The organism is Streptomyces sp. NPDC056231 (genome assembly GCF_048270745.1).
Taxonomy (GTDB): Bacteria; Actinomycetota; Actinomycetes; order Streptomycetales; family Streptomycetaceae; genus Streptomyces.
Genome location: NZ_JBLVKW010000006.1, coordinates 170,660 through 214,393, shown reverse-complemented (window position 1 = coordinate 214,393; position 43,734 = coordinate 170,660). Strand labels below are relative to the sequence as shown.

At 71.0% G+C, this 43,734-nt stretch carries 41 protein-coding genes and 1 pseudogene; 12 read left to right on the top strand and 30 right to left on the bottom strand.

Translation table 11 applies throughout. The features are described from left to right. Positions 1–39 precede the first annotated feature (39 nt). The 4 genes from ACNPQM_RS08455 to ACNPQM_RS08440 form a co-directional block, all read right to left on the bottom strand. Positions 40–1,272: a hypothetical protein gene (locus ACNPQM_RS08455; protein WP_418083490.1), complete on the bottom strand. Its 1,233-nt coding sequence runs from the start codon at positions 1,270–1,272 to the stop codon at positions 40–42. A 65-nt stretch (positions 1,273–1,337) separates the two neighbouring features. Next, on the bottom strand, positions 1,338–1,913 hold the full coding sequence (locus ACNPQM_RS08450; RefSeq protein ID WP_358857067.1) for a SigE family RNA polymerase sigma factor: 576 nt from the start codon (positions 1,911–1,913) through the stop codon (positions 1,338–1,340). A 358-nt stretch (positions 1,914–2,271) separates the two neighbouring features. Next, complete coding sequence (locus ACNPQM_RS08445; protein ID WP_418083489.1) at positions 2,272–3,336, bottom strand: aspartate-semialdehyde dehydrogenase; 1,065 nt, start codon at positions 3,334–3,336, stop codon at positions 2,272–2,274. Further along, a complete protein-coding gene (locus ACNPQM_RS08440; protein WP_345517394.1) occupies positions 3,333–4,604 on the bottom strand; it encodes an aspartate kinase in 1,272 nt (423 codons plus the stop codon). The genes ACNPQM_RS08445 and ACNPQM_RS08440 overlap by 4 nt, the downstream gene beginning before the upstream one ends. Before the next feature lie 386 nt (positions 4,605–4,990). Between ACNPQM_RS08440 and ACNPQM_RS08435 the strand changes: the two genes are divergently transcribed. Continuing rightward, on the top strand, positions 4,991–5,140 hold the full coding sequence (locus tag ACNPQM_RS08435) for a hypothetical protein (RefSeq protein ID WP_418083488.1): 150 nt from the start codon (positions 4,991–4,993) through the stop codon (positions 5,138–5,140). Positions 5,141–5,179: 39 nt separating this feature from the next. On the opposite strand, the gene ACNPQM_RS08430 is transcribed toward ACNPQM_RS08435, so the two are convergent. The 3 genes from ACNPQM_RS08430 to ACNPQM_RS08420 form a co-directional block, all read right to left on the bottom strand. Next, positions 5,180–5,839, bottom strand: a complete 660-nt coding sequence (locus ACNPQM_RS08430) for a DUF5063 domain-containing protein (protein ID WP_358857064.1) — start codon at positions 5,837–5,839, stop codon at positions 5,180–5,182. 134 nt (positions 5,840–5,973) lie between these two features. Continuing rightward, entirely contained in the window at positions 5,974–6,573 is a 600-nt protein-coding gene (recR, locus tag ACNPQM_RS08425) for a recombination mediator RecR (protein ID WP_358857063.1), read from the bottom strand. 82 nt (positions 6,574–6,655) lie between these two features. Next, complete coding sequence (locus ACNPQM_RS08420; RefSeq protein ID WP_418083487.1) at positions 6,656–6,991, bottom strand: YbaB/EbfC family nucleoid-associated protein; 336 nt, start codon at positions 6,989–6,991, stop codon at positions 6,656–6,658. 374 nt (positions 6,992–7,365) lie between these two features. Between ACNPQM_RS08420 and ACNPQM_RS08415 the strand changes: the two genes are divergently transcribed. Beyond that, entirely contained in the window at positions 7,366–8,166 is an 801-nt protein-coding gene (locus ACNPQM_RS08415; RefSeq protein WP_418083496.1) for an SLATT domain-containing protein, read from the top strand. Between the two features lie 141 nt (positions 8,167–8,307). Here ACNPQM_RS08415 and ACNPQM_RS08410 read toward each other — a convergent pair whose 3' ends face one another. From ACNPQM_RS08410 to ACNPQM_RS08400, 3 genes are all read right to left on the bottom strand, one after another. After that, complete coding sequence (locus tag ACNPQM_RS08410; RefSeq protein ID WP_358857060.1) at positions 8,308–8,958, bottom strand: hypothetical protein; 651 nt, start codon at positions 8,956–8,958, stop codon at positions 8,308–8,310. Positions 8,959–9,082: 124 nt separating this feature from the next. Beyond that, positions 9,083–9,802, bottom strand: coding sequence for a GntR family transcriptional regulator (locus tag ACNPQM_RS08405; RefSeq protein ID WP_358857059.1), 720 nt, complete (start codon positions 9,800–9,802; stop codon positions 9,083–9,085). A gap of 113 nt (positions 9,803–9,915) precedes the next feature. Continuing rightward, a complete protein-coding gene (locus ACNPQM_RS08400) occupies positions 9,916–11,298 on the bottom strand; it encodes an aspartate aminotransferase family protein (protein ID WP_358857058.1) in 1,383 nt (460 codons plus the stop codon). A gap of 206 nt (positions 11,299–11,504) precedes the next feature. On the opposite strand from ACNPQM_RS08400, the gene ACNPQM_RS08395 reads away from it, so the two are divergent. The 4 genes and pseudogenes from ACNPQM_RS08395 to ACNPQM_RS08380 all read left to right on the top strand — a co-directional run. Further along, the gene (locus ACNPQM_RS08395; protein WP_358857057.1) at positions 11,505–12,098 is read left to right on the top strand and encodes a type 1 glutamine amidotransferase family protein; all 594 of its coding nucleotides are present in this window, start codon (positions 11,505–11,507) and stop codon (positions 12,096–12,098) included. After that, positions 12,095–12,562 carry a MarR family winged helix-turn-helix transcriptional regulator gene (locus ACNPQM_RS08390; protein WP_358857056.1) on the top strand — a complete coding sequence of 156 codons (468 nt, stop codon included), beginning with the start codon at positions 12,095–12,097 and terminating at the stop codon, positions 12,560–12,562. Before ACNPQM_RS08395 ends, ACNPQM_RS08390 begins: the two co-directional genes overlap by 4 nt. Positions 12,563–12,719: 157 nt before the next feature. After that, complete coding sequence (locus ACNPQM_RS08385; RefSeq protein ID WP_418083486.1) at positions 12,720–14,552, top strand: serine/threonine-protein kinase; 1,833 nt, start codon at positions 12,720–12,722, stop codon at positions 14,550–14,552. 225 nt (positions 14,553–14,777) lie between these two features. Next, positions 14,778–15,550: pseudogene (locus tag ACNPQM_RS08380) on the top strand (NAD(P)/FAD-dependent oxidoreductase); the annotation flags it as partial. Here ACNPQM_RS08380 and ACNPQM_RS08375 read toward each other — a convergent pair. Then, positions 15,534–17,003, bottom strand: a complete 1,470-nt coding sequence (locus ACNPQM_RS08375; RefSeq protein WP_418083495.1) for a helix-turn-helix domain-containing protein — start codon at positions 17,001–17,003, stop codon at positions 15,534–15,536. The pseudogene ACNPQM_RS08380 and the gene ACNPQM_RS08375 sit on opposite strands and share 17 nt — an antisense overlap. Before the next feature lie 407 nt (positions 17,004–17,410). Here ACNPQM_RS08375 and dnaN point away from each other — a divergent pair, with 407 nt between their 5' ends. Then, entirely contained in the window at positions 17,411–18,529 is a 1,119-nt protein-coding gene (dnaN, locus tag ACNPQM_RS08370) for a DNA polymerase III subunit beta (protein ID WP_418083485.1), read from the top strand. A 237-nt stretch (positions 18,530–18,766) separates the two neighbouring features. On the opposite strand, the gene ACNPQM_RS08365 is transcribed toward dnaN, so the two are convergent. Continuing rightward, complete coding sequence (locus ACNPQM_RS08365; RefSeq protein ID WP_358857051.1) at positions 18,767–20,050, bottom strand: adenylosuccinate synthase; 1,284 nt, start codon at positions 20,048–20,050, stop codon at positions 18,767–18,769. Between the two features lie 186 nt (positions 20,051–20,236). Between ACNPQM_RS08365 and ACNPQM_RS08360 the strand changes: the two genes are divergently transcribed. Further along, positions 20,237–21,103 (top strand): diacylglycerol kinase, encoded by an 867-nt coding sequence (locus ACNPQM_RS08360; protein ID WP_418083484.1) that lies wholly within the window; start codon positions 20,237–20,239, stop codon positions 21,101–21,103. A 129-nt stretch (positions 21,104–21,232) separates the two neighbouring features. After that, positions 21,233–21,505, top strand: a complete 273-nt coding sequence (locus ACNPQM_RS08355) for a DUF1876 domain-containing protein (RefSeq protein ID WP_358857049.1) — start codon at positions 21,233–21,235, stop codon at positions 21,503–21,505. A 77-nt stretch (positions 21,506–21,582) separates the two neighbouring features. Here ACNPQM_RS08355 and ACNPQM_RS08350 read toward each other — a convergent pair whose 3' ends face one another. Next, positions 21,583–22,122, bottom strand: coding sequence for a GbsR/MarR family transcriptional regulator (locus tag ACNPQM_RS08350; RefSeq protein ID WP_358857048.1), 540 nt, complete (start codon positions 22,120–22,122; stop codon positions 21,583–21,585). A 113-nt stretch (positions 22,123–22,235) separates the two neighbouring features. Between ACNPQM_RS08350 and ACNPQM_RS08345 the strand changes: the two genes are divergently transcribed. Both ACNPQM_RS08345 and ACNPQM_RS08340 read left to right on the top strand, forming a co-directional pair. Then, positions 22,236–23,150 (top strand): ATP-binding cassette domain-containing protein, encoded by a 915-nt coding sequence (locus ACNPQM_RS08345; RefSeq protein WP_418083483.1) that lies wholly within the window; start codon positions 22,236–22,238, stop codon positions 23,148–23,150. Continuing rightward, on the top strand, positions 23,147–24,769 hold the full coding sequence (locus tag ACNPQM_RS08340) for an ABC transporter permease (RefSeq protein WP_418083482.1): 1,623 nt from the start codon (positions 23,147–23,149) through the stop codon (positions 24,767–24,769). Before ACNPQM_RS08345 ends, ACNPQM_RS08340 begins: the two co-directional genes overlap by 4 nt. Before the next feature lie 137 nt (positions 24,770–24,906). On the opposite strand, the gene ACNPQM_RS08335 is transcribed toward ACNPQM_RS08340, so the two are convergent. The 16 genes from ACNPQM_RS08335 to ACNPQM_RS08260 all read right to left on the bottom strand — a co-directional run bounded on the left by ACNPQM_RS08335 (position 24,907) and on the right by ACNPQM_RS08260 (position 41,613). Beyond that, positions 24,907–26,136, bottom strand: coding sequence for a cytochrome P450 (locus ACNPQM_RS08335; protein WP_418083481.1), 1,230 nt, complete (start codon positions 26,134–26,136; stop codon positions 24,907–24,909). Between the two features lie 221 nt (positions 26,137–26,357). Then, complete coding sequence (locus tag ACNPQM_RS08330; protein WP_418083480.1) at positions 26,358–27,020, bottom strand: response regulator; 663 nt, start codon at positions 27,018–27,020, stop codon at positions 26,358–26,360. Continuing rightward, the gene (locus tag ACNPQM_RS08325; protein WP_418083479.1) at positions 27,017–28,336 is read right to left on the bottom strand and encodes a sensor histidine kinase; all 1,320 of its coding nucleotides are present in this window, start codon (positions 28,334–28,336) and stop codon (positions 27,017–27,019) included. Before ACNPQM_RS08325 ends, ACNPQM_RS08330 begins: the two co-directional genes overlap by 4 nt. Before the next feature lie 144 nt (positions 28,337–28,480). Further along, positions 28,481–29,356 carry an alpha/beta hydrolase gene (locus tag ACNPQM_RS08320; RefSeq protein WP_418083478.1) on the bottom strand — a complete coding sequence of 292 codons (876 nt, stop codon included), beginning with the start codon at positions 29,354–29,356 and terminating at the stop codon, positions 28,481–28,483. A 109-nt stretch (positions 29,357–29,465) separates the two neighbouring features. Continuing rightward, positions 29,466–30,680 carry a kynureninase gene (kynU, locus tag ACNPQM_RS08315; protein WP_418083477.1) on the bottom strand — a complete coding sequence of 405 codons (1,215 nt, stop codon included), beginning with the start codon at positions 30,678–30,680 and terminating at the stop codon, positions 29,466–29,468. After that, the gene (locus ACNPQM_RS08310; protein WP_358857040.1) at positions 30,673–31,521 is read right to left on the bottom strand and encodes a tryptophan 2,3-dioxygenase family protein; all 849 of its coding nucleotides are present in this window, start codon (positions 31,519–31,521) and stop codon (positions 30,673–30,675) included. The genes kynU and ACNPQM_RS08310 overlap by 8 nt, the downstream gene beginning before the upstream one ends. Before the next feature lie 143 nt (positions 31,522–31,664). After that, entirely contained in the window at positions 31,665–32,078 is a 414-nt protein-coding gene (locus tag ACNPQM_RS08305; RefSeq protein ID WP_418083476.1) for a DUF3151 domain-containing protein, read from the bottom strand. 56 nt (positions 32,079–32,134) lie between these two features. Continuing rightward, positions 32,135–33,652: an MFS transporter gene (locus tag ACNPQM_RS08300; RefSeq protein ID WP_358857038.1), complete on the bottom strand. Its 1,518-nt coding sequence runs from the start codon at positions 33,650–33,652 to the stop codon at positions 32,135–32,137. Positions 33,653–33,740: 88 nt separating this feature from the next. Next, complete coding sequence (locus tag ACNPQM_RS08295; protein WP_418083475.1) at positions 33,741–34,907, bottom strand: MalY/PatB family protein; 1,167 nt, start codon at positions 34,905–34,907, stop codon at positions 33,741–33,743. 88 nt (positions 34,908–34,995) lie between these two features. Further along, positions 34,996–36,018 carry a class II fructose-bisphosphate aldolase gene (gene fbaA / locus ACNPQM_RS08290; RefSeq protein WP_358857036.1) on the bottom strand — a complete coding sequence of 341 codons (1,023 nt, stop codon included), beginning with the start codon at positions 36,016–36,018 and terminating at the stop codon, positions 34,996–34,998. Positions 36,019–36,220: 202 nt separating this feature from the next. Beyond that, positions 36,221–36,760, bottom strand: coding sequence for an orotate phosphoribosyltransferase (pyrE, locus tag ACNPQM_RS08285; protein WP_358857035.1), 540 nt, complete (start codon positions 36,758–36,760; stop codon positions 36,221–36,223). 103 nt (positions 36,761–36,863) lie between these two features. Next, positions 36,864–37,664, bottom strand: a complete 801-nt coding sequence (locus tag ACNPQM_RS08280; RefSeq protein ID WP_358857034.1) for an aldose 1-epimerase — start codon at positions 37,662–37,664, stop codon at positions 36,864–36,866. A 21-nt stretch (positions 37,665–37,685) separates the two neighbouring features. Further along, positions 37,686–38,591 carry an SRPBCC domain-containing protein gene (locus ACNPQM_RS08275; protein ID WP_418083474.1) on the bottom strand — a complete coding sequence of 302 codons (906 nt, stop codon included), beginning with the start codon at positions 38,589–38,591 and terminating at the stop codon, positions 37,686–37,688. Positions 38,592–38,711: 120 nt separating this feature from the next. Then, positions 38,712–40,322 (bottom strand): polyamine aminopropyltransferase, encoded by a 1,611-nt coding sequence (locus ACNPQM_RS08270; RefSeq protein ID WP_358857032.1) that lies wholly within the window; start codon positions 40,320–40,322, stop codon positions 38,712–38,714. An 84-nt stretch (positions 40,323–40,406) separates the two neighbouring features. Further along, positions 40,407–40,928, bottom strand: a complete 522-nt coding sequence (locus ACNPQM_RS08265) for a DUF2617 family protein (RefSeq protein WP_358857031.1) — start codon at positions 40,926–40,928, stop codon at positions 40,407–40,409. A gap of 304 nt (positions 40,929–41,232) precedes the next feature. Beyond that, the gene (locus ACNPQM_RS08260; RefSeq protein WP_418083473.1) at positions 41,233–41,613 is read right to left on the bottom strand and encodes a hypothetical protein; all 381 of its coding nucleotides are present in this window, start codon (positions 41,611–41,613) and stop codon (positions 41,233–41,235) included. A 139-nt stretch (positions 41,614–41,752) separates the two neighbouring features. Between ACNPQM_RS08260 and ACNPQM_RS08255 the strand changes: the two genes are divergently transcribed. After that, positions 41,753–42,931, top strand: coding sequence for a pyridoxal phosphate-dependent aminotransferase (locus tag ACNPQM_RS08255; RefSeq protein WP_358857030.1), 1,179 nt, complete (start codon positions 41,753–41,755; stop codon positions 42,929–42,931). Positions 42,932–43,119: 188 nt separating this feature from the next. Here ACNPQM_RS08255 and ACNPQM_RS08250 read toward each other — a convergent pair whose 3' ends face one another. After that, on the bottom strand, positions 43,120–43,677 hold the full coding sequence (locus tag ACNPQM_RS08250; protein ID WP_358857029.1) for a YbjN domain-containing protein: 558 nt from the start codon (positions 43,675–43,677) through the stop codon (positions 43,120–43,122). Between the last annotated feature and the right edge of the window lie 57 nt (positions 43,678–43,734).

Here is a 43,734-nt window from a genome sequence, read left to right as displayed (position 1 = left end):
CAGCCACCGGCGGACCCCCTCACGTATGCGCCGTCGTCGCTACGCCGACGGGACGATTACGCCCGTCCGGTAGATCGTGCCCGCGCAGGCGTTGGGGATCCTCGCCTCCGCGACCTGCGACCCGGGCTCCGGAGTGTGCGTCACGGCGACACTGCCATCCAGCGTTCCGCCGCCGTCCCCGCCGGCGAGCTGCGGCTCCGTCTGCGACGCCCCTTCAGTGGTACCGCCGCTGGTACCCACAGTGCCGTCGGTCGGTGTCGGGGTCGGCGAGCTGCCGGCAGTCGGGCAGGTGTCCTTCGGTACCCAGGCGAACTGGACCTCGTACGTCATGGACGGCTTCAGCAGCACCGTGCCCGCCTCCTGCGACGGGTCGGGCAGTCCGGCTGCCGGGTCGCCCGCGGTGTGCTGGACGACATCGATCCTGGCCGGGTCGGCCGCGCCCGTCGTCTCGAAGCCCACGGTGCCGCTGCTGGTCACAGTGCAGTCCGTGCCGGAGATGTTGGAGATACGGAACGTGCCGTACACCGTGCCGTCGGCACCGGCCGCACCCGCCTGGGCGGAGGCGACACCGAGCTGCCCCGGGTCGCAGACCGGCGTCGTAACCGCCTTGGTGTCGGCAGGGCCGGCGCCTCCGCCCGACGCGCTGCCGTCGCTGCTCGTGCCGCCACTGCCCGAGGGGCTGCTGGTGCTGTTGGGGTGGCCGTTGGAACCGTTGCTGTGTCCGTCGGTGCTGCCGCCTTGGCTCTTCTCGTCGGCAGCCGAACCGGAATCAGCGCTGTTGCCACCCTGGGCCTGCTCGCTGTGTCCGGCGATGGCCGGGTTGGCGGTGTCCGAGCCGGTGGAGCCGGCGACATGGACGAACGCGGGGACCGCGGTGCCGATGAGCAGCGCCGCCGCCGCCATGCCGACGATGGCCTGCCGCCGCCGGGCGCGCCGGGCGGGGACGGCACGCCGCAGGTGGTCGAGGGCGCCGTCGGTGGGTGCGAGGTCCTGGACGGCGCCGTGGAACATGCGGCGCAGTGCGAGCTCGTCCAGGTCGGGGCCGGAGCCGCCGGCTGCGCCGGAACCGTCGCCGGGGTCCATGTCGAAGAGCTCCGGCAGACCTCCGATCCGGGCCGTTCCGGCGGGGTCGGAGGTCTCGCCCTGCTCCTCCTGCACGCCTGCCGCGCCCGTCACGGATGCGGCGGCCTCCGTGGTGGCGTCCCCATCCGACAGCGGGTCCCGAGGCCCGTTCGGCTGCGCGTTCGAGCTGTTCTCCGGCCCGTGGTTCACAATTCCGTTTCCAGTCCGGTCAATCCCACGCTCATGCGTGCGTTCCTGCCTGCGCTCGCGCCAGTTCATGCCTGGGCCTCCATCACGACGCGAAGCGCCGCGATACCGCGCGAGCCGTACGCCTTGACCGAACCCAGCGATATCCCCAGCGTCTCGGCCACCTGGGCCTCGGTCATGTCCGCGAAGTAACGCAGCACCAGTACCTCTCGCTGGCGCCGCTGCAGCCCCCGCATCGCTTTGATCAGCGCGTCCCGCTCCAGCTGGTCGTACGCGCCTTCCTCGGCGCTCGCCATGTCGGGCATCGGCTTGGAGAGCAGCTTCAGCCCGAGGATGCGGCGGCGCAGTGCGGAGCGCGACAGGTTGACGACCGTCTGGCGCAGGTACGCGAGTGTCTTCTCGGGCTCACGTACCCGGCTGCGCGCCGAGTGCACGCGGATGAACGCCTCCTGCACCACGTCTTCACACGAGGCGGTGTCGTCCAGCAGCAGGGCCGCGAGGCCGAGCAGCGAACGATAGTGGGCGCGGTAGGTCTCGGTGAGGTGGTCAACGGTGGTTCCGGCTGCCACGTTGCGCTCAGCGCCCTCGCGCTGCGACGGGAGCTGAGCGGGGCGCGCAGCGGGCATGGGCGCAATCACCGGCATACCGCCGGGTGCGCGGGGTCTCCGGAGCGGACGCACTGAAGCGCCCCGCAACGGGCCCACCACTGTGATGTCGAGAACCTCTGCCACGCCTGTTGGACACGCTTCCCCCCGTCAGGGTTGTACGCGTACGGCACCATGTTTGGCACAGTGCGACATGCCCTCATACGTACCTGCTCTTCCCCGAATGCCACGATTTCGCGCCCCGCCGCGCAAGAAGTGACCGCAGAGACGCGCGCTCCCCGGCCGCCGGTTCCAGCACACCAAAGGTCATCGTCGGCCACCGCAAGGTCCCAGCTCAAGTGGTTCTGACCAGCAACTTGCTCACAGTCGGTCCACAGAGCGTACAGAAACGGCCGGATCAGGTCCGGGGAAATTCTGCGGCGACCGCTTCGGCGATCTGAGCCACGTTCAGCGCCGCTCCCTTGCGGAGGTTGTCGCCGCAGACGAACAGCTCCAGGGCGCGCGGATCGTCCAGCGACCGGCGCACCCGGCCCACCCAGGCCGGGTCGGTGCCCACGACATCGGAGGGCGTCGGAAAGTCGCCGGATGCCGGGCTGTCGTAGAGGACGACGCCCGGCGCGGTCGCCAGGATCTCGTGCGCCCGGTCGACCGCGACCTCGTTCTCGAAGCGGGCGTGCACGGACATGGAGTGTGTCGCGATGACGGGTACGTACACACAGGTCGCCGCGACCCGCAGGCTCGGCAGGTCCAGGATCTTGCGGCATTCGTCGCGGATCGCCAGTTCCTCGGACGACCAGCCGTCCCCGGCGTCGGTCCCGGCCCACGGCACGACGTTGAGCGCCACCGGCGCGGCGAACGGCGAGTCCTCGGCGTCCCCGAGGGCGCGGCGTACGTCCCCTGGCTTGGTGCCCAGTTCCGTGCCCGCGACCATCGACAGCTGTTCGCGCAGCGTCACGACGCCGTCGCGGCCCGCGCCGCTCACTGCCTGGTACGAGGAGACGACGAGCTCCCGCAGCCCGAATTCGGCATGCAGCGCACCGACGGCGACGATCAGCGACAGCGTGGTGCAGTTGGGGCTCGCAATGATGCCGCGCGGCCTGATCCGTGCGGCATGGGGGTTGATCTCGGGGACCACCAGCGGGACGTCCGCGTCCAGCCGGTACGCCGCCGAGTCGTCGATGACGACGACCCCCTTGGACGCGGCGATCGGTGCCCAGCGTGCGGACACGTCGTCGGGCACCAGGAAGAGGGCCACGTCCACGTCGTCGAACACGTCCTCGGTGAGTTCGAGGACTTCGGTCTCCTCGCCGCGTACGACCAGCTTGCGGCCGGCCGAGCGCGGCGAGGCGATCAGCGTCACATCGCCCCAGACGTCAGCGTGCTGCGAAAGGATCTGGAGCATGACGCCGCCGATCGCCCCGGTCGCTCCGACGACCGCGAGCGAAGGGCGGCGAGGTGTCATCGGCCGGTGCCCCCGTAGACGACGGCCTCGTCGGAGTCGCTGTCGAGGCCGAAGGCGGTGTGCACGGCGCGCACGGCCTCGATGACGTCGTCGGCGCGGGTGACCACCGAGATGCGGATCTCGGACGTCGAGATCAGCTCGATGTTCACGCCGGCGTCGGACAGCGCCTCGAAGAAGGCCGCGGTGACCCCGGGGTTCGTCTTCATACCCGCGCCGACCAGGGAGATCTTCGCGATCTGGTCGTCGTAGCGCAGCGACTCGAAGCCGATCGTGCCGCGGTTGCGCTCCAGGGCGTCGATGGCCTTGCGACCCTCGGCCTTCGGCAGCGTGAACGAGATGTCGGTCAGACCGGTCGACGCGGCGGAGACGTTCTGCACCACCATGTCGATGTTGATTTCCGCGTTCGCGATGGTGCGGAAGATCGCTGCGGCCTCGCCCGGCTTGTCGGGCACGCCGACGACCGTGATCTTGGCCTCGGAGACGTCATGGGCGACTCCGGAGATGATCGCGTGCTCCACCTTCTGGTCCCCTTGCGGCTCGTTGCTGACCCAGGTGCCGCGCAGCCCGGAGAAGGACGAGCGGACGTGGATCGGGATGTTGTAGCGGCGTGCGTACTCCACGCACCGGTGCAGCAGCACCTTGGAGCCGGACGCGGCCAGCTCCAGCATGTCCTCGAAGGAGATCCAGTCGATCTTCCGGGCCTTCTTCACGACCCGCGGGTCGGCGGTGAAGACACCGTCCACATCGGTGTAGATCTCACAGACCTCGGCGTCCAGCGCGGCCGCGAGTGCGACGGCGGTGGTGTCGGACCCGCCGCGGCCGAGGGTGGTGATGTTCTTGCCCTCCTGGCTCACCCCCTGGAACCCGGCGACGATGGCGATGTTGCCCTCGTCGATCGAGGTCCGGATACGGCCCGGCGTGACATCGATGATGCGCGCTTTGTTGTGGACCGAGTCGGTGATGACGCCGGCCTGGCTGCCCGTGAACGACTGGGCCTCGTGGCCCAGGTTTTTGATCGCCATAGCCAGCAGGGCCATGGAGATCCGCTCTCCGGCGGTCAGCAGCATGTCGAACTCACGCCCGGCAGGCATCGGTGACACCTGCTCGGCGAGATCGATCAACTCGTCCGTCGTGTCGCCCATCGCTGACACCACGACAACCACCTGGTTGCCGTTCCTCTTGGCATCGACGACTCGCTTGGCGACACGCTTGATGCCTTCGGCATCGGCTACGGAGGAGCCTCCGTACTTCTGCACGACAAGGCCCACGTGCGCTCCTCGCTCAGTCCATTACTGCGGTCGACTCAGTTTAACGAGCAGTCCGGAATCGCCCCGTTGATATCGCATCGTGAGATGTCCCGCTCACCACGCGATCATCGGCGTGTCACCCGGACTGCTCGTACGGGTCTGCTGCCCAGTGATCCCGGCACCACGCCCGCATGTGGCTCAGCACACACCGGGCAAGGTCCACGGTCTCCGCGTCCGTCCTCTCCAGAGTGAACCGGAACCCCACGGACCGCCCCCGGAAACTCCCCCGCCGCACAAGCCGCCCGCACCCTCCCGCTGCCTCGCGCACTCGTCTCCGTGCCTCCGGCCGCCGCCCCGGCCATGCAGCTCTCCTACACGGGTGCGCCGATCCACACGGGCGCCACCTTGTGGCCGGAGGTCGCCGGCTGCTCGGCCCGGGCATCCCCGCGAGCGCCGCCCGCCAGGGCGCGGACGAGCCGTGGCGGGTGTCCCGCACGGGCAACGGCGCACAGCCGCGCCCCATGCGGGCGGCCGGTCTGCGCCTCGACGGAGGGTGACGGGGGCCGGGCCCCACGGGGACGCCCTCGGCCGGACGGTTACTTCACCGGGCGCAGTCCGAGCGGTCCCGCGATCTCCTCGGCCATGACCCGCCCCGCCTCCTCGGCCAGGTCGTCGTCGACGGTCTCCGAGTCCGTGTCCAGCCCGTCCAGTTCCTGGAGGGGCTGGTTCAGGCGGATGTGGGCGACCAGGGACTGGAGGGCGCGCAGGGTGGCGGAGGCGGTTGAGCCCCAGTTGGAGAAGTAGGAGAACTGCCACCACCACAGCGCCTCGGTGGCACGGTCCGCTTCGTAATGGGCCAGGCCGTGACGCAGGTCCGTGACCAGGTCGGCCAGGTCGTCGGAGATGCGGGCCGGGACCGGGGCCTTGCGGGGCTCGTAGGGGTCGAAGACCTCGGAGTAGACGTCGATCGGTTCGAGAAGGGCCGCGAACCGCTCGCGCAGGCCGTCGGCGTCCGGTTCGGCACCCAGGTCCGGCTCGTAGCGCTCGTCCGGGAGGACATCCTCGTACGCGCCGAGCCGGCCGCCCGCGAGGAGCAGCTGGGAGACCTGGAGGAGCAGGGTCGGGACGGCCTGCTCCGGCTCGTCGACCTTGGAAACCTCGGTGACCGCGACGATGAACGTCTTGATCTGGTCCGCGATCTGGACGGCGAAGTCGTCCGGGTCCTGCGTGACGGAATTCAGCGTGGCGTCAGACATCGAGGGGACCTCCCGTGGGCACGGTCGCGAACGGTGAGTAGAACATAGCGCCGCTGAACGTAAAGCCGCCGTGAGGCGTCAAGGTTTCGCCCGCGAGGATCCCGGCCGTGGTGCAGGTGTCGTACGGGGTGGGGTCAGACATCCAGCAAGCGCCTCCCCTCGAAGGCGCGGCCCAGGGTGACCTCGTCCGCGTACTCCAGGTCGCCGCCCACCGGCAGCCCGCTGGCCAGCCGCGTCACCCGCAGCCCCATGGGCTTGATCATCCGCGCCAGGTAGGTCGCGGTGGCCTCGCCCTCCAGGTTGGGGTCGGTGGCCAGGATCAGCTCCGTGACCGAGCCGTCGGCGAGCCTCGCCAGCAGCTCACGGATGCGCAGATCGTCCGGGCCGACGCCCTCGATCGGGCTGATCGCCCCGCCGAGCACGTGGTAGCGGCCGCGGAACTCACGGGTCCGCTCGATCGCCACGACGTCCTTCGGCTCCTCGACCACACAGATCACCGTCTGGTCGCGGCGTGCGTCGCGGCAGATCCCGCACTGCTCCTCCTGCGCGACATTGCCGCACACCGAGCAGAACCGGACCTTGTCCTTGACCTCCAGGAGGGCCTGGGCGAGACGGCGCACGTCGGCGGGCTCGGCCTGCAGGATGTGGAAAGCGATCCGCTGCGCGCTCTTGGGACCGACGCCGGGCAGCCTGCCCAGTTCGTCGATGAGGTCCTGAACCACGCCTTCGTACAACGGAACGCCTTCCTGAGCTGAGTGCCTCGACTGCTACTGCTGTTGTTGTCGTGGTACGTACGGTAGTTGCTGTGCGGGCGGATCAGAAGGGAAGACCGGGCATGCCACCCAGCCCCTGGGCCAGCGGGCCCAGCTTCTGCTGCTGAAGCGCCTGCGCGTTCTCGGTCGCCGCCTGGACTGCGGCGACGACGAGGTCCGCGAGCGTCTCGGTGTCCTCCGGGTCGACCGCCCTGGGGTCGATCACGAGGCTGCGGAGCTCGCCGGAGCCGGTGACGGTCGCCTTCACCAGACCGCCACCCGCCTGACCGTCGACCTCGGTCCTGGCCAGCTCCTCCTGGGCCTGGGCGAGGTCCTGCTGCATCTTCTGGGCCTGCTGCAGCAGCTGCTGCATATTGGGCTGGCCACCACCGGGAATCACGGTCACTCCTGGCATATCGACGACAAATGTTTCGGTATGCCGAGCCTACGTGGTCACCGGGAACCGCGCCCCACCCACTGCCGAGCAACCCTTTCGGGTGAAATCCGATCAACTACAGCAAGACTCCTATACCTGATCACAGGGCATGCACACCCGGGAATACCGCGATTTCGGCCCCACGGCCCACCATTCGGCGGTAGGAAGGGCATGCATATCAATACGCACACGTACGGTGTCCGTCACGCAGGGTTACGCAAGCGGGACGGACGGCCACGCCGAAAGCCCGCCCGTCGTCGCATGCACGTGTCCCATGCGCGCGTGCGAAACGTCGAAATCGCAGAGTGCAGAGGAGTGCCCCGGTGAGTCAGCCGGAGATGCAGCCCGAGAGGGCGCCCCGCAACGAGTCCGGCGCGCCCGGTTCGGCCGTTCCGCCGGGCTCGGGCCCGGGCTCCGGGCCGGGCTCGGAGCCGCGCTCCGGCTTCCGTGCGCAGGGCCGGGATCTGACCGGACAGCCGTTCCCGCTCGGCGACTGGGGCGAACCCGCGGAACGCCTCGACGAGCTGTACCGCTGGGTCGAGGCCGAGGCGCTGCGCACCGCCGGCTGGTATCTGAACGACCGGGTGTGGAAGCGGCTCGGCGCCAGGGCGCTGCGGATCGGCACGGCGGCCGGGGCGGTCGCGGGCGCGGCACTGCCGCTGCTCGATCTGACGGGCGCGCTGCACGGGGCGGCCGGCTGGGGCTATCTCTCGCTGCTCCTGGGAGCCGCCTGCATGGCCTGCGACCGGTACTTCGGCCTGACCTCCGGCTGGATAAGGAACCTCGCCACGGCGCAGGCCGTGCAGCGACGGCTTCAGGTGTTGCAGTTCGACTGGGCGTCGGAGTGTGTACGGGAGGTGCTCGGGCCGACCGAGGGGACGGCGAGCGAGGCGGCCGAGCGGTGCCTGGGGGTGCTGCGGCGGTTCTCGGAGGACATCACGGATCTCGTACGGTCCGAGACCGCGGACTGGATGGTGGAATTCCGGGCCGGGCCTGCGCCGATGGGGATGCAGGCACTGGTCTCGGGGAGCGGCATCGGCGGGCGTACGGAGCCGGGGGCGGCGCAGGGGCGGTTTCCGATGCAGTCGGTGACCCGGCCGAACATGCCGCGGCAGCGACCACCGGAGTCACCCCGGTGACGGTGGTCCCGGTGGGCGGTGACTCCGGTGGGCGGTGACCTCGGTGGGCGGTGACCTCGGTGGGCGGTGACCTCGGTGGGCGGTGACCTCGGTGGGCGGTGACTCCGGTGGGCGGTGACCTCGGCGGTCCGGGCCGCCGCGTCAGCTGAAGATGATCATGGAGCCTTGGGCGAGACTGCGGGTCGCCGCCGCATGCAGGCCCAGCCAGACGTGCCGCTCCCGGGCGAACGGACTGTCGTCGTACGGAATCGGGCTCGCCGGCTCCTCCAGCGAGGTCGGCGCAATGGGCGGCAGCGGGGCGGCCGGGGGGTTCGCGGGGTCGATGCCGATGGACGGGGCGACATATTCCAGCTCCCGCAGCAACCCGTGCGCCGAGCCGAGCGGGCCGCCGCCCTCCAGCAGCTGGTCGTTGGAGAGCGGGGAGGGGAAGTCCACGGGGACGTACGCCCCCGCATGGTCGTAGTGCCAGACCAGGTGGGACTGCCGCGCCGTCGACTCGAACATTTCCAGCAACTGCTCGTAGTCGCCGCCAAGTTCGTCGACCGGCGCGACGGCGAGACCGCTCAGCTGCAGCAGATAGGCGCGGCGCAGGAAGTGCAGTGCGTCGTAGTCGAAGCCCGCAACCGGGGCCACATCGCCGGTCAGACCCGGCATGTAGGCGTAGACGGGTACGGCCGGGAGTCCGGCCTCGCCCAGCGCGTTGTCGTAGACGGCTATCTCTTCGGCGAACGGGTTGTCAGGGCTTTGGCACAGCACATCGACGAGGGGGACCAGCCACAGGTCACAGGCCACGAAGTCTCGCTCTCCCACAGGATCTCGCGCGGTTCGCGCGATGGTCGGGACAGCGTAATGCGAGGGGGCCGCCGCGCACAGTGGTCCTTCATGTCCGGCTGCGGAACACCTCGCTGCCGGACCGTCAGCCACCGTGCCCCGGATGCGACGGGTCGCCGGCGGCGAGCCGCTCCGCCCAGCTCAACGCGTGGGCGTTGTGGTCGTCGATCACCGCGCGCACCGCGTCGCGGTCCCCGAGCGTGATCGCCGCGACCAGGTCCGGGTGGCCGCTCCAGAGCCAGTCGCGCACATCCCCGTCGCTGCGGAGGTACGGCACGGCGAACACCCAGGCCTGGATGCGCAGCCGGTGCAGGAAGTCGGTGATGTACGTGTTGCCGACGAACGCGCCCAGTTCACGCCAGAAGCGCAGGTCGTACCCGATGAGGATGTCGAGGTCACCGCCCCGCGCCGCCCTTGCGGCCTCCTCGGCGCGACGGCGCACGGAGACCAGCGCGTCGCGGCACTTCGCCGACTGCGCACCCTTCGGGCGGACCGGCCCGTCGAAGATGCTGCGGATGACACCGTCGGCAACCAGAGTGCGGGCCTCGACGATCGCCCGGTAGTCAGCCACGGTGAACTCGTACACCCGGAACCCGCGGTGCTGGTCGGATTCGAGCAGGCCCTGCGCGGAGAGATCGAAGAGCGCCTCGCGGACGGGCGTCGCGGAGACCCCGTACTGCTCGGCGATCTGCTTGACGGTGAACTCCCGCCCCTGCTGCAAACGCCCGGCAAGCACCTCGTCACGCAGCGCGTCCGCGATCTGCTGCCGCAGCGTACTGCGGGTCACAGTTCCACTCGCGCGCATGGCGACCCTCCCTTTCCGGCTTTGGGTCACCTTAGACCGACCAGTGCATGGGAGGTGGCGTCGCGGGGGGAGGGACGCCATGCGAACAGCCCGCGACCTGCGGGCGGAGCGTGTCAGACGGTGTGCTCGTCCGCGACGGACAGGGCCACGTCCAGAGCCGCCAGACCCTCCCTGGCCTCGGCCTCCGTGACGTTGCAGGCCGGAACGGCGTGGGTGCGGTTCATGTTGATGAAGGGCCACAGGCCGTTCTTCTTGCAGGCCGCGCCGAACGCCGCCATCGGCGCATTGGCCTCACCGGCGGCGTTGTACGGGACCAGCGGCTCCCGGGTCTCCTTGTTGCGGACCAGGTCCAGCGCCCAGAACGCGCCGAGACCGCGCACCTCGCCGACCGACGGGTGGCGCTCGGCGAGCTCACGCAGGCCGGGGCCGAGGACGGTCTCGCCGATGCGGGCGGCGTTCTCGACGACCTTCTCGTCCTCCATGACGCCGATGGTGGCGACGGCCGCGGCGCAGGCCAGCGGGTGACCGGAGTACGTGAGTCCGCCCGGGTAGGGACGGGTCTCGAAGGTGGCGGCGATCTCCGCGGAGATCGCGACACCGCCGAGCGGTACGTAACCGGAGTTGACGCCCTTGGCGAAGGTCATCAGGTCGGGCGTGACGTCGAAGTGCTCGGCGGCGAACCACGTGCCGGTGCGCCCGAAGCCGGCCATCACCTCGTCGAGGATGAAGACGATGCCGTACCGGTCGCAGATCTCGCGGACGCCCGCGAGGTAGCCGGGCGGCGGCGTCATGATGCCCGCCGTGCCGGGGATCGTCTCCAGGATGATCGCGGCGATGGTCGCGGGCCCCTCGAAGGCGAGGGTGTCCTCCAGGTGCTGGAGGGCGCGGGCGCACTCCTCGGCCTCGGTCTCGGCGTAGAACGGCGAGCGGTAGAGGAACGGCGCCCAGAACCGCACGACACCTGCGGAGCCGTTGTCGGACGGCCAGCGGCGCGGGTCCCCGGTCAGGTTGATCGCGGTGGAGGTGGCGCCGTGGTACGAACGGTAGGCGGAGAGCACCTTCGTACGGCCGGTGTGCAGCCGGGCCATCCGGACGGCGTTCTCGACGGCCTCGGCGCCGCCGTTGGTGAAGAAGATCTTGTCCAGGTCGCCGGGGGTCCGCTCGGCGATGAGGCGCGCGGCCTCGGAGCGGGCCTCGATCGCGAACGCGGGAGCGAAGGTGGCGAGCTTGCCCGCCTGCTCCTGGATCGCGGCGACGACGGTGGGGTGCTGATAGCCGATGTTGGTGTAGACGAGGCCGCTGGTGAAGTCCAGGTAGCGGTTGCCGTCGTAGTCCCAGAAGTACGCGCCCTCGGCGCCGGCGACGGCGAGCGGGTCGATCAGGCCCTGGGCGGACCAGGAGTGGAACACGTGCGCACGGTCGGCGGCCTTCACGGCCGCACCGGCCGCGGAGTCGACCTGCGGAGCGTGGGAGGCATGGGAGGCATGAGGGGTCATGCGGCGAGCGTAAGTCGTGCGGTGAGCGGCTCGACATGGCCAACCTGTATGGCCTGGGGCGGTTTGGTGGGCAGGGTGTCGGGTCGGCACAGGGGTAGATGTTTGACAGCATTCTGTCGTACTGGCAGCATGCTGTCATCGCGATTCCGCTCATGACGCCTCATCCATGAGGTGTCATCCACGAGGTTCTCGCCCGGGAGGTCGCCATGACCCGCAAGACCGTGCACCTGGCCGTCTACGACTCCTACGCCGACTGGGAGACCGGCCACACCACCGCGCATCTCGCCCGCAACGGTTTCACCGTGCGGACGGTCGGCCCCACCGCCGGCCCCGTCACCACCCTCGGCGGCCTCCGTGTCCAGCCGGACCTCGCCCTCGCCGACGTACGTCCCGAGGACAGCGCACTGCTGATCCTCACCGGGGCCGACCTCTGGGACAGCGGCGACGAGCTCGCCCCCTTCGCCCGTACCGCCCGCACCTTCCTGGACGCGGGCGTACCGGTCGCCGCGATCTGCGGGGCGACGGCCGGACTGGCCCGCGAGGGACTGCTCGACGACCGCGCGCACACGAGCGCCGTCTCCTTCTATCTCGCGGCCACGGGGTACGCGGGCGGTGCCCGGTACGTCGAGGCGGACGCGGTGACCGACGGAGACCTCATCACGGCGGGACCGACCGAGCCTGTCGCGTTCGCCCGCGAGGTCTTCGCGCGCCTCGGGGTGTACGAGGGCAGGAAACTCGACGCCTGGTACCGGCTCTTCCACGACTCGGACGCGAGCGCGTACGAGGTGCTGCAAGGATGAGCCGCGAGCAGCAGGACGCACTCAGCCGGACGGCGCTCGGGGTCTTCCGGCTCAACGGCCAGTTCCTCGCGGTGTCGGAGGAGTTGGCGCGGCCGGCCGGGCTGACCGCGGCATGGTGGCAGGTGCTCGGAGCGGTGCTGGCCGAGCCGTTGCCCGTGTCCGGGATCGCCCGGGCCATGGGGATCACCCGGCAGAGCGTGCAGCGGATCGCGGATCTGCTGGTGGGCAAGGGCCTTGCGGAGTACGCACCGAATCCGGCCCACCGGCGCGCGAAGCTGCTGCGTCCCACCGCGGAGGGGCGGGCGGCGGTGTCCCGGATCGGCCCCGGCCACGCGGAGTTCGCCGCCCGACTGGCGCAGGAGCTGGGCGCGGAGGGCTTCGCGGAGACAGTGCGGGTGCTGGAACGGCTGTCGGTTGCAGTCGACGCGGTGACCGGCGCAGAACCCATCCCGCCCAGCGCGTGAACCCCATCCTGTCCAGCAGCTGAACCCGGCCCGTCCGGCGCTCGAGGGCGGAACCGGCAGCGGGCGAAACCGACGCCCGGCCGAACTGCTGGGGCATGACGTGCGCCGCTATTCTCGACCCGTCCGGCGTGTCGCCGTACGGGGGAGGTCGCACACCGTGGAAAAGCTCAGGCCCACCGACCCGCAACGCATCGGCGCGTACCGCCTGCTGGGGCGGCTCGGCGCGGGCGGCATGGGGCAGGTCTATCTGGCCCGGTCCGATCGGGGCCGTACCGTCGCGATCAAGCTGGTGCGCCAGGAGCTCGCCGAGCAGCAGGAGTTCCGCGACCGGTTCCGCCAGGAGGTACAGGCCGCACGCCAGGTCGGCTCGACGTGGACGGCCCCCGTGCTGGACGCCGACACCGAGGCCGCCGTGCCGTGGGTCGCGACCGGGTACGTCGCCGGGCCCTCCCTCCAGGTCACCGTCTCCGGGCGCGCGGGCGCACCGGTGGGACCGCCCTCCGGGGCCTTCGGTCCGCTGCCCGAGCGCTCGGTCCACATCCTGGGTGCGGGGCTGACCCGCGCGCTCCAGGCCATCCACTCCGCCGGGCTGATCCACCGCGACCTCAAGCCGTCCAACATTCTGCTGACGATCGACGGTCCGCGGGTCATCGACTTCGGCATAGCCCGGGCACTGGACACCGCCACCGACGGGGGTCTCACCCGCACCGGGGCGCTGGTCGGTTCGCCCGGTTTCATGGCGCCGGAGCAGGTACGGGGCGAGCGGGTGACCGCGGCGTGCGATGTGTTCTGCCTCGGCTCGGTGCTGGCGTACGCGGCGACGGGCAGGCTTCCGTTCGGCGTGGCGGACAACGAGGTCCATGCGCTGATGTTCCGGATCGCGCAGGAGGACCCGGACCTGACCGGCGTCCCGGTGGATCTGGTCGATCTCGTCCGGGACTGCCTCCTCAAGGACCCGGCCGCCAGGCCGACGACGGACGTGATCCTGGAACGGCTGGCGGAGGACGAGCCCGCCGAACCGTGGCTGCCGGGTGCGCTCCTCGCCCAGCTGGGCCGTCACGCGGTGGAGTTGCTGGACTCGGAGGACCCGGAGGAGCCGGAACAGCCCGCCGAACCGGCTGACCCGGCCGGCCCTGAGGACGCGGTGCCCGCGGCGGCGGAACCGCCCGCCCCGCAGCCTCCGGCCCCGCAAGCACCCGGCGGGGGCCGTGCGATACCCACGGTGATCGGCGCCTCAACCCCCATACCGAGCCCTGTCCCCCCTTACGGCTACCCGCAGTTGCCCGCCCAGCCGCACCCCGGTCAGGGACAGCCGTACGGCTACGGATATCCGCAGCACCAGCAGCCACCACAGCACCCCGGCTTCGGCTCCACACCTCCGTACGGCCCCCTCTATCCCGCCTCCGCCGCGCAGCCCGAACCGGTACGCCGCACGGCGGGTTCGACCGTCGCTCTCATCGTGGTCGCCGTGCTCGTCGCGATCGGTGCGGGCGGTTCGGTGTACGCGCTCATGACCGACAACGGCACGAAGGCCGGTGCGTCCCCGAGCAGTTCGCCCAGCCCGTCCGCGTCCGACGAACCGGCCGAGGAGCCGTCGGACGCCCCCTCCGACGAGAAGAAGAACGCAGACGGCTCCATCCCCGAGGGCTACCTCGGCACCTGGTCCGGCAGCATCGACAACCCCGCCGGTCACTCCACCCGCGAACTCGTCATCCGGCAGGGCAAGGTCGGCCAGACCGTCCTCACCCTCACCGCGGAAGGCCCGGTCGACACCGGCGGCACCTACCGCTGCGTCTTCCGGGCAGACCTGACCGACGAGCCGTCACCCGACGGACCGGTCCACATCGGACCCTCCACGATCACGCTCGGCGAACCCATGTCGTCGTGCACCCCCGGCAAGGCCACCACGCTGACCCTGTTGCCGGACGGCACCCTGCGCCGCGAGAACCCGGACACCGGCGAGAAGGTCACGTACACGAAGACCGGCTGAAGGGTTCGGGGCTTGAGGGCCGACCGGCCGTCGTGTGCCTGAGAGCGCTTTGACCTGGGCTTCCTTCGGGGCTGAGCCTTCGGCGGTCGTGTTCACCGGCGGCGTGGTGGCCCGGAGTGCCGGCCCTGCCTGCCTATGACCCACATCACATGTATTTCCTGTCAGGAATCGGGGCGCTGTTCCGCTCAACTCACGCAGGAGCGAGCGAACCGACAGGAGGAACACATGAAGCACCGCATCGTCGTCCTCGGCGCCGGCTATGCCGGGTCCTACGTGGCCGGGAACCTGGCCCGCCGGCTGTCCCCGGCGGACACCGAGATCACCGTGGTCAACGCCGAGCCGGACTTCGTCCAGCGGCTGCGGCTGCACCACCTCGCGGCCGGCCGGGAGATCGCGGCTCCACAGCTCGCCGAGGTCTTCGCGGGGACCGGGATCCGGGTGCGCCTGGCCCGTGTCACCGCTGTCGACCCCGAGCGCCAGGTCGTCGCCGTGGCCGACGCCGACGGCGGCGGCGAGCTCGGCTACGACACGCTTCTCTACGCGCTCGGCAGCCACGGCGACGTCGAGGGCGTCCACGGCGCGGCCGAGCACGCCTTCGACGTCGCCGGCCGGCCCTCGGCGCTGCGCCTGCGCGAGCGCCTGGACAGCCTGGGCACGCGGGGCGAAGGCCGGCGGGTGCTGGTCGTGGGCGACGGGCTGACCGGCATCGAGACCGCCACGAGATCGCCGAATCCCGGCCCGGCCTGTCGGTGACGCTGGTCGCCCGCGGAGAGCTGGGCGCCCGGCTCTCCGCCGGAGCCCGCAGCCACCTGCGCCAGGCCTGCGACCGGCTGGGCATCACCGTCCTGGAGCACACCGAGGTCGAAGCCGTCGAAGCGGCGCGGGTGCTGTGCGCCGACGGCACCGTCCTGGCATCCGACGCGACCGTGTGGACGGCCGGATTCACGGTCAACACCATCGCCGCCGCCAGTGGGCTGGAGGTCACCGAGGGCGGTCGGAGGGGACACCCGCAAGGTCCAGCGCGCGGAACGCCAGCCACAACTCGTAACGCGCACTGGGTGTGTGGAGCAGTGAGCGTTGAAGTGCCGCTTCGAGCCGGGTGAGACGCTTGCGGGCACCCGGCACCGAGATTCCCAACGCCGCTGCGGTCGGAGCCAGTTGAGCCTCGCACTCCAGCCAGGACCGGACCGTCGCCTCGGCCGCCCCGCCGTTCCGCCGGAGCGGCTGCAGTTGCTGGGCCGCCCACTCCCGAACGTCGGGGCGGCGCAGGATCTCGTCCAGGGAACGGGCCTCCTCCGCGGGCTCGGCCGGACGGGGTGCGCGGGCGGGCGTGGCGCGGATCCGCAGCGCCAGGTCGAGTGCGGCCTGGTCGGCGAGCCGGTTGAGGTCGCGCCCGAGCAGCTCGCCGATCAACCGCAGCCGTGCGGACAGGGTGTTGCGGTGGATCTTCAGATGCTTGGTCGCCTGGAACGAGAACGCGAGCCAGGAACCCAGTGTCGCCGCCAGTTCCTGACTGCCGGGGTCCTGGCTGCGCCGGGGCAGGTAGGTGAGCAGCGGCGTCAGCAGGGCGTCGGCCCACTGTGCGCCCTCGGCACCGACGAGCAGCGCCGGTTCCGGAGCCGAGCCGAACCGGGCGTGGCGGACCGGCAGTCCGCGGGCGACCGCCAGCGCGTGGAACGCCTGCCGGTATCCGGTCGCCGTGCCACTGAGCGGGACCTCCTCGCTCACGCCGACCACACAGTCGTCCACCACGTCGGCGACTTCGCGGCCGAGTCGCGGCTCGGTCCCGCCCGGACCGGCGGGCACGACGAGGATCAAGTGGCGTGCGTACACCGGACACCGCACGATCCAGGACCGTCCGCCGGAGAGATCCGTGCAGACCTTCGCCACCTCGTCCCGCCGCCCGCCCGGGCACTCCACCACGCACACCTGGACGGGGTCCGGCAGCCTGGGCTTCAGGGCGCCCGCGACCTGGTGGGCGATGGAGAGCTGGCCGGTCATCAGCAGATGCAGCACCGCTTCCCGGCCGCGGGACTCCGCGAGGTCGACGCGGCGGCGTTTGCGTTCGACCGATTCGGCGGCCCAGCACATGGCCAGGGGCATCACCGCGTCGGCGAGGAGCGTGGCCAGCCCGTCCGCCAGCGGACGGCGCGTGACGACGGCGAGGACCGGGACACGGACGTCACGGGCATCGGGCGGGCCGTCGAGAGGGAGCAGCAGAGCGGTGTCCGGGCCGCGGTCGAGAGTGAAGGAGCGTGCGCCGCGGGCCGTCAGTTCCCTTGCCCCTTCGGAGGCGAGCGCGACGGCCGCGGCGCTCGTGTGGTCCGGGGTCCGCGCCACGGCGTGCAGGACGGTTCCGTCGTCGTGGAGCAGTCCGGCCCAGCCGTCGGTGCGTTCCGACAGCCAGCGCAGCAGTTCCTGCACGCCACCGACGCGGGCCAGGCGGTGCATCCGCAGTACGTCGTCGGCCCGTTCCTGCGCTCGCACCGGCCCTCCGCTCCGCACCCGTACCCGTCCGCCCCTGCTTCTGTCCCCAGCCGCGGAGAAAACCGGAGTGCAGAGTACCGGTCCGGCTGTGCGGACTGTTACCCCCACGGTGCCCACACCGTGCGAATTGAATCTTACTGTCGGGTACTCACCGACCTACAGTCCGAACGTGTGCCGCGGACGGCATGGATTTCGGGGGATGTCGGGTGCCGTCCGTGGCACAGACGCGTCGGGGGACGGCGGGGTGAACGACGGCAGCGGTCCACGGGGGTGGTCGCTGTCGTCGGCCGCGCGTCGTCGGACCTCGATTGATTGTCAGTGGTGCCCTCTAGCGTCGGACGCCGTCCGGTCCGACGGAGAGAGGCACCGCCATGGAGTTCCGTATTGATCGCAGCACACTGGCCGATGCCGTGGCCTGGGCGGCCCGGGTGCTGCCCACCCGGTCGCCCGTACCCGTGCTCGGCGGGCTGCTGCTGGAGGCCTGCGGCGAGGTGTTGCGGATCTCCGGTCTGGATTACGAGGCCTCCGCCTGCATCGAGGTGGAGGCAGAGACCGTACGGGCCGGGAAGGTCCTGGTCATGGGGCGACGGCTGCTCGATGTGTGCCGGGTGCTGCCCGAGAGTCCGGTGGTGTGCGCGGTGGAGGGTTCACGGTTCTCGGTGACCGGCGGCGGCGCCCGGTTCGGACTGTCCGTACTGCCGATCGACGACTATCCGGCGCTGCCGCCGCTTCCCGAGGTACTCGGAGCGGTGGACTCCGAGGAGTTCGCCGCGGCCGTAGCCCATGTGACCGTGGCCGCGGGCCGGGACGACACGCTGCCGACCCTCACCGGAATCCGGCTGGGGCTCGACGGCGACACGATGACGTTGGCCGCCACGGACCGGTACCGCTTCGCGGTGCGCACGCTCGGATGGAAACCGGAGACGGCGGACGTCACGGCCGATGTGGTGGTGTCGGCGCGGCGGCTGACCGAGATCGCCCGCTCCTTCGGCCGCTCCGGCATGGTCCGCTTCGCACTGGACGCCGGATCGGCCGGCTTCGAACTCGCCGGGAAGCGGACCACGGTCCGCCTCCTGGACGGCCGGCTCCCCCGCCACGACAAGCTGTTCACGATGGCGGACCCGACGACCGCGGTCACGAACCGGGCGCTCCTGGTCGAGGCCGTCAAGCGCGTCGCGGTGGTCGCGGACGGCGACAGCCCGCTCCATCTGGCCTTCTCCGACGGCTCGGTGCTGCTCCAGGCGGGGTACGAGGACGATGTCGCTTCCCAGCGACTGCCCGCCGCCCTGGAGGGCGCCGACGAGTTGACGGTCGCGTTCAACCCCTCGTATCTGATGGACGCCCTGACCTCGTTCGACGCGCCGGTCGTCCAGTTCCGCATGATGGGTCCCGGCCAGCGCGCCATGATCACCGGCGGGACGGCCGAGGACGAAACCGAGGGCGGCCCCACGCACCGGCATCTTCTGATGTCCGTGAAGCCGCTTATCTGACGGCCTGTCAGATCCGCCGTACGGCCCACCGCGGCAAACAGCTCGATCGGGAACTCCGGGTCGGCCTGACCCACGGTCGGCGGCGGCCGCCGGTCGCTCCCGGCACCCGCCAGACCCGCATGCTGCGGTCTTCTGCCGTGCGCGACGCCGAACGGACTGCGGACCTGCGGGGAGAAGTGAACGCGCGGAGGGGGCCGGGGCGCAAAAGCCGCCCGGCCCCCTCCGCGTTGTCCCGTCCTACAGGAAGGAGTTGATCTCGATGGTCTCGGTACGGCCGGGGCCGACACCGATCGCGGAGATCGGGGCGCCGGACATCTCCTCCAGCGCCTTCACGTACGCCTGCGCGTTCTTCGGCAGGTCACCGAAGGTCTTGGCCTTCGTGATGTCCTCGGACCAGCCCGGCAGCATCTCGTAGACCGGCTTCGCGTGGTGGAAGTCGGTCTGGCTGTACGGGAGCTCCTCGACGCGCTTGCCGTCGATCTCGTACGCGACACACACCGGGATCTGCTCCCAGCCGGTCAGCACATCCAGCTTGGTGAGGAAGAAGTCGGTGAGACCGTTGACCCGGGTCGCATACCGTGCGATCACCGCGTCGAACCAGCCGCAGCGGCGGTCGCGGCCGGTGGTGACACCGCGCTCGCCACCGATCCGGCGCAGCGCCTCGCCGTCCTCGTCGAGCAGCTCCGTCGGGAACGGGCCGGCGCCGACGCGCGTGGTGTATGCCTTGAGGATGCCGATGACCCGGCTGATCTTCGTCGGACCCACACCGGAACCGGTGCAGGCGCCGCCCGAGGTCGGGTTCGACGAGGTGACGAAGGGGTACGTGCCGTGGTCGACGTCGAGCAGCGTGCCCTGACCGCCCTCGAAGAGGACGACCTTGCCCGCGTCGATTGCGTCGTTGAGGACCAGCGTCGTGTCCGCGACGTACGGCTTGATCTGCTCCGCGTACTGGAGCATCTCCTCGACGATCTTGCCGGACTCGATCGCACGGCGGTTGAAGACCTTGGCGAGGAGCTGGTTCTTCTGCTCCAGGGCCGCCTCGACCTTCTGCTCCAGGATCGACTCGTCGTACAGGTCCTGGACGCGGATGCCCACACGGTTGATCTTGTCGGCGTACGTCGGGCCGATACCGCGGCCGGTCGTGCCGATCTTCCGCTTCCCGAGGAACCGTTCCGTCACCTTGTCGACGGTGACGTTGTACGGAGTGATCAAATGAGCGTTGCCGCTGATCAGCAGCTTGGACGTGTCCACGCCGCGCTCGTTGAGCCCACTCAGCTCGGAGAGCAGGACCGCCGGGTCGACGACGACACCGTTACCGATGACCGGGGTACACCCCGGCGAAAGGATTCCGGAGGGGAGGAGATGAAGTGCGTACTTCTGGTCGCCGACGACCACCGTGTGGCCGGCATTGTTGCCGCCTTGGTAACGCACCACATAGTCCACGGATCCACCGAGCAGGTCGGTGGCCTTTCCCTTGCCCTCGTCACCCCACTGAGCACCGAGCAGCACAAGTGCGGGCACAGGCGTACACCCCTTCCGGGCGGGGCATGTCCAAGGTCAGGGGGCGTACGTCAGCGCCGTACATGCCGTACGACGATGTACGACGAAGCCTGAACCGTCGAACCGGTTGCCCCGGAATAGACGAAGCCCCTGGCGCAATAGCGCAAGGGGCTCTTGCACCAAGATGCTACCCGAGGAAGGACCGAGGTGTCGGCTGCCCAGCCCCCCGGCAACGGTACGCACCAACTGCTGGTGGTCATCGACCCGGTCGCCCGCCGGACCGACGGCGAGTCCGTCCGGATCGCGAAGGACGTGCTGAGCGCCGGTTCGCACGCCAAGATCTGCCTCCCGGACAGTCCGGAGGAGTTCGCGCGTGCCCTGTCCCGCCGGGGCACCAGGCGGCCGGTGGTCGTCGGCGACGACCGGTCGCTGCTGCGCGCCGTGACCCTCCTGCACCGGGAGCGGGAGCTGGCCGGTGCAGCGCTCTCGCTGGTCCCGGTGGGCGCCGCGGCCGCGCTGGAACTCGCGCATTCGCTCGGCGTGCCCCTGGGCGCGGTGGCCGCGGCGCGCGCGGCACTGGACGGGGTGGTGCGCCGGCTCGACCTGCTGGTCGACGACAGCGACGGTGTCGTCCTGGGCGCCCTGCGCATCCCCGCCCTGCCCGCGGTACCGGGGACGGCGGCGGCGCACACGGGCGTCACGGCGGTCTGGGACACCTGCCGCTCCCTCGTGCGAACCCTGGTCCGCCCCGCCCCGTCGCCGGCCACGCCCGTCCCGCCCCGCACCCATCGGCTGCGGGTCGAGGTGGACGGGGCGCTGCTGAACGATCTGGACCGGCCGGTCGAATCGGTGACGGTCAGCCCGCAGGGCGGTGAGGGGGGCCTGGCGGACGTGGTGGTCCGCACGACGGCCGGCGAACCGGTGACCGCGGAGGCGAAGGCGGTCACGGTCTCCGGCGCGGACTTCCGCTACCGGGCGGACATACAGGTCGGCGGCCCGGTCCGGACGAGGACGTGGACGGTGCGGGCGGATGCGTGGGGGCTGATGCTGCCAGTGGCGGCGGAGAGCGGATGATCCCCGCGCCGGGGGCGCGCACGTGAGCGTTCAGGGAACCTGTCGCACCTGCCGCGACCGGCCCCCGGCACGCCGAGCGCGGGCGCGGAAAGAGGCGCACCCTGGTAGCAGGTCCTGGAGGTGTTCGCCATGTTGAAAACCGCTGTCGGATGGCACATCGATCTGGAATTCGAGGAAGACAACCACCGCACCCGCGCGGCCGCCCTCGTACGGCTTCCCGACGGGAACGAGGTACGTGCGCACGGATACGCCAGCCGCCACCCCTCAGACACCCAGCAGCCGAGGGTCGGCGAGGAGATCGCGGGTGCCAGAGCACTGAATGAACTCGCCATGAACCTGCTGACCAAGGCGCACGACGAGATCGACGAGGCGTCCGGCCGGACGTCGCACCCGCTGACCTGAGCCCGTTCCGAGCCGAGGCCCAGGACCCGGCGTCCCGGGCCTCTTGTCTCAGACCGACCGGCAATCGGGGGGCGGCGTCAGCTCTTCCGTTCCGGGAGGTCGAACTTCTTGCGGTGGTCGCGCCAGCGGTCCATCACCGCGACCAGTTCCGACTGCAGGAACTCGAAGAACTCCGCAGTCTCCGCGAGCCGCACACCGGCAGGCGTGTCCGGGCCGAGGGTCCGTGCGCCCTCCTTGAGAGTGTGCTCCCAGCGGGTCAGGACCCGGTCGCGGCTGGCGAAGGTGGCGTACCAGATCTCGTTGTGCAGGCGGTAGCGGTCCCTGCGCGAACCCGGGTCGCGTTCGCGGCTGACCATGCTGACCTGCGTGAGGTAGTTGATCGCCCCGGAGACCGCGGCCGGGCTGATCCGAAGCTGCTCGCTGAGCTCCGCCGAGGTCATGGAGCCGTCGTCGTCCGCGAGCAGCGCCGCGAAGACGCGGGACGCCATCCGCTGCATGCCCGCCTCGGTCATTTCGGCCGCGAAGCGCTCCACGAAGCGCGACACGGCCTCCTCGTCGCGCGCGTGCTCGGGCTCCGGCTCGCGCTCACGCCCGTCCGCGCCGGTTTCGCTGCTCATCGCCCCATCGTCTCCCCTGAATTTCCTGCGGGTTCCCCGGCCCCGGGCCGCACCCCGACTTTATACGCTTCCTTAACTTCACAAGTTTGTGAATATAGCGTACGTTCAGAAACATGACGAAGGCGATCACCGTGGCCGGACTGCACAAGTCGTTCGGGCGGACACACGCGCTGGACGGCCTCGACCTCGCGGTCGAGACCGGTGAGGTTCACGGCTTCCTCGGGCCCAACGGTTCCGGGAAGTCCACCACCATCCGGGTCCTGCTGGGCCTGCTGCGGGCCGACTCCGGCGCTGCCCGGCTGCTCGGCCGGGACCCCTGGAACGACGCGGTCGAGCTGCACCGGCGGGTGGCATACGTCCCCGGTGACGTCACCTTGTGGCGCAACCTCTCCGGCGGCGAGGTGATCGACCTGTACGGCCGGCTGCGCGGAGGCCTCGACCCGGCCCGCCGGGCCGACCTCATCGAGCGGTACGAACTCGACCCCACGAAGAAGGGGCGTACGTACTCCAAGGGCAACCGGCAGAAGGTCGCCCTCGTCGCCGCGTTCGCCTCCGACGTGGATCTGCTGATCCTCGACGAGCCGACCAGCGGACTCGACCCGCTCATGGAGGAGGTCTTCCAGAGCTGCGTCGCCGAGGAGCGCGAGCGCGGACGGACGATCCTGCTCTCCAGCCACATCCTCAGCGAGGTCGAGGCGCTCTGCGACCGGGTGAGCATCATCCGGCAGGGACGCACGGTGGAGAGCGGTTCCCTGGCGGACATGCGGCACCTGACCCGTACGAGCATCACCGCCGAACTGGCCGACGCGCCCAACGGGCTCGCGCACCTGCCCGGCGTGCACAACATCGAGATCCAGGGCATGCGGGTCACGCTCCAGGTCGACACGGACAAGCTCGACGCCGTCCTCAGGTCGCTCACCGCGTCCGGCGTACGGTCGCTGACCAGCACCCCGCCCACGCTGGAGGAACTCTTCCTGCGGCACTACGCCGCGGACACCGACGAACGCGCGGGGGTGACGGCGCGATGACTGCCGTAACCGCGCCCGCGGCCCGTGCCGGACGCCCTGCCAGGGGCGGGCAGCTCACCGGCACCGGAACCCTGCTCAGGCTCGCACTGCGACGCGACCGGATCATGATGCCGATCTGGGTGATCGTGCTCGGCGGGTCCTTCTCCTCCGTCGGGAAGTCCTTCTCCTCGCTGTACGACACCGCGGCCCAGCGCGCCGAACTCGCCGCATCGATGAACGGCAACAGTTCGCTGCGCGCGGTGTACGGCCCCGTCTTCGACGACTCCGTCGGCGGGCTCGTCGCCTGGCGCCTGACCGGCTTCGGCGCCGCGATGGCAGCCGTGATGAGCCTGATCATCGTCATCCGGCACACCCGCGAGGAGGAGGAGACCGGCCGCCAGGAAATGCTCTCCTCCGCCATGGTGGGGCGCCGCGCCCCGCTGACCTCCGCCCTCCTCGCCGCGTTCGTCTCCGACGCCGCGCTCGCCCTGATGATCGCCGCCGGGATGGCCGGGGCCGGAGCAGGCGGCGCCGGGGCGGTTGCGCTTGCGCTGACGGTCGCCGGAATCGGGGCGCTGTTCGCCTGCACCGCGGCGATCACCGCCCAGCTCACGGAGAGCGCACGGCTCGCGAAGGGGCTGACGGCGGCGGTGATCGGCGCCGCGTTCGTCCTGAAGGCGGCGGGCGACTCGTCGACGGACGACGCCTCGTCCGTACTGAACTGGCTCTCGCCGATCGGCTGGGCGGAGAACGTCCGGGCCTACGCCGGCGAACGGTGGTGGGTGCTGCTGGTGATCGGCGCGGCGGTGCTGATCCAGGGCGGGATCGCATACATCCTGGCCGGGCGGCGCGATATCGGCATGAGCTTCCTGCCGACCCGTCCCGGACCCGCGGCAGGGCGCATTTCCACGGCGTTCGGGCTGGCGCTGCGGCTGCAGCGCGGCGCTCTGACCGGGTGGACGCTGTCGTTCGCCGCGGTCGGCGCAGTCTTCGGCGGGCTCACCGGCGGGGCGGCGGACCTCGTCGGCACCAACGAGAAGACGAAGGAAATCTTCGAGCGGATGGGCGGACAGGCTGGTCTGACCGACGCTTTCCTCGCCGCGATGGTCGGGATGCTGGGGATGGTGGCCGCGCTGTACATCGTCGCGTCGGTGCTGCGGCTGCACGGCGAGGAAACCGCGGGGCGCGCCGAACCCGTGCTGGCGGGCGGGGTGAGCCGGATCGGCTGGGCGGCCGGACACCTGGTCATCGCCTTCGGCGGCGCGGCACTGATCATGGCGGTCGGCGGGCTCGGCCTGGCCGCCGGCTACGGCCACGAACTCCCGGCCGTACTGGGCGCGTCGCTGGCGCAGCTGCCCGCCGTCTGGCTGCTCGGAGGACTCGCCGTCCTGCTGTACGGCGCGCTCCCGAAGGCAGCGGTGGCCTCGTGGGGAGTCGTCGGGATCTGCCTGGCGCTGGGGTGGATCGGGCCGGCGGTGAACATGCCGCAGCCGGTGATGAACCTGTCACCGTTCAGCCACCTGCCGAAGCTGCCGGGCACGGAGATGCAGTGGCCGCCGGCACTGTGGCTCACGACGGGCGCGGTGGCCCTGGTGGCGGCAGGACTGGGAGCGCTCCGGAGGCGGGACGTGCAGGGGTGACACGGGTGACCGTTCCTGTCCTCGATCGCCGGACGGACCTGGTGTTCAAGCCCGTCCGGCTGCCCCCGGGAGAGATCGAGGACTCCGCCGGCCCGCAGCCGCCCTGCGGGCCGGGGCGCTGAGAGGAACGCTTCCGGTCACAGCTCCACGCGCAGCTCCTTCAGGCCCCTGATCACGTAGCCCGGGTTCCACTCCGGCTCGGCCGCCAGCCGCATCCGGGGCGCCCGGCGCAGCAACTCACCGAAGGAAGCCGCGAGTTCGACCCGGGCGAGCGGCGCGCCCAGACAGAAGTGGATGCCGGCACCGAAGGTGATGTGCGGGTTCTCCTGCCGGGACAGGTCCAGCGTGTCCGGGTCCGCGAAGCGCGCCGGGTCGCGGTTGGCGGAGCCGAAGAGCAGGGCCACCTCGGAGCCGCGCGGGATGACCGTGCCGTCGATCTCGATGTCGTCGAGGACCCAGCGCTCGAACATCTGCAACGGAGTGTCGTACCGCATCAACTCCTCCACGGCCGTGGGCAGCAGCCCGTGGTCGGCGCGGAGGGCCGCCAGCTGCTCGGGGTGACGCAGCAGCGTCCACCAGCCGTTCACGGTGGTGTTGACCGTCGCCTCGTGGCCCGCGTTCAGCAGCAGCACACACGTGGAGATCATCTCCTGCTCGCTGAGCCGCTCCCCTTCGTCGTGCGCGGCGATGAGCGCGGAGATCAGATCCGTACCGGGGTTCCTGCGGCGCTCCGCGATCAGCTCCCGCAGGTACGCGGAGAAGTCCACCGAGGCGCGGACGGCGGCGCTCGCGGTCTCCTCGGACGGGTTCAGTTCGAACATTCCGCAGATCGCCGCCGACCAGGGCCGCAACAGCCCCCGGTCGGACTCGGGGATGCCGAGCATCTCGGCGATGACGGCGACGGGCAGCGGTTCGGCGACCGCGGCGAGCAGGTCGCCGCCGCCCGCCTCCACGAAGCTGTCGACCAGCTCGGCCGCGAGCCGCCGCACCGTCGGGACGAGCTGCTCGACCGTGCGCGGGGTGAACGCCTTCGAGACCAGGCGCCGGATCCGGGTGTGGTCGGGGGCCTCCAGGTCGAGAATCCCCTGCCCGTTGAGGGTGGTGAAGGGATCGTGCGCGGCAGGCGGCGGCGTACGGCCGAACTCCTCGTGCGTGAAGCGGTGCAGATACGTCCGGCCCAGGCGCCGGTCCCGCAGCAGCGCGGACACATCGGCGTAGTGCGGAACGAGCCACTGGTTCGTGGGCTCGAACCGGTGCACCCGGCCGCCGGCCCGCAGCGCGGCGTACGCGGGATACGGGTCGGCGACGAACGCCGGTGACCAGGGGTCGAACGAAGCGGTGGCGGCGGGCTGCGGAGAGTGGTGCATGAACCGACGCTATCCGGACCGGTCGGTTCAGTCACGGGCGGCCCTCAGAGCCTGTCAGGTGACCTTCGATCGGCCTTGGACGGGGTCTCCCCTGCTCGAACGAAGCTGAGAGCTTGGGGAAGGAGCTACCAGGCCATATCGGCAACGCCGGAAGCGTGCGTGCCAGGGCGTGGCCGCCCGATCAGAGGTCACCCGACAGGCTCTCAGGGAGAGCAGGAAGGTCAGGAGGGGGTGACCAGGCGGGCCTCGTACGCGAACACCGCGGCCTGCGTGCGGTCCCGCAGCCCGAGCTTTACCAGGATCCGGCTCACATGCGTCTTGATGGTGGACTCGGCGACCACCAGATGCGAGGCGATCTCCGCGTTCGACAGCCCCTGCGCGATGAGGACGAGCACCTCCGTCTCGCGCTCCGTCAGATCGCCGATCTGAGCCGCCGCGGGTGACCGCTGAGCTCCGGCGAGCCGCGAGAACTCGGTGATCAGCCGCTTGGTGACGGTCGGCGCCAGAAGCGCTTCCCCGGCCGCCACCACTCTTACACCGTCGGCGAGTTGGCGCGCGGAGGCGTCCTTCAGCAGGAAGCCGGACGCCCCGGCCCGCAGCGCCTGGTACACGTACTCGTCGAGGTCGAACGTGGTCAGCACCAGCACCTTGGCGGCCGCGTCGTTGGCGACGATCTCGCGGGTCGCCTCGATGCCGTTGAGCTCCGGCATCCGGATGTCCATCAGGACCACGTCGGGCCGGAGCGCTGCGGCCTGGGCGATGGCCTGCCGGCCGTCGACCGCCTCGCCGACGACCTCGATGCCCGGCATGGCGCCCAGGAGCACCGAGAAGCCCTCGCGGACCATCATCTGGTCGTCGACGATCAGGACACGTATGTCGTTCATGAGGTCTCGCTCCGAGTCGGTTCCTGGGCCAGGGGTACGGGGATGAACGCGGAGATCTCGTAACCGCCGTCCGCGGCCGGCTCGGCGGTCATCTCGCCGTTCAGCATCGCGACCCGTTCCCGCATCCCCGTGATCCCGTGCCCGGCGCCCTGCGACGGTTTCACCGGACCGGTCGGCGGACCGTTGACGACCCGCAGCCCGAGCCCGCCCAGCACATAGCCGATCTCGACCTTGGCAGTGGCGCCCGGGGCATGCCGCAACGTGTTGCTGAGGGCTTCCTGGATGATCCGGTACGCCGACAGCTCGACGCCCTGCGGCAGTTCACGTACCGCGCCGGTGATCGTCTTCCCGGCCATCAGGCCGGCGTCGGCCACGTTGGCGAGCAGTCCGTCGAGTTCGGCGAGGGTGGGCTGGGGTGCGTCCGGCGCCTGGTAGTCCTCGGCCCGTACGACACCGAGAACCCGGCGCAGTTCGGTGAGGGCGGCGACGGCGTTCTCCCGGATGGTGAGGAAGGCCTGCTCCAGCTCGGGGGGCGGGTTCTCCACCCGGTACGGGGCCGCCTCGGCCTGGATCGCGACGACCGACATGTGGTGGGCGACCACGTCGTGCAGCTCACGGGCGATGGTGGTGCGCTCCTCCAGCAGCGTGCGCCGGTCGCGTTCCACGGCGGTGACGGTGCGCTGCACGGTCACCTCGCGCTCCGCGTCCCGGCGGGTCTGCACGACGGTCACCACGAGCAGCGCGAACGCGGAGGCCACGGCCATGGGCCCGGTGACCGCGTAGGGGTGCCAGCCGATGTTCGCCATGACGAAGCCGAGCAACACGGTCAGGACCCACATCCAGGCCGCGGTACGGGGCCGGGTCCGGGCGGCGACCACGACGAGCACCACCAGATGAGCGAGGAACATGCTCGGCGCCCACGGCCAGCCCTCGCTGCTGAAAATGGCCGACACCGGAGTGAGCGCCATCGACATCCAGAACGCGCCGACCGGCCTCACCAGGGTCAGCACGACGGCTGCCGCCGGAAGCAGCCCGGTCGTGATGATCTCGATCCCGGACCAGCCCCCGGCGCCGTCCGCCCTGCCGAAGCCCATGAGGAACGTGATCAGCGCGGCCAGCCCGACCAGCGCGTGCGGCGTCCACCCGGCCCGCACGCGCATCCTCTCGGACAGCAGCCGGGTCAGCGCCCGGCCGGTCCGCATCGGCGGCAGCGAACGGTAGGCGAACGCATCATGGAAGAGGTCCTGCCGCAGGCCGGCTATCACCCCTGCGGCCAGTCGGAACTCGGGACTTCTGTTCTTGGTGGTCTCGGTCACGCCCTCACGGTAGGCGGCCCGGTGCGCGACGTCGTCAGCAGTGATGCGGATCCTGCGGCATCCCTCGCAAGGACTACTCGGACCCGCCCGGGTAGACCGGTCACGGCCGAGGCCGCCGCCAACGGACGGCCCCGGGACCGCCTGTCACCACGCCAGCTGCGCAATCTCCTCCGCCACCACCGCACACGCATCCGCCGCCGGATCGATCAACGGAAAGTGCCCGACATCCTCCAGCAGCGTCAGCCCCACCGTCTCGCCGGCCTTCGCCGCCGCGTCGACGAACGCCTCCGCGACCGCCTGCGGCACCGTGAGGTCGGTGCGTCCCTGCACCAGCGCCGTGGCAATTCCCGTCGGCAGCAGCACAGCCGGGTCGGTGTACGTGCTCCTGGCCGCGAAGTCCTCTTCCGTTCCGAGCAGTTGACCCACCGCACCGGAGCAGACATCCAGCTCCACCGCCGTGGCGAAGTCGGCGATCGGCGCCAGGGCGACAACGCCGCGCAGCGGCGGCGCCGCGGGCAGCCGCCACGGCGACCCTTCCGGGAGTACGTGCCGGGCCGCTGCCCACAACGCCAGGTGACCGCCCGCGGAGTGGCCGGTGACGACGATCCGCCGCGCATCGGCCTCCGGCAGTTCACGGGCCAGCAGTGCGGGCAGCGCGTCCATCGCCGCGGCGACGTCGTCGAACGTCTCGGGCCAACGGCCCGCGACCGGGCCGGAACCGCGCTGCTGCGGGACCTCGCTGCCGCGCCGGTACTCGACATTGGCGACGGCGAACCCGCGCCGGGCCAGGAAGTCCGCGAGCGGCGACACATGCTGCCGGTCGTACGGCGCCCGCCACGCACCGCCGTGCAGGAGGACCACGACGGGTGCCCCGGCCCGCCCGTCCCGCGGGGCGTAGAAGTCGATCACCTGGTCGGGGTGGTCGCCGTAGGCGGCGGTGGCGTCGGCGGCGACAGCCGGATGCGAGAACGCCGACTCGGTCTCGACTGCGTCCCGATCACGCGCGGCGGAATCCGACATGCTGCTCCAACCATCCGACAGAGGTGCCCAACTGGCCTGACCAGCGGGGACGGTATCAGCACGGGACACCGCGTCCCCACGGGGATTGATCGTGGGGACGCGGCAGGCGTCACACCCCGCCGAGCGGCCCGCTCATCACCTCACCCAGCACCCGCGCAGCCCGCTCCACATCCGCGAACCCCACGTACAACGGCGTGAACCCGAACCGCAGCACATCCGGCCGCCGCAGATCCCCGACCACGCCCCGGGCGATGAGCGCACGCATCGCAGGCTCGGCGACCGCCGCGTCCACACACCGCAACGACACCTGGCTGCCGCGCTCCCCGTGCGCCCCCGGGGTGACCGGGACGACCACGCCCTCCGGCACATACGCCCCGACGCACTCCAGGAAGAAGTCCGTCAGCGCCAGCGACTTGGCCCGTACCGCCTCGACCGGCACCCCGTCCCACACGTCCAGCGCCGCTTCGAGCGCCAGCATGGACAGGATGTCGGGGGTTCCGACCCGGCCGCGCACGGAACCGTCCGCCGGAGCGTAGCCCGGCGCCATCGCGAACGGGTCGGCGTGCGAGGTCCACCCCGGCAGCGGCGAGTCGAAGGCCGCCTGGTGCCGCTCGGCGACGTACAGATAGGCGGGCGAACCGGGCCCGCCGTTGAGGTACTTGTACGTGCAGCCGACCGCCAGGTCCACCCCGTGCTCGTCGAGTCCGACCGGCAGCGCGCCCGCGCTGTGGCACAGGTCCCAGACCGCGAGCCCGCCCGCCGCGTGCACGGCGGCGGTGAGACCGGGCAGGTCGTGCAGCCGGCCGGTGCGGAAGTCGACGTGGTTGAGCAGGACGACCGCGGTACGCGGACCGACCGTACCCGGCACGTCCGCCGGGGCGACGGGGACGAGCCGGTGCCCAGTCATCCGGGCGGCGGACTCCGCGATGTAGCCGTCCGTGGGAAACGTCGTCGCGTCGACCAGGATCTCGTCGCGTCCCTCCGGCGCCAGCCTGCTCGCGGCAACGACTGCCTTGAAGACGTTCACGCTCGTCGAATCGCCCACCACGATCTGGCCGGCGGCGGCCCCGACGAGCGGGGCGATCCGGTCGCCGATCCGCTCGGGCGCGGTCCACCAGCCGCTCTCGTCCCAGGACCGGATGCGCAGCTCACCCCACTCGCGGGTGAGGACCTCCTGCATCCGGGCGGGTACGTGCCGGGGCAGCGCCCCCAGCGAGTTGCCGTCCAGATAGACGGTGTCGTCGAGGGTGAACAGCTTCCGAAGATCGGCGAGCTCGTCGGCGGCGTCGAGTGCCGCGGCCCGCGCGGCGAAGGTCTCAGACATGACTGCGCGCCGTCCACAGCTCCGGGAACACATTCTTCGTGGCGCGTTTCTCCAGCCACGCGACCCCGGCGGAGCCGCCGGTGCCGGTCTTCGAACCCATCGCGCGCCGGGTGGCGATGAGGTGGTCGTTGCGCCAGCGCCACACCAGTTCACCGACGTCGGTGAGCGCCTCGCCGAGCCGGACGAGCTCGTCGTGCCGCTCGGGATCGGCGTAGATCTCCGCCCAGACGGCCTCGACCTCGGGGGACGGCTCGTACTTCTGCGTCAGGTCCCGGCCGAGCACGGCCTGCGGTACGGCGTGGCCGCGCCGGGCGAGCAGGGCGAGTACCTCGTCGTACAGACCCGGTTCGGCGAGCGCCTTCTCCAGTTCGGCGTGGACGCGGGGTGCACCCCGGTGCGGTACGAGCATGGACGCGGACTTGTCGCCGAGCAGGAACTCCATCCGCCGGTACATCGCCGACTGGAAGCCGGAGCCCTCGCCGAGTGCGCCACGGTAGGAGTTGAACTGGGCGGGGGTGAGCTGGGCGAGCGGCGTCCAGGACGCGTTGAGCGCCTCGAGTTCCCGAACCGACCGCTTCAGCGCGTCGCGTGCGACCGTCAGCCGGTCCTCGCGCAGGGCGTGTGCCGCGGTCTCCCACTCATGGACGATGACCGTGAACCACAGCTCCATGACCTGGGTGGTGACCAGGAAGACCATCTCGCCGGGATCGTCGGAGCGGAGGTGCTGAAGGTGGGTCAGGACATCCGCCTGGACATAGTCCTCGTACGGAGTCGTTCCCGCGAAGTCCAGGTGCGGGGTGTCCGCACCGGTGGCTTCGGGGTCGGGGTGGATCGTCGACATTGCTGTCTCCTCGACACGAGCTTCCGGGTAGCGGTCCGCCCCTTCCGTGAGGTGGTGGAGCTCCGGTCCCCTGTCCGCATCCTAAACGGAGCCCCGCAGACCGCGATACGTCTGCGGGGCCGTGAACAGGGCGTATGCGCCTGCTATCCCAGCATCTCGGCGGCGGTCGGCGACGAGTCGCGGAGGAACGCCGAGCAGCGCTCGTACTCCTCCTGCTCACCGATCGCCTGTGCGGCGCGTGCCAGGGCGTGCAGGGCGCGCAGGAAACCGCGGTTCGGCTCGTGCTCGAACGGTACGGGCCCGTGGCCCTTCCAGCCGGCCCTGCGGAGCGCGTCGAGCCCGCGGTGGTAGCCGGTGCGGGCATAGGCGTACGACTCGATGACGCGGCCGCCCTCGAACGCCTCGTCGGCGAGCTGCGCCCAGGCCAGTGAGGAGGTCGGGTACTTCGCGGCGACGTCGGCGGGGGCGGTGCCGTTCGCGAGCAGCTCGCGCGGCTCCGGGTCGTCGGGCAGGTGGGTCGGGGAAGGCCCCCCGAGCAGGTTCTCGTGGATGGACATGGTTTCAAGTGTGCCTGGCACATGCGTGTCGGGGGTAGCCGGGCACCGTCGAGCGGTCAGGCCCGGCCCGGGTCCCCGTTCTCGTCCCGCGCGGGCTCCAGGGGAGGTGCCGCGACACCGCAGTGCACGGTGCATTCGGGACGCGCCTTGCTCTTCCGGGCCGCGGGCGGTGTCCGTACGGTCGCCCAGGCGATCACCGAGCCCAGCACCATGAGCCCGGCACACATCGGCATGGCCCGCCGGAAGGTCGCGGCGAACTCACCGGCGTCGCGGTACGCCTCCGGCCCCATACCGGCGAGCAGCGGCAGTGCGGCCACGGCGATCAGCCCGGCGGCGCGGGCGGCGGCGTTGTTGATCCCGCTGGCCAGCCCGGCGCGCGCGGTGTCGACGGAGGCGAGGACGGTCGCGGTGAGCGGCGCCACCAGGGTGACCAGGCCGAGGCCGAGCACGGCGACGGCAGGCAGCACGTGCTGTACGTACGCGGAGACGGAGGCATCGCCGGGCCCCACCCGCAGCATGAGCAGCATCCCGGCGGCGGCCAGCAGCGGCCCGACGGTGAGCGGGATACGGGGGCCGATGCGCTGCCCCAGCTCTCCCGACGAAGCGGAGAAGAGCAGCATCAGCACCGTGCTCGGAAGGAGGGCGGTCCCGGCGCCGAGGGCGGAGTACCCGGCCACGACCTGGAGCTGAATGGCGGAGAGGAAGAAATAGCCGCCGAGCGCCGCGTACACACAGAGCGTGACGACATTGACGGCGGTGAACTGACGGGACTCGAACACCGACGGCGGCAGCATGGGGTTCTCCCGCCGCCGCTCCACCTGCACGAACGCCACTCCGAGCAGCACTCCGCCCACGGCCGCCCCGATCACCGCGGCAGACGCCCCCTGCCCGGGAGCCTCGATCAACGCGTATGTCACCAGGGCCAGAGCCAGCGCGCCGAGCACGGCCCCCAGAACATCGAAGCGCCCGTGCGCGTGCGGGTCCCGCGACTCCGGCACGTGCCGCAGCGCGACCGGCGCACAGATCGCGGCGACCGGCACATTGATCAGAAACACCCACCGCCATCCCGGCCCGTCGACGAGCCATCCCCCGACGAACGGCCCGATCGCGGCCCCCACCCCACCGAAGCCGGACCACAGCCCGACCGCGCGTGCCCGATCGTCCGGATGGAAACTGGCCTGGATCAGCGCCAGAGACCCGGGCGTGAGCAACGCCCCGCCCACCCCCTGAAGGGCCCGGGCCGCAATCAGCACCGCAGCATTCGGCGCGACGCCGCACAGCAGTGAGGCGGAAGCGAACCACACCACTCCCGTGACGAACACCCGCCGCCGCCCGTACCGGTCCCCGAGCGCCCCACCGAGCAGGATCAGCCCGGCAAGGGTCAGCATGTAGGCGGTGACGGTCCACTGGAGAGCGGCGAGGTCGGTACCGAGGGCCTTGCCGATACGGGGCAGGGCGACGTTGACGACGGTGGAGTCGAGCATGGCCATGGCGGACCCGAGGACGGTGGTCAGAACGACCCAGCGCCCGGGTGCGGAGGCGGCACGGATCTGACCGGCGGGTGTCTCGCCCATGCGAGCAGCATCCCCGGTCCGGCGGGAGGTGGCCAGTCCAGGACGGGCACCTGCCGGACGGGGGCGCCTCGCGCCCGCCCCGCCGGGATCAGCGCACCGCCTTCAGCGCCCTGATCAGCGCCTCGACACCCGCCTCCACCTTGCTGCGCGGGCACCCCACGTTCAGACGCAGGAAGCCCTCCGCGCCGTACACCGCTCCCGGCATGATCGCGACCTTCTCGCGTTCGATCAGCGCCCGCTGCAGCGCCTCGTCGTCCACACCCAGCGGGCGCAGGTCGATCCACGCCAGATAGCCGGCCTGCGGCGGTTCCCAGGACAGCTCGGGGAAGGCCGTGTTCAGGCGTTCCGCGACCCGTGCCAGGTTGTCACGGACGTACGCCCGGACCGCGTCCAGCCACTCCCCGCCCTCCCGGTACGCGGCTATGTGCGCGGTCAGCGACAGGACCGCCGGGGAAGCGAGCCCCTCTGCCGTCTCCATGCGGCGCAGGAACTCCGTCCGGTCCGCCGGGTCGCCGATGATGCCGTACGAGCCGGTCAAAGCCGGGAAGTTGAAGGACTTCGAGGCGGACGAGATCACCGCCCAGCGGCCCCCGCCCGCGTCCGCCACGCGCGCCCACGGCACATGCCGATGGCCCTCGTGCACGAAGTCCGCGTGGATCTCGTCGCTGATCACCGCGACCCCGTGGCGCGCCGCCAGCGCCGCCGTCTCGACGAGCTCCGGCTCCGTCCACACCCGGCCGGTCGGGTTGTGCGGCGAGCACAGCACCAGCACCTTCGCGTCGGGGCGCGCCAGCTCCCGCTCCAGCTCCTCCGTGTCGCCCACCGGCACGCCTCGAAGCTCCCGGCCGAGACCGGTGATCGCCTTGCGGAAACCGTCGTACGTGGGGGTGTGGACGACGACGCCGTCGCCCTCGGCCGTCCACATCTGGAGAAGCTGCGAGAGCTGGCTGAGCACCGACGGGGCGTAGACCAGCCGGCCGGTGTCCAGCTCGGTGCCGTACCGGGTCCCGTACCAGTGCGCTATCGCCGACCGGAAGTCGTCCTGCTGCCAGCTGGTGTAGCCGAGGACGCCGTGGTCGAGGCGGGTCCGCAGCGCGGTCAGCACCTCCGGGGCGGTCTCGAAGTCCATGTCGGAGATGGTGAACGGGAGGAGCCCGTCGACCCCGAACCGGTCGGCGACTCCGTCCCACTGGACACACCAGGTGCCCCTGCGGTCGACGACGGTGTCGAAGTCATAGCGTGCGCTCGCCTCCACCAGTGCTCCTTCTGCTCGTTCGCGGACGTGCCATGGGCCCGGCACCCCCAGGGAGTACCGGGCCCACGGCCGCTGTTCGTGCCTGCTGCTACTTCAGCTTCGTGCCGGTGGACCGCAGGTTGGCGCAGGCCTCCGTGACGCGCTTGGCCATGCCTGCCTCGGCGGACTTGCCCCAGCTGCGCGGGTCGTAGACCTTCTTGTTGCCGACCTCGCCGTCGACCTTCAGCACGCCGTCGTAGTTGCGGAACACGTGGTCCACGATCGGGCGGGTGAAGGCGTACTGGGTGTCGGTGTCGAGGTTCATCTTCACGACGCCGTTCTCCAGCGCGGTGGTGATCTCCTGCTCGGTGGAGCCGGAGCCGCCGTGGAAGACGAAATCGAACGGCGACGACTTGCCGTACTTGGCGCCGACGCCCTCCTGAAGGTCCTTCAGCAGCTCGGGACGGAGCACGACGTTGCCCGGCTTGTAGACGCCGTGCACGTTGCCGAAGGACGCGGCCAGCAGGTAGCGGCCCTTCTCGCCCAGACCGAGCGCCTCGGCGGTACGCAGCGCGTCGTCGACGGTGGTGTACAGCTCGTCGTTGATCTCGTGCGTGACGCCGTCCTCCTCGCCACCGGTCGGAGTGATCTCGACCTCAAGAATGATCTTGGCGGCGGCGGCCTTGGCCAGCAGCTCCTGGCCGATGGCCAGGTTGTCGGCGAGGGTCTCGGCCGAACCGTCCCACATGTGGGACTGGAACAGCGGGTTCAGGCCCTTGGCGACGCGCTCGGCAGAGATGTCGAGCAGCGGACGTACGTAGCCGTCCAGCTTGTCCTTGGGGCAGTGGTCGGTGTGCAGCGCGACCGAGATGTCGTACTTGGCGGCGACGACGTGCGCGAACTCGGCGAGGGCAACGGCGCCCGTGACCATGTCCTTGTTGTGCTGGCCGCCCAGGAACTCCGCCCCACCGGTGGAGATCTGGACGATGCCGTCGCTCTCCGCCTCCGCGAAGCCGCGCAGTGCAGCGTGCAGGGTCTGGGTCGACGTCACATTGATGGCCGGGTAGGCGAACTTGCCGGCCTTCGCCCGGTCGAGCATCTCGGCGTAGACCTCGGGGGTTGCGATGGGCATCTGACCGCTCCTTGGGATGTGCGGGTGTGCGTTGCTGGTTCCCTGACCTGGGGGCGACGTCATCGTCGCCCCCATCTTCCCAGACTCTCGCTCGGGCTCCACCTGGCGGACTCCCCCAACGTTCGGGCCGGGGTCGCAGGAGGCATACGCCGAGGGCGGACGGTTTCACGTGAAACCGTCCGCCCTCGAAGAAAGCCGCAGGTCAGGCCAGGCCGAGGTCCGACACCGTGTAGGCGTGGACATACGGGAGACCTGCCTCGGCGATGGCCGGAGCCGCACCCCGCTCCACGATCGTGGCGACGGCGACGACCTCGCCACCGGCCTCGCGTACCGCCTCCACAGCCGTCAGCGGCGAACCGCCCGTCGTCGAGGTGTCCTCGACGACCAGGCATCGGCGGCCCTTCACGTCCGTGCCCTCGATCCGGCGCTGCATCCCGTGCGCCTTCTGCGCCTTGCGGACGACGAACGCGTCCATCCGCTCCCCGCGCGCGGCGGCAGCGTGCAGCATCGACGTGGCGACCGGGTCGGCGCCCAGGGTCAGCCCGCCCACGCAGTCGTAGTCGAGCTCAGCGGTCGCGTCCAGCATGACCTGACCGACCATCGGAGCAGCCTCGCCGTCCAGCGTGATGCGGCGCAGGTCGATGTACCAGTCGGCCTCGAGACCCGAGGAAAGGGTCACCTTGCCGTGCACCACGGCCTTGTCCTTGATCTGCTGGAGCAGGTCAGCGTGTACGTCAGTCATGGCTACGAGCTTAGACCGGCCACCGACCCGCACATGGGGGCGCCCGGCGACGCCGCTCGGTGATCCACTCCCCGTCGTGGGGGAAGCCGTAAGGCCGCCCGCCTCAGAGCCTGCGCCAGCTCCAGGTCGCCGCGATCTCCAGCGGGTCGATCGGGGTGACATAGCGCGGCGTGGTGTTCAGTCCGTTCGGCGGACCCGACTGCGGTTCCACGCAGACCGCCTCATCCTGCTCGTCGTAGACGACGACCCACTCGGTCCGGCTCCTCACCTTCAGTTCCAGTTGCTGCGGCCAGGTGAGCGTCACGTCGACCCCATCGGGCATCCCGAAGCAGTCGTCCCACGGGCCGGGCAGCGGCGGGATCCGGCGGCCGGTCGGCAGATGGTTCTCGCCCCGCTCCTCCTGCCAGGCGGCATCGAAGCCGATCTGCACGTCGTCACCGCCGGTTCCGAGGTTGCGCAGGAACCAGGGGTGCCAGCCGGCCTGTGCGGGGAACGAGTCCCCGTACGTCTCGATGCCGAACGCGAGCGTGAGCGAGTCCTCGGCCAGTTCGAAGGTCTGGGTGACCCGGCCCGGGTACGGCCACGGCTCGGCCAGGTCGTAGTAGAACGCCGCCTCGGCCCCACCCTCCTTCGCCGTGAGCCACGCAGTGTCACGGCCAGTGCCGTGAATGGCGTGCGGCGGGGAGTTCAGCGGCAGCTGATGAGGCACATCGCCGTTGTGGAACCGGCCGTTCTCGGTCCGCCCGCACCACGGCACCATGGGGAAACAGCCGTACCGCTCCCCCTGCCGCAGCAGTTCGGTGCCCCCGATCCGGAGGCTGCTGATGCGGCAGCCGTTGGCGGGGTCCACGGTCAACTCGGTATCGCCGACGGACAGCCGGACGTTCTTCTCGCTCCTGCTCACACGACGACATTACTGGCGACGCTACCTCCGCCGCCGCCGCAGCGCCCGGCCGACGACGACCGCGGAGGCGAGCGCGAGTGCGGCCGCCGGGGCCACCCAGCGCAGGGTGGCGCCCGCAGTGGTCGACTCGGGCGACGGCACGGGGGCGTACCGGCCGCGCGGCGGCGCGTGATCGACCTCCTCGGCGCTGCGCCCGATCATGGTCCGGCGTGCGTGCGCGGCCTCGGCAGGCGGGCCGTCGGGGACGGAGAACCCCATGTCCGGGGAGGCTTCCAGCGAGGACGGCGGCACCGGCGCCTCGAAGACCGAGCCGGTGCCGGGGGGCGTCCGGTCGGAGGGCGCCTCGGCAGGGGACGTGCCGTCGGACGGCGCCTCGGCGGAGGGTGCCTCCTCGGACGGCGATTCGCCGGACGGTCCCTCGTCGGACGGTGCGGAGGCGGCAGGCACTCCGTCGGGCGCCGCCTCCTCCGGCTCGGCGCCCGCGTCGTGGGTCGCCAGTGTCTCGGTCACCAGCTGCTGCGTGAAGCGGTCCAGCAGCCGGTACGCCGCCGCCAGCGCCGCGTCCGGTTCCAGCTCCACGATGCGGCCCTCGCCGCCCGCCGTGCCCGTGAACCCGATCGTCGTACCGCCGTCCGTCTCCGTCAGGCGGATCGTCAGGCCGAGCTTCGCCGAGCCGGTGCCCCGCGCCTCCACGCCCTCACCGGTGACGGAAACTCCTGCCCCGTCCGGCAGCGCGGTCGGGGTCAGCGTGCCGCGGTACGTGATCGTGTGGCCGCCGATCCGGACCTTGAGCCGGCCGGCCAGCGGGCCCGCGGACACGTCGGCGTCCTGCTGGAGGCCCGGCACGCAGCGTGCGACACGGTCGGGGTCGCGCAGCGTCCGCAGCAGGGACGGGACCGGAACCGGAACGAACACCTCATGCTCCATGGAAACCGAGCCTACTCAGGCACGGCCGCCCCGTCAGCGCTTCCGCACCCGGAAGAGCCGGGATCTCCCCCGGGGCGACACACGTCCGGTCACCGGGACCGGACGTGCCCCCGCGCGCCCTCACGGCTCCTCCCAGTACCGCGGATGCACGAGCGTCGACGGCGCCTGACCCCGCAGCCGTCGGCTCTCCGCGTACCGGGCCGCCCGCGCCAGTACCCCTGCTGTGAGGAACCGGAGTTTCGGCGGACGCGGCGGCAGGTGAAGGGCCGGTGGTCTCACACCCGGGCGGGCGAGGACGAAGCCCCAGTCGGGGCGGCCCTGCGCAGCGCCCGTCGTGCGGTCCGGGCCCGCCGCGAAGCCGGACAGACGCCCGCTGACGCGGTACGGGCGGGTCAGCAGGCCGGCCGCCCTCATGGACGCCTCGACCGTCCAGAACGTCCGGGGCCGGACGACGGGCGGGCCCGCGTGTACCACCAGCCGTCCGCCCGGCGCGAGAGCTTCGGTGACCAGGCCGTAGAACTCCGCCGAGTACAGCTTCGTGCTCGCCGTGATCCCGGGGTCCGGCAGGTCGGAGATCACCACGTCGTAGCCGCCGTGCGACGCCTCCCGCAGCCAGGTGAACGCGTCCGCGGCGACGGCGGTCAGCCGCGGGTCGCGGTACGCGTGCGCGTTCAGCGCGGAGAGCGCGGGGTCGGTACGGGCCAGTCGGGTGACGCCGCGGTCGAGCTCGACGACCGTGACGCTCCGCACGTCCGGGTAGCGCAGCACCTCGCGGGCGGCCAGGCCGTCGCCGCCACCCAGGATCAGCACCCGGGCATGGCGCCCGTTCATCGCCGGATGAACCAGCGCCTCGTGGTACCGGTACTCGTCACGGGCGCTGACCCGCAGCCGCCCGTCCAGGAAAAGGTCCAGGGAGCCGCGACCGGCCCCGGTGAGGACGACCTCCTGCACGTCGGTCTGCACGGCGACCCGCACCTGGTCCCCGTACACCGCGCGCCGGGCCACCCGCTCGAAGTCGTCGACGAGCACCGTGGCGGCGGCCAGCAGAGCGATCACCGTCACGTTGGCGACGATCAGCAGCCACCGGGACCGCCGGGTCAGGTCCCGCCGGAACACCCACAGCACCAGCGTCCCGCCCGCCGCCGCGTTGACCGTGCCGGTGAGCAGCGCCCCGGTGAGCTGGCCGAGGTCCGGCAGCAGGAAGAAGGGGAACGCCAGCCCGCCGACCAGCGCACCCACGTAGTCGGCGGCGAACAGATCCGCGACCGCCCCGCCCGCGTCCTGCCGGTCGACGCGCTGGATCATCGTCATCAGCAGCGGGATCTCCGCACCGATCAGGATCCCCATGGCGAGCGAGAACGCGACCAGCGCGAAACGTGACTCCCCCATCCACGCGAACGACGCGTAGAGCACGAGCGCCGAGCAGCCGCCGATCAGCGCGAGACCCGCCTCGATCAGCCCGAAACCCACGGCGGCATGGCTGCGTAAACGTTTCGCGAGCAGCGAGCCGACCCCCATCGCGAAGACCATCACGGAGAGCACGACGGATGTCTGGGTGACGGAATCGCCGGTCAAGTAGGCCGCGAGGGCAACCAGTTCGAGTTCGTAGACCAGCCCGCACGCGGCGCAGACGAAAACTGTGGCCAGCACGAGGAACCGACCGGTCCGCGGTCGTACGGGAAGCCGCGGCGCACCCCCTCGCAACGACACCTGCACCTGCTGGTCGATCATGATGCGAACGCTACGTCACGCTGCCGTCGCCGCCTGTCACCCACAAGGGTGCAAGTACCGCGCACGCAGCCGAGTTGAGGCGATTCAGCGCGCCGTCACCGGCATCCGCACTCCCACCCGGGTGCGGGTCACCACCAACTGCCCCTCCTGCGGGTACGCGTGCCAGGTGCGCCACCTGACCTGGCCCTCCGACCGCTGCGCGAGCATGGCGGTGAAGGCGTGCGGGCTGCCGGGGAACGTACCTGCGAGGCCGTGCGGATGGTCGGTCACCAGCGCGAGGAGCTCCTGCGCACGCCCGGCGAAGGAGCCCGCGGAGAGCGTCTCGACGCGCGCCGCGAATTCGTACTCCCAGTCACCGAGTCGCTTGGCGACGCCGAGCGGCAGCGGTGTGGAGCTGCCGGGGATGCAGGCGACCGTTTCGGAACAGGTCCCGCCGCCCTCTTCGAGAAGCACCTGGTGGGAGGCGCCGAGCAGACGCAGCTGCAGTTGGGCCCCGTCGAGCTCGAGGTCGAGCACGGCCAGGGCTGGGAGCGGTTCACGCCCCAGCGCCCAGGCCAGGTCGGCAGCACGGGTGTCGGAATAGGCCGTCTGGAGGGTCGTGAGCATGGGTCGGCTCCGCAAAACACGCATGGACACATGGACAGGGGACGCCCCGTAACGACGCACGTGGAGGTGGGGAACGCCCGATCAGGTCCAACTGGGGTCCGAGGGCTGGATGTTCTCTCCAACGAGGGAATCACGAAGTACGCAGCGTCCACAGCGTTTTTGCCCAACTTGACGTGGTTTCCATCCCCTCGGGGGCCCCACGGTTCAACTGTTCACCGCACACGCACTGTGCGGCCCAACAAAAAGGTGCCCGGCGGGAGTTCGCCCGCCGGGCACCTTCATCACGCGGACCAGCTGCCCCGTGTCAGCTGCCTCCGCCGCATCCGCCACCGCCGCCGCACGAAGAACCGCCACCGCACGAAGAACCGCCGCCGCACGAGGAGCCCCCGCCGCACGAGTGACCGCCGGAGTGCCCACCGGAGTGGCCGCCGGAGTGGCCGCCGGAGTGGCCGCCGGAGTGGCCGCCGCTGCCGCAGGACGAGCCACCGCTGCCGCAGGACGAGCCACCGCCCTCGCCGCCCGCCCACCAGCCGCCACCGGCGGCCGCACCACTGCCCGAGCCACCGCCCGCGCGGCGCCGCCTGCTGCGCACCCGGCCCGGTCTCCGGTTGGCCGCCACCGCCAGCAGCAGCACCACAAACCCGACGGCCACGACCCCGATCAGCACATCAGGAGAAATCCTCATCGACCTCACGTCCCTTCCGTCCCCCGAAGCGAGGCCCCCCGCTTCACACCGCTTCTCGCGTGAATGGGGGGATGCCCTCGGCCCCGCGGAGCCAAAGCGGACTTGAGCAACTCCAGAGCTTCGGCCCAGGATGGCGGGCATGACACAGGGACGACCGCTGCTCAACCGCCGCCTCGCCGAGTTCGGCACGACGATCTTCGCGGAGATGTCGGCGCTGGCTGTACGGACCGGCTCCATCAACCTCGGCCAGGGCTTCCCCGACACCGACGGCCCCGAAGAGATCCGGGAGGCCGCGGTCCGCGCGCTGCGCGCCGGGCACGGCAACCAGTACCCGCCGGGCCCTGGCGTCCCGGAACTGCGCACCGCGATCGCCGACCACCAGCAGCGCAGGTACGGACTCGCGTACGACCCCGACTCCGAGGTCCTCGTCACGGCGGGTGCCACCGAGGCCATCGCCGCCGCCCTGCTCGCCCTGGTGGAACCCGGCGACGAGGTCATCGCCCTGGAGCCGTACTACGACTCCTACGCCGCGTGCATCGCCATGGCGGGCGGCACCCGCGTCCCGGTCACCCTGCACCCGGACGCGGACAGCGGTACGTACCGGCTCGACCTCGACGAGCTGCGCGCCGCCGTCACCTCCCGCACCCGGCTGATCCTCCTCAACACCCCGCACAATCCGACCGGCACCGTCCTGACCCGCGAGGAGCTGGCGGCGATCGCCGCACTCGCCTGTGAGCGGGACCTCCTCGTCGTCACCGACGAGGTGTACGAGCATCTGGTCTTCGAGGGCACCCACCTGCCGATCGCGGGCTTCCCGGGCATGCGCGAGCGAACCGTGACCATCGGCTCCGCGGGCAAGACCTTCTCCTTCACCGGGTGGAAGGTCGGCTGGGTGACCGCGGCCCCGGAGCTGGTGGCGGCGGTCCGCTCGGCGAAGCAGTTCCTGACCTACGTCTCCGCGGGCCCGTTCCAGTACGCGGTCGCCGAGGCGCTGCGCCTGCCCGACAGCTACTTCGACGGGCTGCGCGCGGATCTGCGGGCCAAGCGGGATCTGCTGAGCGCCGGGCTGACCGAGGCCGGGTTCGAGGTCTACCGGCCCGCCGGGACGTACTTCGTCACCACCGACATCCGTCCGCTCGGCGGCGAGACCGACGGATTCGCGTTCTGCCGCGCGCTGCCCGAGCGGTGCGGAGTCGTCGCCATCCCCAACGCGGTGTTCTACGACCGTCAGGAGGCAGGCCGCAGCAAGGTCCGGTTCGCCTTTTGCAAGCGGGAGGACGTGCTGCGCGAGGCCGTCGCGCGACTCAAGGGGCTCTGAGCAACGGCCCGTCCGGCTCCGGCCTCTTCGGGTCCGAGCCGCGCTTCCCGCTGCCGCCGGCGCACGCCCTGGCAAAAAGCCCGGCCGAGGACGGCGGTCGTGGTGACCGCCGCCCCGGCCGGGCTCTCGTTCGCCGACGGGACGTATCTGCTGACGCCGTCCCGTCGGCGCTGTGAACGGCTGTGCGCTCAGGCGCTCGGCGCGTCCGAGCCGTCGCCCGACTCCTTGTCGGCCGGCTCCAGACCCAGACGCTCCCGCAGCCACTTGTCGAACTCGATCGAGGCCCGCACCCAGCTGACCGTCGACGAGACGAAGTGCTCCAGGCTGACGCCCGTACCGATGAGCATCTGCGCCTCACCGATCAGACGGACCGCGGCCTCGGTGTCCTCGGCGCCCTCCTCGGCCTCGTGGGTGTGGGTGTAGACCTTGGGCCACAGGGTGCGGCGGTTCCAGTCGTCGATCGCGTCGAGGAGGACCGGGCGCTGGTCGGCGGGGTGCGGGCGGTCGTAGAACGTACGCACCGAGAAGACCTGCTGCTCGGCCTCGCCACGGAACATGAAGTACGTGCGGAAGTCCTCCCACGGCGCCGCGAGGTCACCCTCGTCGTCGACGACGTACTTCAGCTCCATCTGGTCGAGAAGCTGCTTGACGAGGTCCTGGTCAGGGACGACGGGGCCCTCCGGTCCTGCCGCCTGCGGTTCGGGCTGGCCCCCGAAATTCGGAATCGAGGACGGGTCGATGCTCACCGTGAATTTCCCTTCGTACGGTTGGCGCCATCCTCTCCCATCGCAGCCGGGGAATGG

Coding starts and splice junctions, on each gene's coding strand:
- ACNPQM_RS08450 (WP_358857067.1), bottom strand. CDS start 1,913: ATGCCGGTGATTGCGCCCATGCCCGCTGCGCGCCCCGCTCAGCTCCCG.
- ACNPQM_RS08445 (WP_418083489.1), bottom strand. CDS start 3,336: ATGACACCTCGCCGCCCTTCGCTCGCGGTCGTCGGAGCGACCGGGGCG.
- ACNPQM_RS08430 (WP_358857064.1), bottom strand. CDS start 5,839: ATGTCTGACGCCACGCTGAATTCCGTCACGCAGGACCCGGACGACTTC.
- ACNPQM_RS08415 (WP_418083496.1), top strand. CDS start 7,366: ATGCAGCCCGAGAGGGCGCCCCGCAACGAGTCCGGCGCGCCCGGTTCG.
- ACNPQM_RS08405 (WP_358857059.1), bottom strand. CDS start 9,802: ATGCGCGCGAGTGGAACTGTGACCCGCAGTACGCTGCGGCAGCAGATC.
- ACNPQM_RS08400 (WP_358857058.1), bottom strand. CDS start 11,298: ATGACCCCTCATGCCTCCCATGCCTCCCACGCTCCGCAGGTCGACTCC.
- ACNPQM_RS08395 (WP_358857057.1), top strand. CDS start 11,505: ATGACCCGCAAGACCGTGCACCTGGCCGTCTACGACTCCTACGCCGAC.
- ACNPQM_RS08390 (WP_358857056.1), top strand. CDS start 12,095: ATGAGCCGCGAGCAGCAGGACGCACTCAGCCGGACGGCGCTCGGGGTC.
- ACNPQM_RS08375 (WP_418083495.1), bottom strand. CDS start 17,003: ATGCACCGCCTGGCCCGCGTCGGTGGCGTGCAGGAACTGCTGCGCTGG.
- dnaN (WP_418083485.1), top strand. CDS start 17,411: ATGGAGTTCCGTATTGATCGCAGCACACTGGCCGATGCCGTGGCCTGG.
- ACNPQM_RS08355 (WP_358857049.1), top strand. CDS start 21,233: ATGTTGAAAACCGCTGTCGGATGGCACATCGATCTGGAATTCGAGGAA.
- ACNPQM_RS08350 (WP_358857048.1), bottom strand. CDS start 22,122: ATGAGCAGCGAAACCGGCGCGGACGGGCGTGAGCGCGAGCCGGAGCCC.
- ACNPQM_RS08345 (WP_418083483.1), top strand. CDS start 22,236: ATGACGAAGGCGATCACCGTGGCCGGACTGCACAAGTCGTTCGGGCGG.
- ACNPQM_RS08340 (WP_418083482.1), top strand. CDS start 23,147: ATGACTGCCGTAACCGCGCCCGCGGCCCGTGCCGGACGCCCTGCCAGG.
- ACNPQM_RS08335 (WP_418083481.1), bottom strand. CDS start 26,136: ATGCACCACTCTCCGCAGCCCGCCGCCACCGCTTCGTTCGACCCCTGG.
- ACNPQM_RS08330 (WP_418083480.1), bottom strand. CDS start 27,020: ATGAACGACATACGTGTCCTGATCGTCGACGACCAGATGATGGTCCGC.
- ACNPQM_RS08320 (WP_418083478.1), bottom strand. CDS start 29,356: ATGTCGGATTCCGCCGCGCGTGATCGGGACGCAGTCGAGACCGAGTCG.
- kynU (WP_418083477.1), bottom strand. CDS start 30,680: ATGTCTGAGACCTTCGCCGCGCGGGCCGCGGCACTCGACGCCGCCGAC.
- ACNPQM_RS08310 (WP_358857040.1), bottom strand. CDS start 31,521: ATGTCGACGATCCACCCCGACCCCGAAGCCACCGGTGCGGACACCCCG.
- ACNPQM_RS08305 (WP_418083476.1), bottom strand. CDS start 32,078: ATGTCCATCCACGAGAACCTGCTCGGGGGGCCTTCCCCGACCCACCTG.
- ACNPQM_RS08300 (WP_358857038.1), bottom strand. CDS start 33,652: ATGGGCGAGACACCCGCCGGTCAGATCCGTGCCGCCTCCGCACCCGGG.
- fbaA (WP_358857036.1), bottom strand. CDS start 36,018: ATGCCCATCGCAACCCCCGAGGTCTACGCCGAGATGCTCGACCGGGCG.
- pyrE (WP_358857035.1), bottom strand. CDS start 36,760: ATGACTGACGTACACGCTGACCTGCTCCAGCAGATCAAGGACAAGGCC.
- ACNPQM_RS08275 (WP_418083474.1), bottom strand. CDS start 38,591: ATGGAGCATGAGGTGTTCGTTCCGGTTCCGGTCCCGTCCCTGCTGCGG.
- ACNPQM_RS08270 (WP_358857032.1), bottom strand. CDS start 40,322: ATGATCGACCAGCAGGTGCAGGTGTCGTTGCGAGGGGGTGCGCCGCGG.
- ACNPQM_RS08265 (WP_358857031.1), bottom strand. CDS start 40,928: ATGCTCACGACCCTCCAGACGGCCTATTCCGACACCCGTGCTGCCGAC.
- ACNPQM_RS08260 (WP_418083473.1), bottom strand. CDS start 41,613: ATGAGGATTTCTCCTGATGTGCTGATCGGGGTCGTGGCCGTCGGGTTT.
- ACNPQM_RS08255 (WP_358857030.1), top strand. CDS start 41,753: ATGACACAGGGACGACCGCTGCTCAACCGCCGCCTCGCCGAGTTCGGC.